Here is a 57,671-nt window from a genome sequence, read left to right on the forward strand (position 1 = left end):
GAAGAAGATCCACATAAAACACAATGGACTTCTTCAACACGTCAGCAGCCTCTATTCGAATGAAGTGCTTCAGAAAAATTGTCTTTCCAACCCCAACGTCACCCAGAAGCACCAAAGGGCGCCTCGTCAAGGCTGCCGACAGAAGATCGCCCGTGAGTCGCGCTTCTTTTTTCTTTCCTTTTGCTACATTGTCAACTGCGGCAACTTTATGTACTTCTGCATACCGCGAACGCAGGATTTCCTTGCTAACAAGTGCGTATTGCGACAAGGCACCACTGGTGCAGTAGCACTCTTCAAGAAACTCGTCAGACACCTCGTCTTCCTGCACGAGGTCCTGAAGAAATAAGTCGGCAAGTATTCGCACATCAGTTTCTAACTCGGAGCGATATCTAAACCCGGGATAGTTGCCAATTCTTGCCGAAAGCCTCTCCGGAGGCGGCGCGAGCTGTCCGCGGCGAGCAAACTGAAGACGAAGCGTTCCCGCTGCCACACCCTCACGGGATAGGCAATCCCAAAAGAGTGAGAAGTCCCGCTCCATGTCCACCAGACTAGCAAATACCAGCGCGCGCCCCGACAAAGGAGGAGTTCCATCACCCCTACTCCCAAGGAATGCAATCAATTGATGGCCGTTGCACAGAACAGCAAGGCTTATACCGCCAGTTTGGCAGTAGCGTACAACCTGCTCAAGTGCAGCTTTATTTGAGTGATTGTAGTCGTATATAGTTTTTACATCTACATAGCGCTCTTTTTCCACGCCTACCGGGAGTTCGAAATGGCGACCAGTTCGTTTAGCTTCAATGACGGCAAGTCTTTCTGGTCGGCCCAGTACGTAATCAAGGTAGTCACCCGATTCGTACTGCTCGGTCGTTATATCCTCCGGCGCCCAGTCGAGGGTGTCAAAAAGCAATCGGTCTATCAAACGGAGACGTGTTGTCGCCTCGTTCAAGTCCAAATGTCTTTCGGCTTCCGTGGCCAGGGTACCTATTGCCAGCTTTGCACGTTCATAGTTGACCACCTGCCGAACCGCCTTCCCACCACAGAGACGTCGATCGTTTAGGCTATCGATGAAGGCACGGACTCCGTAACACCCAATCAGCCGATGGGTGCATCGGAAGGCCATAGACTTGACATGGTTCGTGACATGAACTCCTGCCGAGGATGCCTCGTGACATGGCGTGGGCAGTAAGAGCACCTACAAACTCGCAGCTAGAAGCTAGATCACGCTTCGAGTGCCAGCCTTCTAATCTCTAGGTCGCAGGTTCGAGTCCTGCCGGGGGCGCCACCAGGCAGCGTAGATGTTCTGCTTCGCACAGCGGTTGGACAGCAGGAGATCCCCATACGATTGAGACATGCCGACCTTCCCGCGAGCACGTCACGGCCGGCGGCCTCATCCGGAGATCTGATCTTCGTGGCGATCACCACGTCTTCCGGATACGGCCACGACGCTTGCCGGGTCAGTTCGTCCGCCTGGAGGTCGCCGAACTCATAGGTTCCGGCTGCGTCTCACGCCGCGCAGCACTGCAGGATCGTGAACGGAGCCGCCACGCGAGCCGCACGCCGTCGCGGCCGAGCCGGCGGCCCCGCCGGTCAACCAGCAGGACGGTGTTGGCCGCGATTGTGTTCACGTTCGTGCTCCTCCCTGTCGTGCGGACCGGAGCTGATCAGCCGCGGTAGTAGTCGGCCAGCTCGACGAAGGCGACCTTGGGTTCCCATGGCATGTCCGGATAGCTGTCGCCACCGCGCTCTTCGAGAACCTTGACGATGCCGAGGCTGGCCAGATCGAGGTCGTGACGGGGGTCCTCGGGGCGGTGCGGGTAGTTGTAGAGCGCGAAGAGATACACAAAGGCACCGTCGACGCCTTCGGCATCGAAGATCTCCAGCAACTCTCGCAGGTAGGCGGCCTGCCCGGCCTCGTCGCGGTCGTGTTGCCCCTTCAGCCGAACCGGCTGACCGGTCTCGTCGTGTTCGACGATCTCCATACTGCGCGGCGCCACGTCCCCCGAGCCGCGCCAGGTGGCTGTGCCGAAGCCGGTGATCGCGACCGGTTTTCCCTGCGCCACAAGGGTGCGCACGCCCTCCTGGAAGCGGTCGGCCACCTCGGCGGACCGGATGAGTTCGACCGACATGATGTCGAAGAGGGTCCAGTCGACACGCTCGAACGGGATGCAGGCGTAGGTGATCTTCCCCTGGAAATGCTGGCGAATCGTCGTCACAGCATTGCTGAGGAAGTCGTTGAGGAGTGCGCTCGCCTCGGCGGTTCGCTCGCCAATGCGGTCGGGCTGGCTGAACAGTCGATCGAGCCGCTCCGCGATGTTGTCTCCGGGCAGGAATCCCCGATCCATGAGGCTCAACTCGACGCCGGCGACGAACACGACTTCGGCTCCCGCCTGCCGGACCCGCTCCGCCCGCAGGGCGCAGTCGGCGAACAGCGCCAGTATCTCGGTGGTCGTCAGGTCCAGCGGGTAGGGCGAGAACCAGACCTCCAGTCCGAGTTCGGCAGCGCAGCGCGCAGCAAGCTCCAGCCGCTCCGGATCGCCGCCGACGAGGTGAACGGCGTTGCAGTGCAGGTCGTCACGGATGACGGCCAGTTCCCGCTTCACCAGGTCGAAATCGAAACGTTCGCGGGAGATCTCACCGTTGCGGATTAGGCCGGTGTCGTACGCAATGCCCTTGGCACGCATGGGTCTGGTCCTTCCGGTCACGACGTGGAGCCCCAAGACTAGGCGATAAACTTGCGTGCACGCAATTTTGCGTTCACGCATGTCGACTGGGATACTCCGATCGTGACGACACGACGGACAGGTTTGCGCGAGCAGAAGAAGCAAGCGACCAGGGAGGCGTTACGCGAGGCGGCCCTGCGGCTCGCCCTGACGCGGGGTCCGGAGAATGTGCGTGTCGACGACATAGCCGAGGCAGCCGGAGTCTCGCCGAGGACCTACAACAACTACTTCTCCAGTCGCGAACAGGCAATCGTCGCCGCCGTCACGGCCGAGCGGGAAGCACGGATCGCGGCGGCGGTCACCGCCCGGCCCGTCGGCATCGGCCTCGCCCACGCCGTGGTCGAGGCGATCGTGGAGCACTACACCGACCCGGGAGAACAACATCGCGACGCGCTGCTGCTGATCACCACCCGGCCCGAGTTGCGCGAGGCGTTCATCGACACCACCAGCGAGATCGAACGCCCCCTCGCCGACGCGATCACCCAACGCATCAGCGACACCGACCCGCACACCGCCCGTGTACTCGCGGCGAGCGTGGCCGCCGCGATTCGGGTCGCACTCGACCAATGGGTACAGCCGAGGATCGCGTCTCCCGCGGCCGGCGAGCTCGTCGTGCCGTCCGGCTCGCTACCCGACCTACTCCGTGCCGCGCTCGCACCACTCGCACCCGCACTCGACGCGGCCGAACAACGAACACGACAACGCCAGCCTCGCTGAGGACACAGCGAAGGGCGGGACACATCTCGGTGCCGGCGGTATGGCCGAGCTCGATGCCGGGAACCAGCGCAGCGTCACACCGGCGACGGTCGAGCATCCGAAACGCTCAGCACCGAGCAGAAGTAGATCGAGGACGTGGCCGGAACTGCCTGATCCACCGTGGGTCCGGTCCGACAAACCTGGGGTGGCCATGGAGCCCTTCACCAAGCCGAGCGAGCCGTGCGTCGGTATCCGTTGCGGTGTGCGCGGCGGGCGCAACCTGTCTCACATCTACGAAAGCCGCCCCTCCGGTGAGTACACTGTTCGTCGACCGGGGCATGTTCGCCCGATGTGCCGCGACGTTGGGGTGACCGATGGCCACAACGGAGGCTCGCTCGAAAATGCCGAGCGCCATCGGTGCCACCGCCGCCCGCCGGCGTGCTGCCCAGCCGCCATACCTTTCCCTTGGCCCCGAACGTCGAGGGCCGGTACCCACCTCCACGCCAGGGCACATGGCCCCGTCCTATCGCTGGACCATCGACACGCACCGGTACGAACTGGAACTGGTTCGTGCCAGCGAACGGTCAGTCATGACAGCCTCGACGGCAAGGGGTGATCGTCGGTGCGCTGTTTCGCGGCCCCACGTTGCCTCGGGTGGCGGGCCCGTTATCGGGGCGTGCGGTTCCGGACGTGTCCGGCACTGACACAGACGGTTGACACAGAACAGGAGACAGCAGAGTGGCACCCAGCAGCACCGACGGCACGCCCGCGAACGAGCCTCCACCGGGTACCCAGGCAATCGGTCGCGCGCTGACCACCCTCAAACTCCTTGCCGGGCAAGAAACGGAACTTTCCGTATCCCGAATCGCCACCGAACTGGAGCTGTCACCGGGAACGGCGAACCGCATTGTCCGGGCATTGGTCGCCGGGGGCCTGGTCACCCACAACGCACTCACCGACGGGTACTACCTCGGCACCGGCGCCGTCTTGCTCGGGCAGGCCGCACAGCGTGGTTTCGGCCTCGATCGCGCCCTGCCCGTTCTCGAGCAGATAAACGCCGAAACGCAGGAATCGGTCAACCTCGCCGTGCGAGAAAGCGGTGAGTCCGTGGTCATGCTCAGGGCCCAGTCCACCCTCCCGCTCCGGTTCGAGCAACAGACCGGAGCGCGATTTCCCCTGTACACCACGGCATCCGGCAAAGCGATCCTCGCTCACTCCGCGGACGCGGAACATTACCTCGCCTCGTTGCCCGAGCGCCTGCCCCAGCTGACGGCGCACACCCTCGACACTCCCGCCCGAGTGGCGGCGCAACTGGAACAGGTGCGACGGCGCGGCTACAGCATCGACGAGGAGGAGAACGTCGCGGGCGTCCGCTGTGTCGGGGCGCCGGTCCTCGACTCGGACGGCAGGGCGCACGCCGCCGTCGTCATCCAGGTTCCCACCGTGCGAATGCCGCGCGCGCGGGTGCGCGAACTGGGCGTGCGAGCGGTCACCGGGGCCAAGGAGATCGCGCAGTTCGTGCCGATCAACCGGGTCATGTCCCGCTGACTCCCAGTTCCCGCGCGGTCAGCGTCGCCAGGTGCACGGGGTCGCGGTCGGTCAGTTGACGGATCTGCGTCCGGCAACTGAAACCGTCCGCGTGAATCGCGGTGTCGGCGGACGCCGCCCGTACCGCGGGCAGCAGTTCGTGCTCGCCACACGCGACGGAGACCTCGTAGTGGTCGCGCTCGAAACCGAAGTTGCCCGCGAGCCCGCAGCAGCCGCCTTCGAGTACGTCGACCTCGCCCGCGACGGAGCCGAGCACCGCGCGGTCGGCGTCGAACCCGAGATCGGCGTGCTGGTGGCAGTGCACCTGCGTCAGCACCCGGCCCCCGCCGGGCCGTCGCCCACGGAGTGCCGCGTGGTCACCGACCAGCTCGGCGAACGTGCGGGTGCACGCGGCCAGTGCGGGGACGCGGGGATCGTCGGGCAGCAGTTCTGCCGCGTCGGCGCGCAACATCGCGGTACAACTCGGTTCCAGCCCGACCACCGGCACTCCGCGTTCGAGCCACGGCTCCAGCACATCGAGTGTGCGTGACAGCTTCTCGCGGGCGGTGCCGAGCTGTCCGGTGCTGTACCACGTCAGTCCACAGCAGACCGATCTGCTCGGAAGGTGCACCTCGTATCCGAGTTCTTCCAGTACCGCGACGGCATCCCGTCCGGGGCCGGGGTCGAAGTAGTTGGTGAAGGTATCCGGCCACAGCACCACCGGGTCGCCACCGGGACGGGCTCCGCCACGCCGGGTCCACCACGAGCGGAAGGTCCGCTCGGCCAGTTTCGGGATGTCACGCTCGGCAGCGACACCGCCGATCCGTTTGAGCAGCGGGGCCAGCCGCGAGGACGTGACCGCGTTGACCACGCGGGGTGCGAGGGCGCCGAACCGTAGCCAGCGAGGCAGGGCTCCCATGCCGTAGTGCGACATCGGGCGGCGGCGATTCCGGTAGTGCTTGCTGAGGAACTCGGCTTTGTAGGCGGCCATGTCCACCCCGACCGGGCAGTCGGTCTTGCAGCCCTTGCAGCCGAGGCAGAGATCGAGCGCGTCCTTGACCTCCGTGGACCGCCAGCCGTCGGTGATCACATCTCCGGCGAGCATCTCGAACAGCAACCGGGCCCGGCCTCGCGTCGAGTGCTTCTCCTCGCGCGTCGCGCGGTAGCTCGGGCACATCACCCCGCCGGAAGGGGCCAGGCATTTGCCCACGCCGACACAGCGACGCGTTGCCGCGGCGAAATCTCCGCCGTCGGCGTGCAGGGCGAGCTGGGCACGTGTGGGCAGCACGGGCGGGGCGACCACCGGGCGCAGATCGGCGTCCAGCGGGGCTGGGTCGACCACACGGTGCGGGTTCATCCTGCCCTCCGGATCGAAGGCGGACTTGAACTCGCCGAACGCGCTGATGATGTGCGGTGGGAACATCTTCGGCAGCAGTTCCGCCCGCGCCTGCCCGTCCCCGTGCTCGCCCGAGAGCGATCCGCCGTGCTCGACGACCAGATCCGCGGCCTCTTCGAGGAACCTGCGGTACCGGTGGCGGGCGTCCGTGGCTGTGAACGGGAAATCGATCCGCACGTGCAGGCATCCGTCACCGAAGTGTCCGTAGACCGCACCGCGCCTGCCGTGGTCCTCCATCAGCTTCTCGAAGTCCCGCAGGTACCCGCCGAGGCGATCCGGTGGCACGGCCGCGTCCTCCCAACCCGACCACGCCTCGGAACCGTCGGCCAGGCGGGTCGCCAGGCCGGCACCTTCCTCGCGGATCCGCCACAGGGCGCGACGGTGGGACGGGTCGCCGACGACCGTCGCGGTGGCGCCGACATCGGGTGCCACCGCAGCGACCCGCCGCGCCAGCTCCTGCGCCTGCTCGACCGTGTCTGCCCCGGTCTCGAGGTAGAGCCACGCTCCTCCCGGCGGGAGGTCGGCGTCCACGGCCGCCGCTCCGCGGCGTGCGCGCAGGGCCGCCACCAGCTTGCCGTCGATGCCCTCCACGGTGAGCACCGGCAGGCCGAGCAGTGCCGGAACGGCCTCGGCGGCACTCACGTTGTCCGGGAATCCGAGCACGGCCATCGATCTCGCGGCCGGTGACGCGACCAGGCCGACGGTCGCGCTGAGCACGGTCGCGCAGGTGCCCTCGCTACCGACCAGGGCCCGCGCCAGGTTCCACCCGTTCTCCGGCAGCAACGCGTCGAGGTTGTATCCGGACACTCGCCGGGGAAGGGACGGGAAGGCGGCACGGATCCGGTCGGCGTCACGCTCGACGAGTGCGGCGAGGCCGCGATACAGCGTGCCGGTCCGGTCACCACGCGCGCACAGGCGTTCCAGTTCGTCCACCGGCGTGGGGCCGACCTCCAGCACCGTGCCGTCCGCGAGCGCGATCTCCAGTGAACGGACGTTGTCCGCCGTCTTCCCCCACGCGACCGAGTGCGATCCGCACGCGTTGTTGCCGATCATCCCCCCGAGCGTGCACCGGTTGTGCGTCGACGGGTCGGGGCCGAAGGTCAGCCCGTGCGGGGCGGCCGCGGCGCGCAGGCGGTCGAGGACCAGTCCCGGCTGTACCCGGGCGGTGGCGTGTTCCGGATCGAGGTCGAGTACCCGGTCGAGATGCCGGGTGAAGTCGATGATGACGGCGGTGTTCGCCGCCTGTCCGCCGATGCTGGTACCCGCTCCCCTCGGCAGCACCGGCAGGCCACGTTGCGCGCACACTTCCAGCGTCGCCAGCACGTCGGCGTTCGACCGCGGGGTGACGACCGCGATCGGAACGTGCCGGTAGTTGGACGCATCCGTGGAGTACATGGCGCGGGTCGCGTCGTCCACCCGCACCTCTCCCTCGATCGTCGCCGACAGTGCTCGCGCCAGTGCGCCGGTCTCCTCAGATGCGACAGTCAATGCGGCTCCGTCCCTTGCGACTTCTGCTGGTGGCCCGCGATCCGGTCTTTACGAACGGGGCTCCGGCACCTACCGTGACTGGCCACATAGTGGTTGCCTATCCCACATAGTGTCAATGGGAGGGTGCGCCACATACGCAACCGATGATCGGAGCCCGCCGATGAAGCCGGACATCCAACCCAACGAAAGCGTCTTCACCTGGGCCGCACCGCCACTGAAGTTCGGTGTGGGTGCGATCGACGAGATCGGCGCGGAGGCCGCGGCCACCGGCGCCTCGTCCTGCCTGGTGATCACCGACCGCGGAGTCCGCGAGACGGGAATTCCGGACCGGGTGCAGCGCAGCCTCACCTCTGCCGGACTCAAGGCGGAGGTGTTCGACCGGGTCGGGGTGGAGCCGACCGACGAGAGCATCGCCGAGGCGGTCACGTTCGCACGGGAACAGGACTGGGACTGTTTCGTCGCCATCGGCGGAGGATCCGCGATGGACACCGCCAAGGCGGTCAACCTGCTCACCACCCACCCGGGGGAACTGCTCGACTACGTGACACCTCCCATCGGCGAGGGCACGGCACCCTGGCTGCCACTCAAGCCACTGATCGCGGTACCCACGACGGCGGGGACCGGTTCCGAGTCCACGACCATCTGTGTGATCGACTTCCTCGGTCTGCACCTCAAGGCAGGCGTGAGCCACCCGCGCCTGCGCCCCTCGCTGGCCGTGGTGGACCCGCGCACACTGCTGACGCTGCCGCCGGAGGTGACCGCGGCCAGCGGAATGGACGTGCTCTCGCACGCACTGGAGAGCTACACCGCGATCCGCTACGACGCCAAGTCGGCACCCGAGGATCCGATGCGGCGGCCCGCGTTCTGCGGCTCGAACCCGATCAGTGACGTCTGGTGCGAGATGGCGCTGGGCCTGGTCGGCAAACACCTGCGTGCGGCGGTGTGCAACGGCCGCGACCTGCACGCGCGAACCCAGATGGCGCTCGCGTCCACCTACGCGGGCACCGGTTTCGGCAACGCGGGCACCCACCTGCCGCACGCCAACGCCTACCCGGTGGCGGGTGCGGTGAAGGACTACCAGGCGGCGGGTTACCCACCGATGCCGATGGTCCCCCACGGCCAGGCCGTCTCGGTCACCGCGGCCGCCGTGTTCCGCTGGACCTACCCGGCCGACCCCGAGCGTCACCTGCGGGCGGCGGAGCTGTTGTCCGGACGTACTTTCACCCGTACCGACGGCGCCGAAGCCCTGCCCGGCGTGCTGACCGAACTGATGGCCGACATCGGTATGCCACCCGGACTGCGTAGCTTCGGTTACGAGGAGAAGAACATCGGCGAACTCGTCGACGGGACCATGAAGCAGACCCGCCAGATGGCGGTCGTGCCCCGGCCACTCGACCGGGCGGCGGCGGAACGCATCTTCCTGCAGTCCCTGTGACCGCTCGAACCGAGGAGCACAGAACATGACAGGAACAACGAAAGACGAACACGTCGACCGCCGGGAACTGCGCACCGTCGTCGCGTCGAGCGTCATCGGCACGACCGTCGAGTGGTACGACTTCTTCCTGTACGGCACCGCCGCCGGCATCGTCTTCAACAAGCTCTACTTCCCCAGCGAGGACCCGCTGGTCGGCACCCTGCTGTCGTTCGCGACGTTCGCGCTCGGCTTCGTGGCCCGGCCGATCGGCGGGCTGATCTTCGGGCACATCGGCGACCGCGTCGGCCGCAAGAAGACCCTGGTGGCGACGATGCTCATCATGGGTGTCGCCACCTGCGCGATCGGCCTGGTGCCCACCTACGGTTCCATCGGCGTGGCGGCTCCGATCATTCTCGTCCTGCTGCGGCTGGCCCAGGGCGTGGCCATCGGAGGCGAATGGGGTGGCGCGGTGCTGATGGCCGTCGAGTACGCCCCACGCGGCAGGCGTGGTTTCTACGGCAGCTTCCCGCAGATCGGACTGGCACTCGGACTGATGCTCGGCACGGGTGTCTTCGCCGGGCTGGACGCCGTGATGAGCAGCGAGGCGTTCCTTTCCTGGGGCTGGCGAATCGCGTTCGGACTATCCGCGATCCTCGTGCTGGTAGGGATGTTCATCCGGCTCAGGGTGATCGAGACCCCGGCGTTCAGGAAAATGGAGCAGAGCAAGGCCAAGGCGACGGTGCCGGCGGTCGAGCTGGCCAGGAACCCGTTGTCGCGCAGGCATGTGCTGCTCGGAATGGGAAGCAGACTGACCGAGGGGATCGCGTTCAACACCTGGGCGGTGTTCGCGATCTCCTACGGGACCGAAACCATCGGAATGGAACGGCAGCCGCTGCTGCTGGGCGTGATGGCGGCGGCCGCGGTCATGCTGGTGTTCATCCCGTTGTTCGGCCGCGCGTCCGACCGTTACGGTCGCAGACGAGTGTTCGCGTTGGGGGCCGTGCTCACCGGAGCCGTGAGCTTTCCCGCACTCGCCGTTCTCGAAACGGCGCAACCTCTGGTCATCGGGATCGGGATCGTGGTCGTTCTGGGAATCTGCTATCCGATGATGTACGGGCCGCAGGCCGCGCTGTACTCCGAGATGTTCCCCACGGCGGTGCGTTGTACCGGAATCTCGTTCGTGTACCAGTTCTCCGGGATATTCGCCTCCGGGATGACTCCGCTGATCCTGTCCTTTCTGGTCGGACAGGCAGGTGGCGGTTACGGCCTGGTACTCACCTACCTGCTCGCGGCGACCGTGCTGAGCACGGTGTGCACACTCGCGATCCGGCGCGGCGACCTGTTCTCCGACGACGACGGGCCGGCCCCGGCCGGTGACGGACGGGAATCAGGGGGGCATCGGCAGGCCGTCGGCGGGCCGGGATAACTCACCGGGCGTCCGCGGTGCCGGCCGCGGCCGGCCGTCAGGCGCTGGGTCGCGTTCCTTCGCGGCCCAGCGCCTGCACGGCACTGACGACGGCCATGACCTCGATGTCGTGAGCCGAACACCCGCGCGAAAGGTCGTTCAGCGGGAGCCGCAAGCCCTGGAGCACCGGCCCGAGTGCGGTCGCACCACCGAGCCGTTCGGCGATCTTGTAGCCGATGTTCCCGGCGTCGAGATTCGGAAACACCATGACGTTGGCGTGACCGGCCACCAGGGAACCGGGAGCCTTCTTCGCTCCCACCGTCGCCACGACCGCGGCATCGAGCTGCAGCTCACCGTCCACCGCGAGCCCCGGCGCTCGCTGACGCACCAGTTCCGTCGCGGTTCGCACCTTGTCGACGCTGGCATGGCTGGCGCTGCCCTGCGTGGAGAACGAGAGCATCGCGACCTTCGGGTCCTCTTCGGTGAGCGTGCCGAACGTCTCCGCGGTGGCGACCGCGATGTCCGCGAGTTGGGTGGCGTCCGGGTCGGGAAGCACCGCGCAGTCGGCGAACGCCACCACTGGGCCATCGGCGAGCAGCATCAGGAAGAGGCTGCTGACACTGCCGGCGCCCTCTCGCAGGCCGACCACCCGCAATCCAGCGCGCAGTACGTCGGCGGTGGGCCGGGTCGCGCCGGCCACACAGGCGTCGAACACGCCGGTGCGGAGCCCGGCCGCGGCGAGGTAGAGCGGGTCCCGTTCGGCGGCGGACAGGTCGGCGGCCCTGCGGCCACTGAAACCCTCACGCAGGGCCCCGGTCACATCCTCCCGCTCCGCGAGCCGTCCGGAATCGAGGACGATCTCGCCCGGCAGGTCGAGGCCGAGCCGCGCGGCCACCGCACGGATCTTCACGGGCTCACCGACGAGCTTCGGCCGAACGAGGCTCACCTCGTGCAGTCGCAGCGCGGCCGTGATCGTCCGCTCGTCCGTGGCGTCGGGCAACGCCACGGACAGCCCGCGGCCGATGATTCGGCGCCGCCAACCGGCCAGCAGTCCGGCCGCCGGGCTCGCCTCGGGATCCGCCAGTGCTCGCATCGCCCTGCTTCCGGTCGATCCTCGCGACCAGATCCTCCGATCGCATTCCATAAAATGGAAACTTATTCCACCGATGAAACCTAAGTCAGCGCCGGATGTGCTGTCAACGCGCGGGGTACGCTGCTTCCAACATGTGACAGGAGGGAGTCATTCATGAGCGTGACCGCCGAGGGCGGCCGGGTGGCCGGTGCCCAGACCGTGGCCAGAGCGTTCGCCGTGCTGCGGCTCTTCCGAGACCACCGCGGCGATCTGGGAGTCGGCGCCGTGTCCAGGGAACTGGGGCTCAACCTGAGCACCACGCACCGGATAGTGCGCGCACTGGTCGCCGAGGGTTACCTGGCGCAGAACGAGGACAACGAGCGGTACTACCTGGGCACGGCCGCATTGCTGCTCGGCCAGGCGGCGCACCACAACTTCGGTCTCGATGTCGTCTACCCGGTGTTGCAGGAACTCGGGCGGGCCACCGGCGAATCGGTGAACCTCGGGGTTCTCGCCGGTGACGTCGCCGTGGTGGTGGAACGAATCGAATCCGCGCAACCCCTGCGATTCACCCAGCCGCCGGGCACCCGCGTGCCGCTGCACGCGTCGTCGATGGGCAAGGCACTGCTGGCGTTCAATCCCGAGGTGGAGGCCCGGACCCTGAAGGGTGTCAACCGGCTCACGCGAGTCACCGTCAAGACCCACGCCACGGCACGGAGCCTGCGCTCCGATCTCGACGCCATCCGCGCTCGCGGCTGGAGCACCGACGATGAGGAGTCCACTATCGGGGTCCGTTGTGTGGGAGCCGCTATCGGCGACAACCTCGGCGTGGCCAGGGCGGCACTTGCCGTGCAGGCCCCCGCCGTGCGGGTCCCGGACGAACGTTTCGACGAACTCGGCCCGCAGGTCGCCTCGGCGGCGAAGGAGATCTCGGCGCTGCTGCCCACCGGCCACAGCTTCTGACGCGCGGCCGGACGGCAGGAGACCCCCCGCCGTCCGGCCGTCCGCGACTACGTGGCTGTCGGCGCCGCATCGGCCCCGGGCGGGTCCGGTTCGGTAGCGCCGCCCGGCCCCACCTCGCCTTCGGGGGAGCCGAGGGAGGTGACCGCGGGTGGCAGCGCGTTGGTCGGGTCGATTCGCAACGAGGTGAGGCCGCCCACCAGCAACAGGACCGCGGACACCAGGAACGGGACCACCCAGCCGCCGGTCTGGTCGACCAGCAGTCCGAAGATCGCGGGCGACAGGATCCCCGCGATACCGAAGCCGGTGTTCATCACCCCGCCTGCGGTGCCGGCATGGTCGGGCGCGAGGTCCATGGGAATGGACCAGAGCACCGGGTTGGTCAGTTCAAGGAAGAAGAACGCCAGCGCCAGGCACGCGGTGACCAGCACGAGGTCGTGAATGAACAGGGTCGGCACCACGAACACGAACGAACCGAGCAGGCCGCACACGAGCACCGAACGTCGTGCCAGCTTCAGGTTCCCGGTCCGGCGCAGGAGGCCGTCGGACACCACGCCGCCGACGATGTCCCCGACCACGCCCGCGACCAGCACAAGGGTGCTGAACAGGGCGAACTTCTCGAGTTCGAGGCCATAACTGCCCGCGAAGAACGACGGTATCCAGGTCAGGTAGACCCAGAGCATCCACCCGTAGCAGAAGTCGACGAACGTCAGCGGCAGCACTCGTCGCAGGAGTCCACGCCATGGCACCGGTGGCCGGATGTCCGCCCGCTGGTGCGCGGAGAGTTCGGCGAGTTCGACCTCGGTCATCTTCGGGTGGTCGGCCGGGCGGTCCCGGTAGTTCAGCGCCCAGGCGATCGCCCAGCACAGGCTGACGGCACCGAGGATCCAGAAGGAGGCACGCCAGTTGAACACCGCGATGATACCGGCGACCACGAGCGGTGCGACGGCATTTCCCAGGCGGGCGAAGGCGTGCGTGATGCCCTGGCCGAATCCGCGCTGGTCGGCGGGAAGCCAGCGGGCCATCGCCTGGGTGGCGCCCGGGAATGACGCGCCCTCACCGAATCCGAGCGCGAGCCGGGCGGCGAACAAGGTAGCCATGCCGGACGCGAATCCGGTGAAGGCCGTCGCGAGTGCCCAGACGACGCCGACCACCAGCAGCAGTCTCCGCGGGCCGAACTTGTCCGCGAGTACCCCGCCGAAGATCTGGAAGAAGGCGTACGGAATCGCGAAGGCGGACAGCACCAGTCCGAGCTGGGTGTTCGACAGGCCGAGGTCCTCGCGGATGAACGGTGCCGCCGTCGAGATGTTGACCCGGTCGACATAGGTGATGAAGTACATCCCGCACAACAGAAGGAGAACGCGACCACGGACCCGGCCCCGATAGGCCCCGAGCACACCGCCCGGTCTGCGTCCCCCCGACCCGGACCGATTTCCCTGCACGTTCGCTTGCTGGACCATCGAACTCACCACCCTGTGAGGCGCCCGGCAAGGACGCGAAGGCTCCTGCAGTAATTCCAATAAATGGAATGAGATGCCACATAACGCTAGGGAGGCGCGGCCGACGTGTCAACAGTCACAACGCCCTCGCGCCGTTGACACCATGCACGGCCCAGTTCTAATTTGAGTTGAGATTGAATACCACGATGTGAAATCGCATTGTGCGTCGCAGCGTCGCGACGGCGCGCGGCCACGTCAGGAGAGGACGCGGTCCATGTCCGGCAATCCAGCAACGGCGGTATCGGAAGCAGCGCGAGCGACGGTGGCGGCAACGGTCGCCAGAGCGCGCGCCGCACAGAACATCGTCGGATCCTATGACCAGCAACGAATCGACGACGTGGTCGCCGGTATCGCGTGGGCCATCTACCGCCCTGACCGAGCCCGCGCCCTCGCCGAACTGGCGGTCAACGACACCGGGCTCGGCAACGTCGAGGACAAGGTCTCGAAGAACCGGCGCAAGACGATGGGCACGTTGCGGGATCTCGCGGCCGGCCGGTCGGTGGGCGTCATCGAGGAACGCCCCGAGGACGGGATCGTCTGCTACGCCAAGCCTGTCGGCGTCGTCGCGGCCGTGTGTCCCTCGACCAACCCCGCGGCCACTCCGGCGAACAAGACGATGATGGCGCTGAAGGGACGCAATGCCGTCATCATCTCCCCGTCGCCGAAGGGAGCCTCGACCTGCGAGCTGCTCGTCGAGTACATGCGCGCCGAACTCGACAAGGTGGGAGCGCCGTCGGATCTCGTGCAGTACCTGGACGAACCGAGCAAGGAACTGACGAACGAGCTCATGCGCCAGGCCGACCTGGTGGTCGTCACCGGTTCCCAGCGCAACGTCCGCCAGGCCTACAGCAGCGGCACGCCCGCCATCGGGGTCGGAGCGGGGAACGCTCCGGTGATCGTCGACGAGAGCGCCGACATCACCGACGCGGCCGAGAAGATTCGGCGCAGCAAGACCTTCGACAACGCGACGAGTTGTTCCTCGGAGAACTCGGTGCACATCCACGACACCTGCTACGAGGCGGCGATCGAAGCGTTACGCGCCCAGGGCGGCTACCTGCTCGACAGCCAGGAGAAGCAGCGCCTACGGGAAGTCATGTGGCCCGAAGGAAAACTCAGTCCGGCGATCACCGCGCAGGCACCGGAGAAGATCGCCGCACTGGCCGGGCTCGACACGTCCGAAGCCCGCGCGGCACGGTTCTTCATGGTCACCGAGGACGGCGTCGGGCCCGATTACCCCTTCAGCGGGGAAAAACTGTCGGTCGTTCTCACCGTGTACCGCTTCACCGAACTCGGCCAGTGCCTCGACCGAGTCCAGGAACTCCTCGACTTCCAGGGCGCCGGGCATTCCTGCGGTATCCACACCAGCGTGCCCGCACACGCCGAGCGGGTCGCCGAACGGCTCCGTGTCGCCCGCGTGCTCGTCAACCAGGCCCACTGTTTCGGTACCGGGGGCGGATTCGACAACGGGCTGGGCTTCACGCTCACCATGGGCGCGGGGACGTGGGCGGGCAACAGCATCAGCGACAACCTCTCGTACCGCGACTTCCTGAACATCACCCGTCTCGCAACGGTTATCCCATCGCGCGAGCCGAGTGAGGAACAGCTCTGGGGACGCTACATCGAGCGCTACGGACGGTGACACCATGAAACTGCTCGAACATCAGGGAAAGCAATTGCTCGCAGGCACCGGAATAGCGATTCCGAAAGGACGAGTGGCGACCACCGCCGATGACGCCGCCGCCGCGGCCGTGGCCATCGGCGGGCGGGTCGTGCTGAAGAGTCAGATCGCCTCCGGTAAGCGCGGCAAGTCCGGTGGCATCCTGTTCGCCGACGATCCGGAAACGGCCCGTACGGCGGCGGCCGGACTGCTCGGCAGCGAGATCGGCGGGCACCGGGTCGGCGAAGTGCTCGTCGAGCAGGGTGTCGGCATCGAGACCGAGCTCTATGCCGCGGTGCTCAACGATCCCGGCAGCAAGGGCCCACTCGTTCTGTTCAGCACGTCCGGCGGAATGGACATCGAGGAGACGGGCGCGCGGGAACCCGGGCTGATCCGTTCGCTTCCGGTGGACATCCGCAAGGGCCTCACCGCCGAATCGGTGCGCACACTCATCGGCGAGACCGGATGGCCCGATCGGGTCGACGACGAACTCGTGTCCACACTGCTGGCGCTCTACCGGCTCTACCGCTCACTCGAGGCCGACCTGGTGGAAGTCAATCCGCTGGTCGTCACCGGCGCCGGGGACGTGCTCGCCCTCGATGCCAAGATCTCGCTGGATCCCGGGGCGCTGGTCCGTCACGCCGAGCTCTCGGCCGAGTTCACCACCTCGGCGACCGACCGGGGGACCGAGCTGGAGGAGCGCGGCAAGGAACTCGGTCTGCAGTTCATCGAACTCGACGGATCGGTGGGGATTCTGGCCAACGGCGCGGGGCTCACCATGACCACCCTGGACGCCGTGCACCACTTCGGTGGCCGCCCCGCCAACTTCCTGGAGATCGGCGGGGACGCGTACACGAAGGCCACGCCGGCACTGCGTCTGGTACTGGACAACCCGCGGGTGCGCAGCCTCCTGGTGAACTTCTGCGGCGCCTTCGCGCGTACCGACGTGATGACCGAGGGCGTCGTGAACGCGTTGGAGGAGCTGCGCCCCGACCTGCCCGTGTTCTTCTCGATCCACGGCACGGGTGAGGCCGAGGCGATCCAGCTCGTCTCCGACCGGCTCGGCGACAAGCCCTACGACCGGATGGACGACGCGGTACGGGCCGCGGTACAGGCGGCACAGGGAAAGGCGGCGGGCGAATGATCGTCACCGGTCGGGACACGGTCGTCGTGCAGGGCCTCACCGGACGGCAGGGATCGTTCTGGGCCGAACGGATGGTGGAATGCGGCACGAGCATCGTGGCCGGCGCCAGCCCTGGCAAGGGTGGGCGGGTGGTCGCCGGCATCCCGGTGTACGACTCGGTGGCCGACGCGGCGCTCGAACACGAACTCGACGTCAGCGTGTTGTTCGTCCCGCCGCTGGCGGCGAAGGCCGCCGCGCTCGACGCCATCCGCGCCGGAGTCGGCAAGCTCGTTCTCCTCACCGAGCACGTCCCGTACCAGGACGTGATGTACGTGCTGGCCGAGGCGGCCGAACGCGGAACCCGCGTGCTCGGGCCGAACACCGCCGGCCTCGTCGTGCCCGGGGAGTCCTCGGTGGGCATCATGCCCGGCTTCGCGGCCAACATCTTCCGGCCCGGCCGTGTCGGCGTGCTGTCCCGCAGCGGCAGTCTCGGCACGCTGGTGGCGCTCAACCTGGTCGGCGGCGGCTACGGCCAGTCAGCGTTCATCGGCATCGGCGGGGACCCGATCCTCGGCACCACGACCCTGGACGCGGTGCGCGCGCTCGACGCGGACGACCGTACGGACGCCGTGGTCCTGGTCGGCGAGATCGGTGGCGGCATGGAGGAGGAGGCAGCCGAGTACGTCGCCACCATGACCAAACCCGTGGTCGCGTTCGTCGCCGGGCGCAGCGCGCCACCCGACCGCCGCATGGGCCACGCGGGTGCCATCGTCAGCGGCAGCCGTGGCACCGGAAAGTCCAAAGTAGACGCGCTCACAGGAGCGGGTGCCACCGTGGTCGACGTTCCGAGTCAGATCCCGGAAGCGCTGTGCGCCAAGGGAATCAGCCCAGCTGCCTGATGCTTCGACAGCTACCTTCGAATCCGGCGGTGTAACCGGCGGACAGCGTCGTCCTGGTCGGTGACCGTGTTCGAGCCCGGCGGCATACTCGTCGCCGGGCTCGAACACGTCGACGCCCGGGTCGTCGACTGGACCCATCGACCACGTGTTCACTGGCACTTCTTGCCGGGCCAGCCCTGCCCCATGCTCGATCCGACATCACGAACGGCCGGAAGGAGCGGGCATGAGGATCGGCGTACCCCGGGAGATCAAGAACCACGAGTATCGGGTGGCCGCCACACCGGCGGGTGTCCACGAGTTCACCGCGGCCGGACACGAGGTCGTCATCGAGGCGGGCGCCGGAGCGGGTTCCTCGATTCACGACGACGACTACCTGGCCGCCGGGGCGAAGGTGCTCCCCCACGCCGACGACGTGTGGGAATCCGCGGACCTGGTGCTGAAGGTGAAGGAGCCGGTCGCCGAGGAGTACCACCGGCTCCGCGCCGGCCAGTTGCTCTTCACCTACCTGCACCTCGCCGCGAGCGAGCCCTGCACGCGGGCCCTGCTGGACGCGGGCACCACTTCGGTCGCGTACGAGACGGTCCAGTCGCCCGACGGTTCGCTGCCCTTGCTGTATCCGATGAGCGAGGTCGCGGGCCGGCTCGCTCCCCAGGTCGGCGCCCAGACGCTGATGCGCGCCAACGGCGGGCGCGGTGTGCTCATCGGCGGCGTGTCGGGTGTGCCGCCGGCGAGGGTCGTGGTGATCGGCGCGGGCGTCGCCGGGATGAACGCCGTCGCGGTGGCCGCGGGAAACTGGGCCGAGGTGGTGCTGTTCGACAAGAACGTGGACAAGTTGCGGGCGGCCGACCGGATGTACCAGGGCCGCATCCGGACAGCCGCGGCGCTGGAGGCCGACCTGGTGATCGGGGCCGTCCTGGTGCCGGGCGCGAAGGCGCCCAGCCTCGTGTCCAACGAGCTGGTCTCCCGGATGAAGCCGGGCAGCGTGCTGGTGGACATCTCGATCGACCAGGGTGGTTGCTTCGCCGATTCCCGGCCGACGACGCACGCCGATCCGACGTTCCGGGTGCACGACTCGGTCTTCTACTGCGTCGCCAACATGCCGGGAGCCGTGCCGCACACCTCGACGCACGCACTGACCAACGTCACGCTCCCCTACGCGCTGGAAATCGCGAACAGGGGACTCCGCGACGCGATCCGGCACGCGCCGGAGCTGCGCGGCGGCGTCAACACCGTGAACGGCGCACTCACCCACGCGCCGGTGGCCTTGGCCCACGGTCTCTCCCCGAGCGTCGTCGAGGACGCTCTGGGCTGACGGCCAGGGTGCGCGCCGACCGGGTATCCGGTTACGTTCGGGCACCCGGCCGCGCGGGCTATGCGGGTAGGCCATTGGAGAAGCAGTGCCACGAACGCTGATCGAGATCGACAGGTCGTCCGGTGAACCGCTCTACCGGCAGGTGCGGCAGGCGATCGAGCACGGCATCGCGGTCGGCACCTTCGACCCGGTCCACCGGCTGCCCAGCTCCCGCGAACTCGCCGCGGACCTCGGTGTCTCCCGCAACACGATCAACCTGGCCTATCAGGAACTGGTCGCCGAGGGGTTCGTGGAGAGCAGGGAGCGCAGCGGGCTGTTCGTCAACTCGGAGATGCGGCCGCACAGTGCGGCACTGGAGTGGGCGACCCACCCGCGGATAGATTGGTCCTCGCGGGTCCGCCGGTATCCCGACGCCGACGTGCCGCACATCGAGAAGCGGGTGGACTGGCACGCCTACCCGTACCCGTTCCTCGCCGGGCAGGTCGACGTGACCGCCTTTCCCGCGCAGTCCTGGACGCGCTGCCTGCGCGATGCGCTGTACCAGCCACACGTGTTCCACAGCCTCCAGGACAGCATGGGCACCGACGACCCGATGCTGGTCGACATGATCCGCAGGCACCTGCTGACCTCGCGGGGTATCGAGGCGAGCGCCTCGGAGGTGCTGATCACCGTCGGTTCCCAGCAGGGACTCGATCTGCTGGGCCGGGTCCTGCTGGGACACGACCAGGTGGTCGCGATGGAGAATCCGGGGTATCTGGACGCGCGGCACATCTTCCTGCGGACCGGGGCCTCGATGGTCGGTATCGACGTGGACACCAGCGGTATGCGCCCGCCCGAATCGCTGGACGGGGTCGACCTGCTGTATCTCACTCCCAGCCACCACCATCCGACGAACGCCACGCTGAGCATCGGCAGGCGCAGGCAGTTGCTGTCGCTGGCCGCCTCGGCGGGCACCGTGGTCGTCGAGGACGACTACGACAGCGAATTCCGGTACCAGGGCAGGCCGACGCCGGCGTTGAAGGCGCTGGACGGCACCGGTGACGCCGTGTACCTCGGCACGTTCTCGAAGTTCCTCTCCCCCGGATTACGGCTGGGGTACCTCGTCGGGCCGAGTGAACTGGTACGTGAACTGCGGGAGGTTCGGCGGTACGTGCTGCGCCACCCTCCCGGGCACCTGCAGCGGGCGCTGGCACTGCTCATCGACAGCGGCGAGTACCACCGTTCGCTGCGGCGCTACCGGATGAAGCTGATGCGCAAATGGGAGGCGACGTGCAGTGCCGTCAACGAACATCTGCCGTGGCGGCAGGGCGCCTACCCGCCCGGCGGGGTGAGCCTGTGGATGACCGGTCCGTCCGGACTGGACTGCCGCGCACTGGTCGAACGCGCCGAGCGTGACGGCGTTCTGATCGAACCCGGCGACATCTTCTTCGCCGGCGATGACCCGCCCCGCAACCATTTCCGGATCGGGTTCGCCGCGGCACCGCAGCGGGCCATCGAGCCGGGAATCAGGCTGCTCGGTGCCGCGTGTGTGGAACTGCTCGGTTCCGAAGGCGATCCGTCCGCCACCCGGCCGTAGCGCGCCGTGGCGGTTGTTCGGCGGGCGCGTCTCGCGCCGAGGGTCGGGCGCCTGGGCTCAGCGGCGGGAACGCCGCGCCAGCAGGCCGACGATCTCGCCGAACATCGCGTACCCCCGCCCGATCGACGTGTCGAGAATGCGGGAGCTCCCGAAGTACTCGCTGAGATCGAGACCGACCCCGATCCCGTGGATCTCCTGCCCCGACCGCTCCAGCCCGGCGACCACCTCGGCGAGGTGGTGCTCGAGGTACCGCGGGTCGTTGGCGAGATTCGTGGCGCTGTCCATCGGGCTTCCGTCGGACACCACGATGAGCACGGAGCGATCACTTTCTCGCCGACGCGCGCGGGCGGCCGCCCACGCCACCGCCTCACCGTCCACGCCCTCGCGGAAGAGGTCGGCCTTGAGCAACCCCGCGATCCCCGAACGGGCCCGGCGCCACGGGGTGCCGGCGTCCTTGAACACGATGTGGCACTGCTCGTTGAGCCGCCCGGGATGGCGCGGCCGTCCGGCGCGCGACCAGTCCCGCCGGGCGCGGCCACCGTTCCACGCACCGGTGGTGAACCCGAGGATCTCGCAGCGCCCGCCCGCCTGTTCGACGGCACGGGCGAAGACGTCGACCAGCACGGCGACCGCTTCGCGATGGTGCTTCATCGACCCGGAGCAGTCGATCAGGAAGGTGACGAGCACGTCGGCGACGGGCTCGATCCGCTCGGTGCGGAACAGCCGCCGTTCGGTCGGCGAGCTGATGAGCTGAGCCAGCGCGCGAGCGTCGACCAGGCCCTCCTCCTGCCCGCCGTCCCAGCCGGCGGGAGTGGGTTCGGCCAGCACCGCCGTGAGTTCGCGGGCGAGCCGACCGGCGTTCACGCCCTGCGCGGCGACCCGTCTGTCCAGTTGCTCCCGGTAGTCACGCAGCAGGGCCGGCCGCACCAGGCCGACGGCCGCCCGCTGCCGGTCGTATGCGGTGGTGAAGGCGCGGTAGCCCGCCCTCGATCCGGCGAGCACGGCGCTTCGCCCGAGACCGGCTCTGGGGGCCTGCTCGCCGTCCCCGGCACCCTCCTCGTCGAAGTCCACCAGCAGGGTGGGCCGGGCGACGTCACGGTCCTCGTCTGCGGTCTCGGCACCGGAGACGCCACCGCCGTCGCGGATCAGCCCGCCGACCGCCGAGGCGATCGACAGCGCGTGGACGGCGAACCGCTCCTGGTCATGCCGGTGGCGGCGCAACCCGGCCAGATCGTGCCCGATCATCGGGGCCAGCGACGCCCGGGTGACCTCGAGCAGGTCGTCGGTCTCCGCCAGAACGGGCACCCGGGTGAGCCGGGAGCGGCACACCTGCGCGACGGTGTAGAACAGCAGACCCCATTCGGTCTCGGTCAGTCCGGCCCGGTGGAAGTCGGTCGACCACTGTTCGAACCGGCGCCGCACGTTCGCGCGCACACCCGGCAGCGAGTCGGGTGCGAGCGACTCCACGCGGAACTGTTCGAGTAGCTCGAAGATCACGCGCTCGACCGGATCGGCGGGCCGGAGCCGCCGGTGCAGCACCGCGTCGGAACCCAGCAGCCGCAACGCCACGCCGTCCGCCACACCGCGGAGCGACGCGAGATCGCCGTCATCGTCCGCGAGCCGGAGGTGCGGGGCGCAGGAGGGCACCGGTTGCCGCCCGCGGTACGGGCGGTGCCCACGGAAGCACAACTCCCGTTCGCCACTCAGTGCCCGCATGGTGGCCGCGCTCAGTTCCTCGACCCGCTGACGGCGCCGCGCCAGGGCCTGCTCGGTGTTCACGCCGTGGCGGCGAGCGCGCGGGACCCGTCGAGCTCGCGGCCGAAGCAGCGTTGGAAGTACTCCGCCACGAGGGGACGCTCCGCGTCGTCGCACTTGTTCAGGAACGACAGCCGGAAGGCGAGCGCGGTGTCGCCGAAGATGTCGACGTTCTCCGCCCAGGTGATCACCGTGCGCGGTGACATCAGCGTCGAGAGGTCGCCGGCCTCGAACCCTTTCCGGGTGAGCTGCGCGAGCGCGACCATCGCGGCCACCTGTTCCCGCCCCGCGTCGTCCGCGAAGGAGGTGACGCGGGACCGCACGATCTCGATCTCCTCGGGCGCGGGCAGGTGGTTGAGCGACGCGACGATGTCCCAGCGGTCGATCTGCGCGTGGTTGAGGCGCTGCGCGCCGTGGTACATCCCGTTGAGGTTCCCGAGGCCGACGGTGTTGGCCGTGGCGAACAGCCGGAACGAGGGATGCGGCCGTAGCACCCGGTTCTGGTCCATCAGCGTGAACTTGCCGTCCCGCTCGAGCAGCCGCTGGATGACGAACATGACGTCGGGGCGCCCGGCGTCGTACTCGTCCAGGACGAGTGCGACCGGCCGCCGCAGCGCCCACGGCACGATTCCTTCCTGGAACTCGGTGACCTGCCTGCCCTCGCGCAACACGACGGCGTCCCGGCCGACCAGGTCGAGTCTGCTCAGCTGCCCGTCGAGGTTGACCCGGACACACGGCCAGTTGAGCCTCGCGGCGACCTGTTCGATGTGCGTGGACTTGCCGGTCCCGTGCAGGCCCTGCACCAGCACGCGACGGTTGTGCGTGAACCCGGCGAGCAGCGCCGAGGTGACATCGGGATTGAACCGGTACGCCTCGTCGATCTCGGGCACGTGCTCCGCGGGCTCGGCGAAACCGGAGACCACGAGGTTCGAGTCGATGCCGAAGACCTCACGTGCCTCGAGCCGAACGTCCGGGCGGGTGAGCGGGACGTCGTTCGTCATGTTCTGCGTGCTCCTCGCGGCGGGGTCAGGAAGGGATCGTGTCGGCCGATTCCGGGGCGCCTTCGGCTTCCACCCTGCGGATCGACTCGGCGGCGCGCTGCAGGGCGGGCAGCAACTGCAGCGCCTTGTCGGGAGTGAGACGCATGACGGGTGCCTGCGCCGCGACGCAGAGGTTCGAGCGACCCGCGTCGTTCGGCACGAGCACGGCGACGCAGACCAGACCGGGAAGGAACTCTTCGTCGTCCACGGCGAAACCATCCCGGCGGATGCGGGCGAACTCGTCCTCCAGCGCGTCCAGGTCGGTCACGGTCTTCGGCGTGTACCGCTTCAACGGCGAGTGCGCGAGAAGTTTGCGCCGCTGCGCCGGGCTCATCTGCGACAGGATCATCTTCCCGCTCGCCGAGCAGTGCACCGGCACCCGGGACCCGGGACGCAGGTAGAAGCGCAATGGCTCGGGGGTCTCCACACGGTCGAGGTAGACGATCTCGTTGCTGGAGAGAGCGGTGATGTTGCAGCTCTCCCCCAGCTCGTCGACCAGGTGTCGCAGCACGCCGTGGCGCGCACCGTGATGTACGGCGTTGAGCAGCAGGTTCTCGGCCAGCCGACGCAGCCGCGTGCCGGTCCCGTAGTGCCTGCCGTCCGCCTGGCGGATGAGCAGGCCCGCGCCTTCGAGCTGCTGGAGCATGCGATGCAGCGTCGGCTTGGGGATGCCGGTCTCCTCGGCGAGCCCCTGCAGCGATACGAGCTGGTCCCTCGCGGCGATCAACTCCAGCAGGGAGAACAGCCGCATCGTGGGCGTGTCACCGTTCACCCCGGTGGGGTCGGTTTCCCGAATCAGTTCCACGGCACCTCCTGGGTTGTTCCGAAAATTAGCACATCTGGTCTCGTTTTTTCAATGAAGGCCGTTGACGGCACCCAAGGGTGCCCCTATCGTCGGGACTATCCCACTTTCAGGAACGTCTTGTATCGATTTTTGAACGTGGCTACTGGATTTGAGCCGTCGAAGGAGCGCAAGCATGAGTCAGAACCAGGCGGACGTCAGCCGCACCGTGGCCGAGGGTCCCCAGAAGATGACGCCCTCCGAGGCGTTCGTCGAGACGATGGTCGCCAACGGCGTCACCGACATCTTCGGCATCATGGGCTCCGCCTTCATGGACGCGATGGACATCTTCGCCCCAGCCGGCATCCGCCTGGTACCCGTCGTCCACGAGCAGGGCGCCGGCCACATGGCCGACGGCTACGCCCGCGTGAGCGGCAGGCACGGCGTCGTGATCGGGCAGAACGGCCCCGGCATCAGCAACTGCGTCACCGCCGTGGCCGCGGCGTTCTGGGCCCACAGCCCCGTCGTCGTCGTGACTCCCGAGACGGGCACCATGGGGATGGGACTCGGCGGCTTCCAGGAGGCCAACCAGCTGCCGATGTTCCAGGAGTTCACCAAGTACCAGGCGCACGTGAACAATCCGAAGCGGATGGCCGAGCTGACCGGGCGCGCGTTCGACCGGGCGATGTCGGAGATCGGGCCCACCCAGCTCAACATCCCGCGCGACTACTTCTACGGCGAGATCGAGGCCGAGATCCCGCTCCCGCAGCGTCTCGACCGCGGCGCGGGCGGCGCACGCAGCCTCGACGAGGCGGCCGAACTGCTGGCACAGGCCGAATTCCCCGTCATCATCTCCGGCGGCGGCGTCGTGATGGCCGACGGCGTCGGAGAATGCGCGGCGCTCGCCGAGCGGCTCGGCGCCCCCGTCGTCAACAGCTACCTGCACAACGACTCGTTCCCGGCCAGCCACCCGCAGTGGTGCGGCCCGCTCGGCTACCAGGGCTCCAAGGCGGCGATGAAGCTGATCGCCAAGGCGGACGTCGTGGTCGCGCTGGGGTCCAGGCTCGGACCGTTCGGCACCCTGCCGCAGCACGGCATGGACTACTGGCCGAAGGACGCGAAGATCATCCAGATCGACGCCGACCACAGGATGCTCGGACTGGTCAAGAAGATCAGCGTTGGCATCTGCGGTGACGCCAAGGACGCGGCGCTGGCGCTCACCGAGCGGCTGACCGGGAGAACCCTCGCCTGCGACACCACCCGCGACACCCGCGCCGCCGACATCAGGGCGGAGAAGGACGCATGGGAGGCCGAGCTCGACGAGTGGACCAACGAGGTCGACTCCTACAGTCTCGACGTCATCGCGGAGGCCGAGCAGGAGGAGGGCAACTGGCTGCACCCGCGCGAGGTACTGCGCGAACTGGAGAAGGCGATGCCGGAGCACGTCATGGTCTCCACCGACATCGGCAACATCAACTCCGTCGCCAACAGTTACCTGCGTTTCGAGGAACCGCGCAGCTTCTTCGCCCCGATGAGTTTCGGCAACTGCGGTTACGCGCTGCCCACCATCATCGGCGCCAAGGCCGCCGCACCGGACCGTCCCGCCATCTCGTACGCGGGCGACGGCGCCTGGGGCATGAGCATGGGCGAGATCATGACCGCCGTACGGCACGACATCCCCGTCACCGCCGTGGTCTTCCACAACCGGCAGTGGGGTGCCGAGAAGAAGAACCAGGTCGACTTCTACAACCGCAGGTTCGTCGCCGGTGAGCTGGAGAGCGAGAGCTTCGCCGGGATCGCGCAGGCGATGGGCGCAGACGGCGTCGTCGTGGAGAAACTGGAGGACGTCGGCCCGGCACTGCGGAAGGCCGTGGACGCCCAGATGAACGAGGGCCGGACGACGGTCGTCGAGATCATGTGCACCCGGGAGCTGGGTGACCCGTTCCGCCGTGACGCGCTGTCCAAGCCCGTCCGCTTCCTGGAGAAGTACAAGGACTACGTGTAAGGCAGGGACTACGTATAAACCCCTGCGTAGCAACATATCGGCCCGGGTCGCGGTCTCCGCGACCCGGGCCGGCCTGTTCCCGCTCATCGGTCTGGCCCTGTTGACAGGCGCCTTTCTGGCTCTGGGCCGGGACCAGTACGGCTGCCATGGTCCACGTACCGGATATCGAGGGATATCGAGCAGCCGACAGGAGGTTTCAGGTGAACATCACGGAGTTGCGGGCGAACGCCCGCCGTCACCTTGGTCCGCACTTCACTCGCAAGGACGCCTGGGCACGTGACTTTCCCGTGTTCGTGAGAGGCGAGGGCTGCTACCTGATCGACACCGAGGGGCGCCGCCACCTCGACGGGCTGTCCGGACTGTTCTGCGTCAACATGGGCCACGGTCGCACCGACGTGGCCCGCGCGGCGGCCGAGCAGATTGGCAACCTCGGATACGCCAGCAACTGGGGCTCCGCCCACGTGCCCGCCATCGAGGCGGCGACGCTGATCGCCGAACTCGCGCCCGGCGATCTGGGTACCACGTACTTCGTGAACTCTGGGTCCGAGGCCGTGGAAGCGGCGCTGAAATTCGCGCGGCAGTACCACCGCAGCCAGGGCGCCCCGCAACGCACCAAGATCATCAGCCGGGAGATGGCGTACCACGGCACGACCATGGGTGCCCTTTCCGTCACGGCGCTGCCGAAGATCAAGGACCCGTTCGGCCCGCTGCTGCCCGGAATGCGGCATGTGCCGAACACGCTGGGCCACGTCGGAGACCGCGGCCCGGCAGACGAACTCGACTGCGTCACGGCGATCGAGGCCGCCATCTTCGACGAGGGCCCGGAGACGATCGCCGCGGTCTTCGCCGAGCCGGTGCAGAACGGCCGCGGTGCGCTGGTCCCGCCGGACGGCTACTGGCCGGCACTGCGGGCGCTCTGCGACAAGTACGGCATCCTGCTCGTCTCCGACGAGGTGATCTGCTCGTTCGGCCGCCTCGGCCACTGGTTCGGGCACGGCCTGACCGGTGTCGTACCGGACATGATCACCTTCGCCAAGGGTTCGACCTCCGGCTATGCGCCGCTGGGCGGCCTCATCGTCCGCGAGCGGCTGGTCACCGAGCTCAACGACTCGCCGCTGGGCGGAACGTTCAGCCACGGCGCGACCTGGGGCGGACATCCGGTCTCCACGGCGGTGGCGGTCGCCAACATCTCGGCGATGCGTGACGAGAACGTGCTGGGCAACGTGAGGGCCCGGGGGCCGGAACTGCACGCGGCCCTGCGTTCCCTGCAGGACTCACACCGCTGCGTCAAGGACGTCAGGGGCACCGGCTTCTTCTACGCCGTCGAGTTGATGGCCGACAGTGCCACCGCGCGCGAGCTCACCGAGGAGGAGGCGGGCAAGGTGTTGCGGGACGTTCTGCCGGAAGCGTTCCGCCGAACCGGCGTCATCCTCCGCGGAGACGACCGTGGCGCGACGATGCTGATGATCTCGCCGCCGCTGGTCGCCGATGCGGAAGTGCTCGACGAGCTGCTGTACGGCGTCGACGCCATGCTCACCGATGTGGAGAAGGCCGTGCAACCGTAGAGTCCGCGTACCCGAATCGGATCCGAAGGGGCCGCCGGTGGAATGGAACCGGCGGCCCCTTCGGCTTCTCGCGTGCCCGGCGCGGTGTGTCCACCGGGGACGGTTCGGATCACCCCGGGAGCCGTACCGAACGGACACCTCGCACGGGCGCGCGTCGGGCCCAGGACGCCCGGGACCCGGCGCGCGGAACCGGATGTCAGCCGAGCAGCGCCAAGGTACCGAAGGCGACGCCACCTACCAGCAGTGTGGAGAGCAGTCCCAACAGGAGCGCCCGTCCGCCCGTCCGGACCAGTTTGCCGATCCGGACGGCGCAGCCCAGACCGAACAACGCACCGGCAAGCAGCAGGGTGCACAGGAGCTTGGCCCCATCGAGAACGGCCGAAGGCAGGATTCCGGTGCTGCGCAACGCGACCATGGCGAGGAAGCCGAGCACGAACAGCGGAACCAGTGGTGCGCGCTTGCCTTGCGCGGCGGGCCTGCGCCTGCGCTCGTAGACGCTCACGGCCGCGACCATCGGGGCCAGCAGGACCACACGGCTGAGCTTCACCACGACGGCCACGGCGAGGGCCGCGGCACCGGCGGGCGTGGCCGCCGCGACGACCTGCGCGACCTCGTGCACGCTCATTCCGGCCCAGCTACCGAGGTCCTCTCCGGTGAGACCCACCCAGTCGCCGATCAGCGGGACGGCGGCAATGGCAAGGCCGCCATAGAACGTCACCAGCGCGATGGCGGTGGCCACGTCCGAGTCCTCACGTTCGACCACGCCTTCCATCGCGGCGATCGCCGACGCCCCACAGATCGAGAAGCCGGTCGCGACCAGCATCGCCAGCCCCCGGGGCACCCCTACCAGCCTGCCCAGCCCGATCGTTCCGAGGAAGCTGATGGCGACCGTGAGCAGCACCGCGATCAAGGTGCCCGGCCCCAGGTCGAGTACCGCGGGCAACGCGAGCTGCAGGCCCAGGAGCACGACCCCGGCTCGCAGCAACCGCTTGGTGACTTTTCCGATCGACTGCCGGGTGGCTTCCGGCAACGCGGGGACCGAACCGGTGATCACGCCGAGCACGACAGCCGCGGTGAGTGCGCTGATCACCGGGAAGATCGAACTCGCCACATAGGCGAGAACGAGCCCGAAGCCGGTGATCGCCAGCGCCGCGAGGAGCGGTCGAGCACGCCTGATCTGTGCGATCGTCATGTGCCCGAGTGTGTTCCCGGCCGTCGCCGGTCGCTAGCGGCAAACCATCCCCCAGGTCATAGCCTTTGGGTATGAGTGTTCTTGGTTCTGTCGTCACGAACGCTCGTCGACCGGCCCGGCGGCATTCCTTGTGTCGGTCACCGGGCCCGGCCACCGGCGCACGCGGGTGTCGTGGCCACCCGCGCGGGTAGCCACGGTGACAGACCGGCACGACTGGACCCATCACTTGCGCCGCATCTGGCCCTCGTGCCGAGCCCAGTCCCTTCCTACGGTGACCGGAACCACATCGCAGCGCACTCCGTAACGGGTCGCCGCGTCCCTGTCGGCCTCGCAAGGAGAAGTCATGAGTTCCACCCCTGAGCCGGCTCCGCCGGGCGAGCCGCAGACGTCCGGCCTCAAGCAGGGCCTCAAGCAGCGGCACATGAACCTGATAGCGCTGGGCGGGGTGATCGGCGCCGGTCTGTTCGTCGGCAGTGGGGTCGTCATCCAGTCGGCCGGACCGGCCGCCGTCGTGTCGTTTCTCATCGCCGGTGTGATCACCATTCTGATCATGCGCATGCTGGCCGAGATGACCGTCGCCAGGCCCGCCCTCGGCTCGTTCTACATCTACGCGCGGGAAGCGCTCGGCAAGCGGGCGGGCTTCGCCGTGGGCTGGATGTACTGGTACTTCTTCGTGATCGTCGTGGCGGTCGAGGCGGTCGCCGGTGGCCGCATCCTGCAACTGTGGCTTCCGGACATTCCACTGTGGATACTCAGTCTCGGCCTGTTGTTGATCCTGACGGCGACGAACATGGCGTCGGCGCGCTCGTACGGCGAATTCGAGTACTGGTTCTCCTCGATCAAGGTCGTCGCGATCGTCGTCTTCCTGTTCCTCGGCGCGCTCTACCTATTCGGGATCTGGCCGGGTTCGGACGGCGGCGTCGGAAACCTGGTCTCCCACGGTGGTTTCGCCCCGATGGGCACCGGAGCGGTGCTGGCCGCGGTCGTACCGTGTGTCGGTTTCTACACCGGGGCGGAGATCGTCACGATCGCCGCCGCGGAATCCGCCGAACCGAAGAAGGCGATCGCCAAGGCGATGCGGTCCATCATCTTCCGCGTGGTCCTGTTCTACGTGGGGTCGGTTTTCGTCGTCGTGGCCGTGAAATCGTGGGACTCACCGGAAACCGGGGTCAGTCCGTACGCGGCGGTGCTCGACGTGCTCGGCATCCCGGCCGTGGCGACGATCATGAACGGGATCGTGCTGACCGCCGTGCTCTCATGCCTCAACTCCGCGCTGTACACCTCGTCGAGGATGTTGTTCGCGTTGACCTCCAACGGCGACGCGCCCCAGGCGTTCACTCGGCTGTCCCGCAGCGGGGTCCCGCGGCGCGCGATCGTCGCGGGAACGCTCGTGGGGTACGCGTCCGTCGTCGCCGCCTACACCTCGCCGGACCTGATCTTCCAGTTCCTGGTCAACTCCTACGGCGCCGTCGCGTTGTTCGTGTACCTGGCCATCGCGCTCGCACAGGTACGCCTGCGCAAACGGATCGAACGGGAGAACCCCGGGGGCCTGGAGATGAGGATGTGGCTCTTCCCCTGGCTGAGCTACGCCACCATCGCGTTGATGGGCACCGTGATCCTCGCGATGGCGTTCCTGCCGGCGAGCCGATCCCAGTTCTGGCTCAGCGCGTTGACGCTCGCGCTGATTCTGATCTGCTACCAGGTCCGCAAGCGCCGCGGCGAGCGTCCGTCCGTTCCACCGGCCGGTCCGGCCGAGGACCCCACCGGCGGGAATCGCGAGCACAGGGACGAGGCGCCGGCGTCGGCCACCGAGCCACCCCGGCCGAGTTGATTCCATCCTGGGTTCGTGGTCGCGCGCACCTGACCCGGTCAGGGACCCGGCTACCTCGACCGGCATGTCCATCTCGGGCATTCGTGGCGGCCACGGCGGTGACGAGACCGGTGAGGTCGCTACGCTCGGGCCGATCATCGGCAGGCGGCCGGACTCCTCACAGCCTGCCCGCACATCACCGCGAACCCCCGCCCGGCCCGGCCGGAGGAGAAACGACCATGGTCACCGAGAATCGAGCCCGCGGCCGCCGAGCCAACAGGCCCAGGCGCCGCCACGAACGCAACCGCGGCGACGACCTGGTCGGCACCAGTCCAGTTGTCCGGCAGACGGGCGTTACCGGATGGCAGGTGTTCGGCCCCGGGGACGACGATGACCTCACCCTCTCGCCGCGGTGACCCTCACCCTGCTCGTTCCACTGGCCTGCCTCTTGCTCCTGGCCGGCGCCCTGCAACGACTGAGCGGCATCGGTTACGCGCTCGTTGCCAGCCCCGGGCTGCTTGCCGCGGTGGGCCCCGACGAAGCTGTCCGCCTTGTCGCGGTCACCAGCATTGCTTCCTGTGCGGTAGGAATCGCGACCACGTGGCGCGAGTCCCGGCCGTTCGAGGCGTGTGCGCTGGTGCCCTTCGCGTTGCTGGCGATCGTTCCGGCGGGTTACTTCGCCGCTGCGGTCGGGGACGGAGTAGCGACCTTGCTGTGCGGGCTCATCGTGCTACCCGCGCTCGCGATGGCGTTGCGACCGCCGCGCCGGATGGAGCGGGTGCCGCGGTGGTTGGGTGCCGTGGTGGCGGGCAGCTTCTCCGGTGCGATGAACGCCGTGGCAGGACTCGGCGGCCCGATGGCGGCGAGCTACGGCATGAGCCGCCGCTGGGGCGCGGCACTCGTTCCCAACATGCAGCTCTTCCTGCTACTCAGCGCCTTCGGGGTGGTGGTGGTGCGTGGATGGCCTGACCAAGTCGGCAACGGTGACCTTCTGGTGCTGTCGCTGTCCGCTGCGGTCGGCGTGGCCGCGGGCGGCGGTCTCTCGGCGCGGGTGACCTCCAGGACGGCGGGCGCGGTGACCGTCGCCGTCGCGATCACCGGCGCCGGCGTCGCGATCGTTCGCGGTGTCGCCGCCATCGTCTGAGGACGCCGTCCGTCCGTCTCGTCCTCGACGGCAGCCGCGTCCGCCGCGAAGGCGCGCTGCGTCAACGCGTCCTGGTGATATCGGGAACCTCGCCCGACCGCGGCGGTGTTCTCGTTGTGCTCGGCGGACCAATGGCGCGGGCGCACGGGGCGGGCACCAGGCTGGATCCAGGACCTGACCGGACAGCAGCGGTTCAGGGCCGGTACGCGCGCACGAACACCCGTACACCGTCGGCGATCCAGGCCTGGCGTTCGCGCGCGATGACGACCGATGCCGGTGGGCCCGGCGTGGCCGAGACGAGCCGGGAGAAGTGGATCACGGCGCGTTCGGGATCGGGGATGCGCAGCAGTCCGGCCTCGGCCCAGGTGGTCAGGACGAGGGCGAGCTCCGTGCGGACACGCATCGCGCCTGCCCGCCACCATTCGGAGATGACCTCGCTGCCCAGGTGGGCGGCCTCGGCCTGAACCTGGCCGATCAGCGCCCGGTGAGCAGCAGAATGCGGCATGCCGGCCAGCCAGTCACCAGCGTCGTCCAGCCAGTCGGTCGCGAACACCAGCAGCGCCGGTTCGACCTCCTCGACGGTCACGACCGATCGGAGGTGACGTTCGATGAGCGCGGTCTCGGCCTCGGCGATCTGCCGGGCGGAGTCGACGACGGCGGCGGCGAAGAGCGTGGGCTTGTCGACGAAGTGCTTGTAGATGGTCCGGGTGGAGACGCCTGAGGCGGTGGCGATGGCGTCGATGCTCGCTCGGGCATAACCGTCGCGGGCGAAGACCTCACGGCCGCCGACCATGATCGCCTCGTGCTTGTCCGGTCGCAGTCGGCTGGGCGGCCGCCCGGCAGCTTCTTCTCGGCTCACGATGACTCGCTCTCTTCTCCGGTGCCTTGCACGCTGAAACCCAGTATGTAAAGTGCTCGTTGTACTTTACATACTCGAGGAGACACGTCATGACGCGCATCGCCATCATCGCCGGCAGTACCCGCACTCACCGCCGCGGCAAGGCCGTGGCCGACTGGACGTTCACCACCGCCCGGCGGGTCGCTCCCGAAGGGGTGGACGTCGAACTGGTCGATCTGGCCGGCTTCGACCTGCCGGTGCTCGACGAACCCGCCTCCGGCGCCTGGGGCATCTACGCACACGAGCACACCAGGCGGTGGTCCGAAGCGATCGCCGCCGTCGACGGCTACGTACTCGTCACCCCGGAGTACAACCACGGGGTGCCTGGACCGCTGAAGAACGCCATCGACTACCTGTACTACGAGTGGAACCACAAGGCAGTCGGGTTCGTCGGCTACGGCGTCAACGGCGGCGTGCGCGCCGTGGAACAGCTCCGCCAGATCGCCGCCGAACTCAAGCTCGCCGACGTCGCCGCCCAGGTCGCCCTGAACACCTTCACCGACTTCGACTACACCGGCGTCGACATCACCGAGCCCACCGTCACCGGCGTCTTCACCCCCGACGATCGCCACGCCGGAGACCTGGCGAAACTGCTGGACGAGGTCACCGTCTGGAGCCGCGCACTGGCGCCGGTCCGCGCCCAGACGCCCGAGAGTGACGAACGCTGACACCGGAGCCGGGCGGACGTCCGGTGACGGATTCGTTGTCACCGCGCACATCCACCGGTGTTCGGCCGCCGTGGCACCGCCGCGATTGGTGGCCGAGTTCGGTCGTTCGCGCCACGGCCCGGCCCCGGATCGTTAAGGTCGACGATCATGCGATCACGAGCTGGTCTGACCGTCGGTGCCGCACTGGCAATCTGCGCGCTTGCCGCCTGCGGGAGCAACCCGGGCACAAGCGCCGGGACCGTGCCGTTCCCTGGCCAGATCGGGGTGCCCTCGGGGTCGCACGGGGGTAGTAGCGAATCAGCGGGTGAACTACCGGCGGCTTCCGGACCGGTGATCGAGACGGACGATGGGTACCCACTCGAACTGCAAGGGGTGGGCGTGGCCACCGCGACGGAACTCGGCGGCAAGGGTGCCCGGACGGGCGAGCGTTACGTCGTGCTGCTGATCGAGGTGCGCAACGCGACGGGTGACCGCAGCCTCGACGTCTACGACACGAACTGGGAGGGGGCACTCGACATTCATCCCGGCAACACCGACGAGTTCGGATGTGAACCGGTGTGCCAGAAGAGCTTCCAGAACGGCGCGCTGCTCACCGGCGACGAGGTCACCACTCGGCCCGGGGTGCTCATCGGCGGGCGAGCCAAGGAGGGCGAAAGGACGCTACGGGTCGGCGAGAGGTACTACGGCGCCCTGTACGTGTCGCTGGAGGAGAACATCCAACCCGGCCGGCTCGCGGCTTGTGCGCGGGAGATTCGCGAACTCTCCTGCATCAGCCTGGCCGATCTGCCCGAACTTCCGGAGTCGGTGCGGAACATTCTCTGACGCCGGGGCCTGCACCGGCGAGACGACGAGGCCCAGCCCTCGCCCCACGCGGAGACAGTGCGAACCCGGTCGGGCTCCGAGACTTCCGTCCGGATCAGTCACCGCGCGAGAGTCCTCCACCGGCTGACGACGGCGTCACCGGATGGCCTGCGCCACCGCCCGATGCGGCAACGGATCGGGCGGTGACGCGTCGAAGGTGGCCGCCGGCCCCACGACTCGTCCTAGTTGTGTCCACTCGGGACAGTGGTCAGGGCGCGGTCGATCGGTACTGGCGGCACTCGCCGGTGAAGGTGTCGCCGACACAGGCGTGCAGGATCTTCTTCCCCGCCACGGGCAGGCGCCGACGGCCGACCCGGCGGCCGGGGTCCTCGTAGAGCTGATCGGCCAGCCCGTCGAGCAACGCGGAGAAGCGAGTCGCCGCCAGATCGGCGTCCGCGTCGGGTTCGACCTCGCCGCATTCCTTGCCGTTGCGGACCGCGGTGGCAAACTGGGTCCGCAGGTCGGCCGCGGTGGCGCGGGCGACCGCGGCAAGGGCCGGGTTGTCCAGCGACCGGCCACGAAATACGCGGGCGACGCGGTACTCGGCGCGCCGGTCATCGTCCAGCGGCAGCAGTTCCAGCATCCCGTCGAACAGGATCGCCGAGATGGGCCGCTCCCGGGTCTCTCCCCTGTCGATCCGCACGGCCAGCCGAGCGCCGACATCGGCCATCACCTGGCGGTAGGTGAACAGCAGCAGGTCGTCCTTGCTCGGAAAGTAGTGCTGTACCAGGCCGACCGAGAAACCGGCCTCTCGCGCCACCGACGCCATCGTGGCGGCGTCAAGGCCCGCTTCGGCTATCAGGGCGCGCACGGCGGAAGCGATCTGGCGGCGGCGCTGGTCGTGATCGGCTGTTCGTGGCACTCCATAACCATATCAGTGTACGGTTACCTCGAAAACAGTATGGCGATATGGTTATGGGAGCTGTCATGGTTTCGGGTCGGACAGGCGTGGTCGCGCTGACGATGTTGCTGGTCTGCGTCACCGGCACGGAAACAGCGGGCGCGGCCACCGCACCGGATGTGGACGGCTACCTGCACGACCGACTGGCGGCCACCGATACGCCCGGAGCGGCCTGGGCGATCGTCACCGGCGACTCGATCGAGCGGGTCGGCACTTGGGGCCGGGACGGTGACGGCGCACCGGTCACCGAACGGACGCCGTTCCTCTGGGGCTCGGTGTCCAAGCCGGTCACGGCGACCGCGATGCTGACGATGGTCGAAGCGGGCACGGTCGACCTCGACGAGCCGGTGCGTACCTACCTGCCGGCCTTCGCCCTTGCCGACCACGGGCGGGCCTCGCGGATCACCGTGCGGCACCTGCTGGAGCACACGAGCGGCATTCCCGGGGACGCGGCGGGCGTCACCGACCGCTTCGAACCGCGAGCAGACCCGTACCGGGAGGCGGTGGCGGCGCTGGCGGAAATCACGCCACTTTCGGCACCCGGGGACACCCACCGGTACGCCAGCGCGAACTACCTGGTGCTGGGGGCGATCGTGGAGGCGGTCAGCGGGCGGCCCTTCGCCGACTACCTGCGTGAGCACGTGCTCGACCCGCTGGACATGGACGGCGCCATCACCAGCCCGGAGCAGGCGGGTGGCCTCCCAGACGGTCACGGCTACGTGTTCGGACAGCCGGCCGGACTCGCGCCACGCTACGACCGGACCGGCCCGAGCTACGGATACCTCGGCGGCACGGTCACCGATCTCGCCCAGTTCGCGATGGCCCAGCTCGACGAGGGCCGCCACCAGTCCACGCAGGTGCTGGCCCCCGCCTCGGTGAAATCGATGCAGCGCGGCGACGCACGGGTCACCGACACCCAGCGGTACGGCCTGGGATGGCGCGAGGATTCCCGCGTCGCGGGCGACGGGACACGCGCCGTCTGGCACGCCGGAGCCTCGCCCGGTTACCAGACGATGCTCGTACTGCTTCCCGAGCTGGACCGCGGAATCGTCGTGCTGCAGAACGTCTACGGGTTCTTCCAGGACGAGCAGCTCGCCGGCACCGGACTGGGCGCCGCCACGCTGCTCGCCGGAGGGCGACCCGGCGGCACGTCCGGCGGCCCCACGTATCCGGTGTTCGTGGCGGCCCTGTTCGCCGTGCTCGTCACGATCGCGGGCGCGGCCGGCTGGGCGGTGTACCGGATGCCGCGTCCCGGGGCAGTCCGGAGGCGCCGGACCGTGCTGGGCATGGCGGGCTGGGCACTGACCGGTCTCGCCGCCGCCCATGGAGCGGCGGTCGCCCTTCCCGCCGCCTTCGGCGTCGACCTGTCGCTCATGCGGTTGTGGGCGCCGGACATCGGCTGGCTGCTCACCGCGATCGCCGTCGCCGGACTCGCGCTGAGCGCCGTCCGCCTGACCACCGGCTGCCTCCGGCTTCGCCAGGCGGGCGGGCCACCCGCCGACGGCACCGGTGACGGCCTGACGTCACCGGGGCGATCGGATCCGTGACCTCGAACCGGTCGCGACCCGGGGCGCACCGGCGCCGGGTACCCGCCGGGAACCGTTGTCCCGCGGCGCGTGCGGACCACCGGCCTACCGGGTCCGCCTCCACCGATCGGTGGAGGCGCAGGGCCCACCGGTTCCGCGGCGGTCATGACCGCGCGGTCGGTTGGGCACGGCCGCGTCCCACCCCAAGCTCTTGGTATGACGATTATCGAGGTCGACAACCTCGTCAAACACTACGAGGGCTTCACCGCGCTGCACGGGTCAGCTTCGCCGTCGAGCAGGGCGAGATCTTCGGGATACTGGGCCCCAACGGTGCCGGCAAGGAGGCGGCGCGGGACGAACTGTTCCGGGCGGTGGAGACGGCCGCACGAGGACAGGCGGCGCTCTCGCCCGCCGTCGCGACCCGGCTCATGGGAACGATGCGCCAGCCGGCCGTCGAACCGCTGTCGAGACGTGAACTGCAGGTGCTGGAACTGGTCGCCGGTGGCTCGACCAACCGCGAGGCGGCGAAGCAGCTGTTCATCGGCGAATCGACCGTCAAGACGTACCTGTCGCAGGTCTACGCCAAGCTCGGTGTCAACGACCGGGCATCGGCCGTGGCCACCGCTTTCGCGCGCGGCGACCTGCCCCTGCCCCGGGACGAGTGAACCCGCCCGGGAGCAGCGACGTTCAGCTCGACACGGGACCTGCGCCGGAGGTCCGCCTGCGGGCACGGATCCACTTCACGGCCAGCCACAGCACCGCCAACGCGGCACCCGCCACCGCACCCTGCGCGAGTCCGCTGCCGAACCCGTCCGCCGGGGCCACCCGCACCAGACCCGCGACCACGAGAATCAGCAGCGCGAGGAACGGCACCATGCGCAGCCGCAGCATCCGCGTCGACTCGTCGACGTCGACCCCCAGCCGCGCGGCGTACACGGCGCTGATGATCGAGGCGATCCCGAGAACGGCCAGCAGTGTCACGGCGTACGGCATGGACGGTTCGCCACCGATCCAGAGCATTCCGGCGGCCGCCGCCAGCCCCAGGAACAGGATCACCTGGTAGCCGATCGCCGCGGCCTCGTTCCACACGTCCCGCTGGCGTTCCTCGCGGTAGAAGGGATTGTCCAGATCGCCGGCCACGGCGGCCGCGGTCACGAACCAGCCGTCCCCGCCTCGCTCCGGTTGCTCGTTCTGCTCCACGGTCACTCCTTCGTCGCTGTCTTGCCGGATGCCGCACTCGCGACCTCGGCCCGCTCACCGAACAGTTCCTCGACGGACCCGCCGAGCACGCCGACGATCGCCAGCGCCAGATAGACCGAGGGCGCGTAGTCCCCCGCCTCCACCGCCACCACCGTCTGCCGTGCGACGCCCAGTTGCCCGGCCAGTTCCGCCTGGGTCATGCCGGCGGCGGTCCGCGCCGCCCGCACGGCGTTGCGCCGCCCTTTGGCCGATGTCCTGCCCATGACGCCCAGTGTCAAGAAAACTAGACACGAAGTCAAGTAGAGTAGACATTTCTCCTCGGTCCGCGGCCGGGAACCCCCGCGGTGCCGGACGAGACGACCCTCGCGCGCCGGGGCCGGCATCGGCCGGCGTTTGCTAACGTCGGTGCCATGGAGTGCTTCGCGGCGGACCGGACCCGCGCCTGAGAGACGCCCCTCCGGGGGCACGATCACCGTTGCCCGGCGCGGGCAGCGGTGCTTTTCCCGCTCTCAGCAGAAAGGCACTCCCATGGACATTCGTCCACTGCACCCCGGCGATCTTCCCGCCGTTCTCGAACTGACGATCACGGCTTTCCGGCCGTTCTACGAGGATTCGTTCCGTCCGCTCGCCGGTGAGCTCGTCTTCGCCAACCGCCATGGCGCGTGGCGGGAGGACTACCGGCGCCACCTGGCCGCAGTCGCGGACCCGGAGCACGGCAGGTACGCCGCCGTGGCACACATCGACGGGCAGATCATCGGCTTCGCCGGCTGGATCGTCCAGCAGGCCGAACGTCACGGCGAGATCGACATCCTCGCCGTCTCCGGACCGCAGCGGCGCCACGGCACCGGACGCGCACTGGCCGAACACGCCGTGGCGGAGATGAGGAACGCGGGGGCGGAGATGGTCTCGGTCGGTACCGGCGGGGACCGGTTCCACGCCCCCGCCCGTGCCCTGTACGAGTCGCTCGGCTTCACCCCCCTGCCGACCGTCAGCTACACGAAGGCGGTGTGAACGAAGGGGTGGGGCGGACTGCGGGCCGCCCCACCCCGTACCGCCTCAGCGGCGCAAAGCCTTGGCCGCCAGGCGATTGCCGACGAACTGGGCGGCCTGCACCAGAACGATGATGATGGCGACCGCGATCGCGGTGACCGCCCAGTCGAATCGCTGGTAGCCGTACGCGATGGCGAAGTCACCGAGCCCGCCACCACCGACCGCACCCGCCACCGCCGTCATGTCGACGACGGCGACGAACACGAAGGTGTAGCCGAGAATCAACGGCCCCAGCGCTTCCGGGACGAGGAGCGTGACGATGATGCGGGCCGGGGACGCCCCCATCGCGCGTGCCGCCTCGATGATGCCGGGATCGATGGTGACCAGGTTCTGCTCGACGATCCGGGAGATCGCGAAGGTGGCCGCCACGATCAGTGCGAACGTGGCGGCCGGGGTTCCGAGCTGGGTGCCGACGACGCTGATCGTCAGTGGCCCGATCGCCGTGATGAAGATGATGAACGGCACCGGCCGGATGACGTTCACCAGGACGTTCAGCACGGCGAACACGACCCGGTTGGCCAGCAGGCCCCCTGGCCGGCTGGTGTAGAGCAGCACCCCGAGCACCAGCCCGAGAAACCCGCCCACGACCAGGGTGGCCGAGACCATCCAGACCGTCTGCCCGATCGCGGTGAGCAGCACCGGGCCGATGATGTCCCAGTTGGTGTTCACGCCGGTACCTCCTCGACCTCGGTGTGCTGCCGCAGTTCGGCGATGAGCGCGTCGACGTCGGGGTCGGTACCGATCAGCTCCAGGGTGAGCCTGCCGATCGACCGCCCACCCAGGTCCTTGATGCCGCCGTGCACGATCTCGAACCGGACGTCGTGCCGGCCGACCGCGCCGGAGAGCACGGTGCCGATCCTGCGGTCGTCGCGCAGCGCCGCGGTGACCAGGCGCCCGGGGTGCCGCTCCCGGATGCCGCGCAGTTCCTCGCCGCCGGGCCGGTCGTGCAGAACGCTCTGCACGAAACCCCGCGTGGCCACGGCCTCCGGCGCGGTGAACACGTCGAGCACGCTGCCCTGTTCCACGACGCGGCCCGAGTCGAGAACCGCCACCGTGTCCGCGATCCGGCGGACCACATCCATCTCGTGTGTGATGACCACGATCGTCACGCCGAGTTCGGTGTTCACCCGCTGCAGCAGCCGCAGTACGTCGCCGGTCGTCTCCGGGTCCAGCGCGCTGGTGGATTCGTCCGCGAGCAGGATCCGAGGACTGGTCGCGAGTGCCCTCGCGATGCCGACACGCTGTTTCTGCCCACCGGAGAGCTGGTCCGGGTAGTGCCATGCCTTGTCCGTGATGCCCACGAACCGCAGCAGTTCGGTCACCCGTTCCTCGCGCCGCGCCTTGTCCCACCCCGCGACGCGCAGCGGGTAGGCCACGTTGCCGAAAACGGTACGGGAACGCAGCAGGTTGAACTGCTGGAAGATCATCCCGATGTCCCGGCGCACCGCGCGCAGGTCCCGTTCGCGCACAGTGGTCAGGTCGGTGCCGTCGACGCGCACGCTTCCCGAGGTGGCCGGCTCCAGCGCGTTGACCAAACGCACCAGCGTGCTCTTTCCGGCGCCGGAGTAGCCGATGACGGCGAACACCTCGCCCTCGTCGATGGACAGGTCGATTCCGTCCAGCGCCACGACGGTCCGGTCGCCGGTGGCGAACTCCTTGCGGACGCCACGGAATTCGATGATCGGTGTCACTGACATCCTCGTGATCAGTTCGCCGTCGCCCGGACGGTCTCGGTAAGCCGGCCGAGAATCGCCTCCAGGTCCGCCTGTGGCCGGTCGACGAGAACGGAGGTGCCGCGGGACTCGGCCTGCACCTGGTCGGCTACCCGCTTGTCCTTGTACAGCCGGGCGACCGTGAGATACGCGGGATTGTTCTTGTCCTCGGCACGGGAAACGATGGCGTTGATGTAGGGCTCCGCCGCCGGGCTCGCCGGATCGTCGTTGAACAGCGCCTTCGAGGGGTCCAGATCGGCGTCGAGTGCGTAGTTGTTGTTCACCACGGACGCGTCGACCGAATCCAGTGAGGCGGCCGTCTGCGCCGCCTCCACCGGCGTGACACCGACCTTCGAGGCCGCGGTGTCGATCTCCGCCGGAGTGGACAGCACGTTGCCCCCGCCGCGCAGCGACACCAGTCCGGCGGCCTGCAGCACCAGCAGCGCGCGGGCCTGGTTGCTCGGATCGTTCGGAATGGCGACGGTGCCGCCCTGCGGAATCTCGGCGAGCGCCCCGTGCGAACCGGAGTACAGGCCGAGCGGGACCACGTAGGTCGAGCCGATCGGCGTCAGTGAGTCGCCGCTGGATGCGTTGTAGTTCGCCAGGAACAGTACGTGCTGGAACAGGTTGAGATCGATCTGTCCTTGGGAGAGCGCGGGATTGGCCTGGTTGTAGTCGCTGAAGTTCACCGTCTCGATGTCGATTCCCTCGGCGGCGGCGAGATCCTTGAACGTCGTCCAGTACTCCGAGGAGGCATCGGTCACACCGATGCGGACGGCGGTCCGGCCGTCCGCCCGGGGCGAGTCGTCCTGACCGGTGACGACGAAGGTGACGACCGCGGCCACCAGCAGGACGGCGACGGCCCCCGCTCCGAGAATGAATCCCTTGCCACGGCGGGGTTTCTCGGGAAGTACGTTCGGATCGGTGTCGTTCTCGGGCATGGCAACCTCACGTTGTTCCGGGACGGCGCGGCGGGAGATCGCCGCTCTGCGTTCACGGTGCCCGCGGCGGAGGTCCGGGGTGTAGTCATTCCAGCATCCGAGCGTGGAACCGAGGTTTTTGCTCCCGCCGGGACGCACGTGCTATCGGGATTCCGTAGCGGAACGAGGCCGGACACGACTGCGGGACGGCACCCGCGTGCCGTCCCGCAGTCGTTGCCCCGCAACGAGGTCAGGTGGTGGTGACGTTGGCGAAGAGCCAGCTCGCCAGGCCGAGGCCGACCACGAGATTGAATACCGTGGCGGAGGCGAAGACACCGATCGGCCGCCAGCCGGCTTCTTTGAGCGGTGCGATACGGAACTCGAGGCCGATACTGACGAAGGCCAGGATCAGAAACCACGTGCGCAGGTCGTTGACCACCTCGATGACCGGTTTCCCCTCCGCGGAGCCGACAGCGTTGAGATAGACGGTGGCGATGACCGAGGCCGCGATGAAACCGAGGACGAACTTCGGGAACCGCGCCCACAGTTCCCGCAGCGCGATTCCCTTCGCGGTGGGCTTCCGCTCGACGCGCAGGGCGAAGTACGCGGTCAGCGCCACGGCGACGACGCCCATCAGCGCGTTCTGCGTGGTCTTCACGATCGCCGCCGTCTGCAGTGCTTCCTCGCCCGCCAGGGATCCCGCTGCTGTGACCGCGGCCGTGGTGTCGATGTTGCCGCCGATCCAGGCACCGGCAACCTGTGGCGAGAGGCCGAAGCCCTCGGCGAGCAGTGGCAGCAGGAAGATGGACGGCAGGGCGAAGATGATGACCAGACTCGCCGTGTACGCGAGCTGTTCCTTCTTCGCCTGTACCGCCCCGGCGGCGGCGATCGCGGCGCTGACCCCGCAGATCGAGACCGCGGACGCCAGCAGCGCACGGAGCTTGTCACCGAGCCCGAGCTTGCCGCCGAGCCACCAGGTGAAGCCGAACACCAGGGTGATCAGCAGGAACGCCTGCGCGATCGCCGGGCCGGCGGAGCTGACGATGACCGCGAGGTTGATCGAGGCGCCGAGCAGCACCAGTCCCGTCTTGATGAAGAACTCGGTCCGGAAGGCGCCCGCCATCCGGTCCCGGATCCCCGCACGGGAGAGCACCGCGTTGCCCAGCAGGCCCAGCACGATCGCGTAGACGGGAAACTCGATGCCCGCCGCGAAGTCGCCGAACGCGGTGCCCTCGGACCACTCCGGAACGTTCTGTTCCAGGAACCTGGTCAGTGATGCCAGCGCGAGAACCGCGATCAGGCCACCGAGCAGCCAGGCCGCGGACCGCCCGCGGCCGGGGTACTCAGCCGGTACGGCAACCTCGACATCCGCTCCCGCCGGCTCGCCCGCCGAACGTTCCGCCATCACGGCACCAGGCCTTGCGGAACGGCGCCGATCAGCACGAGCGTCAGCAGCAGCAGGCCGACGATGGTAGCGGCCCAGTCCTCGTTGAAGTGCAGGGTTCTCGTCCGCTCGACCTCACCGTCCGCGGACGGTGGTGGATCGGCGCGGTTTCCGGGTTCGGTGGAGGACACACTGACGCCTTTCGTCATGCGGTAACGAGCGTGCGTGAAGCCGGGGCGGCCGGGAACGGCCGCGGGGGTGTACCGGCCTCAGCGGCGAGGCGAGCGGGCCGGCGGATCGCACCGAGTCGGCGTACCGCGGGCGGACGAGCGGGTACCGGTCACCGGAAAACCATACGCAGCAACGGTCGCGTGGCGCGAGGATCGGTTTCGCCGTTCCACTCAGCGGGATCGTCGACGCCGATATGCCGTGTCCGCGCACCGCTACCGCACGGGGCGCCGCGGGACCCCGCACGTCCACAGTGCGGACATCGTTGCCATGTGGGGACATTCGATGCCTACTGGATGCCGAGGCCCACTGGGTGCGCGGACGCGGGCGGAGGTGGCGTATGCGAGACCGCGAGCAGGCCGATGCCCCGGAACCGTTCGAGGTGGCCGTCATCGGCGCCGGGCCGCGTGGTGTCGGCGTCCTGGAACGGCTGGCGGCGAACCTCGGCGAGACGCTCGGTGAGGACGGTACCCGGGAGCCACGGCGCGGAATACGAGTGCACCTGGTGGACCCGCACCCGCCCGGAGGCGGGCGGATCTGGCGCTACCGCCAGTCGCCGCTGCTGCGGATGAACTCCATGCCCGAGGACGTCACCATGTACACCGACGAGACGGTCGTCATGGACGGCCCGGTGCGCCCTGGCCCCTCGCTGCACGAATGGGCCGCGGCGGCGCGTGCGGACCCCCGGCACTTCGGCGTACCCGGCGAGCTGGACGCCGAACTGGCTGCGCTGGGAGCTGACGGGTTCCCCACCAGGCGGTTGCAGAGCGCCTACCTCGACTGGGTGTACCGGCGGGTGGCAGACACGCTGCCGTCCGGTATGGAGGTGCGGATCCACACCACTCGCGCCGTGGACATCGTCGACCGGGCCGACGGCACCCAGCTCGTCGTGCTCGACCACGGCGCAGCGGTGGTGGCGGATGCGGTGCTGCTGACCATCGGGCACATCGACGCCGAGCCGGGCGCGGAATTCGGTGAGGTGGCCGGGTTCGCCCGGCGGCACGGGCTCATCCACCACCCGCCCGGCTACACCGCCGACGTCGACTACTCGGACGTCCCGGGCGGAGAACCCGCCATCGTCCGCGGGCTCGGGCTGGCGTTCGTCGACCTGATGCTGCTGCTCACCGAGGGCCGTGGCGGCCGGTTCACCGAGCAACCCTGCGGTGGCCTCCGTTACCTGCCCAGCGGCCGGGAACCACTGCTGTACGTGGGTTCCGGCCGCGGCGTTCCGTACCACGCGAAGACCGGCTACCGGTTTCCCGGAGAGCCGCCGGAGTTGCCGCGGTTCTTCCGCGGCGAGACCGTCGACGAACTCGTTCGTTCCGGTGTGCCGCTGGACTTCCACCGTGACCTGTGGCCGCACATCGCGAAGGAACTCGCGTGGGGCCACTACGCCGAACTGTTCGGCGCGCACCCGGACCGGGTACGGCTTCCGTTCGAGTCGTTCGCCCGCGCGTTCGCCGAGACGGAATGGGACACGCCGCGGATGCGCGCGCTCGTCGAGCGCGCCGTGCCCGCCGAGTCGGACCGGCTGGACCTCCGCTCGCTCGACCGTCCGCTGGCGGGGCTGCGTTTCTCCGGTATCGAGGAACTCGGCAAGCACGTCCGCGACTACATCGAATCGGATCTGTCCCGCCGCGCCGACCCGCACTTCAGTGCGGATCTGGGGATGTTCGCCGCCCTGCTGTCGGTGATGGGAACGTTGCTGCCGCTGGTGTCCACCGGGGCCGTCGACGGGCGGTCCATGCTCACCGACGTCGACCGGTGGTGGTTCGGCTTCTTCAGCTACATCGCCAGCGGCCCTCCTCCGCGCAGGCTCGCGGAACTGCTCGCCTTGCAGGAGGCGGGAATAGTCACGTTCCTCGGCGCGGACACCCGGGTGGACCTCGTCGAGGAGAGCGGCACGTTCCGCGCCGGCAGTGACAGCGTTCCGGACACGGTCGACGCCGCCACGCTGATCGAGGCGCGACTGCCCGAACCGAGCCTCCGGCGTTCGGTGGACCCGCTGCTGCGGCACTTGCTCGCGGGGGGCGGCCTCACCGAGGAAACTTTGCGGTACAACGGTTCCGGTTCGACAGTGCCGTCCGGCCGGATACGTACCCGGGTCGCCGACGGCAGAGTGGTCCGACCGGACGGCCAGGTGCATCCGCGGCGGTTCGCGCTCGGTCCGCACACGACGGCAAGGTCACCAGGGGCGTTCACCAGGCCGCGCACCAACGCCGCGTCGTTCCGGCACAACGACCGGGTCGCAAGGGAAATCCTCGCCCTTCTCCTGGAGGAGCCGTGATCGTGGCACGCTGGTGGCGCGCGCTGGCCACCCGGTGGGCGGTGCGCGACCAGCGACCCGCCCGGCTCCTGCTGGATCTGTGGTCACACGCGACGAGCGGAAGCTGAGGTCCTGCCGCCCGGTTCGGGTCAGCCCGGCGCGCCGCTCCACCAGCGGCGGGCCACCTCCGGGTGCGACCGCAGCCAGCCCGCCAGCGCGTGCTCGCCGTAGCGCGTGCTCCCCGGACCGCCCTGGCCGTCGAGCGGCTCGACGATCGCGTCCAGGCGCGGCGCCATGAACAGCGCGACCGAGAGCCGGTCGGCATCCGGGCGCACGACCCCGTGGCTGGTCGCCACGATCCGGCCACCGGCGGCGAGTTCCAGCATCTCCCCGATGTTCACCACGAAACTGCCCGCTCTCGGCGGCACGTCGATCCACTCGCCGTCCGGGCCGCGGACCTGCAGTCCACCGACCTCGTGCTGCTGCAGCAGCGTCAGGTAGCCGTAGTCCTTGTGTTCGCCGACCCCCTGCGACCCGGCTCCCCGCGATCCGGCACCGTCCTTGGCCGCCGGATAGTGCAGGATCTTCATGTGTGTCGCGGCTTCCTCGTCGAACCAGGTCCCGAAGTAGGTCTCCTCGCGACCCAGCATCACCGCCAGCGCACCGAGAAGTTCCCGGCCCGCGCGCACGACCTCGTGCTGCCAGTCGAGTGCGGCGGCCCGCAGTTCCGGTAGCGCGTCCGGCCACTGGTTCGGCCCCCGCAGGCCCCACCACGACGGATCGCCCGGCCGCGGAACCACGGCCGGACGTTCCGGGCCGATGTCCAACTGCTCACGCCGGTCTCGCACACCGCCGGTGAACTCGTTGCCATCGCGGGTGTATCCCCGGAAATGCGGGGAGTGGACGTTCTCGATCGCCAGCCGCTGTTCCAGCGGCAGGCGGAAGAACTCGGCGGCGAGGTCGGCGATCCGGCGCGTCACCCGCTCCGGAACGCCGTGCCCCCGCAGATAGAAGAAGCCGACCCCGCCCGCGGCGGCGCGCAGCTCGCGGACGAAGGCGGCACGTTCGGCGCCTCCCGCCCGGAACCGCCCGAGATCGAGCACCGGAAGCGATCGTGTGCTCATCCCGCGCCCCGTTCCCGGTGACGGCCGGAGTCCGTGCGAAGGCCGAGATGGTGGCGCAGAGTCGGACCCTCGTAGTCGGCGCGGAAAGCGCCACGTTCCTGTAGCAGCGGCACGACGGTGTCGGCGAACTCGTCGAGGCCGCCCGGCGTCACGTGCGGCACCAGGATGAATCCGTCGGCCGCGTCCCGCTGGACCAGGTCGTCGATCGTGTCGGCGACGGTGCGGGCGGAACCGACGAAGGTCTGCCGCCCGCTGACCTCGATCACCAGCTCGCGCAGCGACAACCCCTTGGCCTCGGCCAGTTCCCGCCACCGGTGCGCGGTGGCGACCGGGTCACGGTGCATCCGGGTACTGGCACGTCCCCTGGCAACGGTGTTCTCACCAGGGATCGGGTCGACCTCGGGCAGTGGACCATCCGGGTCGTACGCCGACAGGTCGCGGTTCCAGAGCTGTTCGGCCGTCAGGATCGCGGTCCGCCCGCTCACCTGCTGCCGTCGCACGAGCGCCGCCTTCTCCTCCGCGTCCGCGTCGGTGTCGCCGAGGACGAACGTCGCCGCGGGGAGCACCACCAGGTCCTCCGGGCGCCGTCCGTGGGCGGCCAGGCGTCCTTTCACGTCGGCGTAGAACTCCCTGCCCGCGTCGAGGGTGGCGTGCCGGGTGAAGATCGCGTCCGCGGACGCGGCAGCGAACTCCCTGCCCTCCTCCGAATCGCCCGCTTGGAGGACGACCGGTCTGCCCTGCGGTGAACGGGGCACGTCGAAACGGCCGGAGATGTCGAAATGCCGGTCGCGGTAGGCGAAATCGCCCGCCCCGGCACGGGACAGGAACCGGCCCGCGTCCACGTCCACGGCGACGTCGCCGGTGCGCCACGAGTCGAACAACAGCGAGGCAGCGCTCAGGAAGGATCTCGCGCGCTCGTACCTGTCCTGTTCGGGAAGGAAACCGCCGCGGCGGAAGTTCTCGCCGGTGAACGCGTCCCAGGAGGTCACCACGTTCCATCCGGCCCGGCCGTCCGACAGGTGGTCCAGACTGGCGAACTGGCGTGCGACCTCGTAGGGCTCGTTGAAGGTGGAGTTGATCGTCCCGGTGAGACCGAGCCTTCCGGTGACGGCGGCGAGCGCGCTGAGCACGGCGAAAGTGTCGGGTCTGCCGACGACGTCGAGGTCGTGGATCAGGCCGCCCTGCTCCCGCAGGCGCAGCCCCTCGGCGAGGAAGAACAGGTCGAACTTCGCGCGCTCGGCGGTTCTGGCCATGTGCACGAAGGACTCGAACTCGATGTGGCTGCCCGCCGCCGGGTCGCTCCAGACGGTGGTGTTGTTGACCCCGGGGAAATGGGCGGCCAGGTGGATCTGCTTGCGCGGGGCGCTCATGCGGTCACCTCCGGGTAGCGGTTGGCCGGCCGGGACAGGCCGAGGTGCCCCCGCAGGGTCGAGGACGTGTATTCCTCCCGGAAGAGTCCGCGGGCGCGCAGTTCGGGCACCAGCGTGCGGGTGATCGCCTCCAGGTCGTGCGGCACCGCGGCCGGCCGCAACCGGAACCCGGCCAGATCGCCGGCCTCGGCGAGGACGGTGAGTTCGTCGGCGAGTGCGGCGGCGGTGCCGGCGAACACCCGCGCGTCCGAGGTGTACTCGGTGCCGTCCGCCTGGTCCAGGCGTGCCTTCCGGTCCGCTGCCACCCCGGCGCCCTCGTCCAGGAACACCACCAGATCCGCGAAGACCTTCGGTGTGCCCGGCGGAAGCCCGTGTTCCTCCCTGATCGCCCGGAGGTCACCGGCGATCGCCCCCGCGTCCTCGGCGTCGGCCGGGGTGACGAAGACGAGGTCGGCCGCGCGGACCGCCAGCCGGTACGCCTCGGCCCCGTGTGCCAGAACCGCCACCGGGGGTTGCCCCTGCGGTGGGCGCGGCGTGATGGACGGCCCCCTGACCGCGAACCACGCGCCCTCGAAGTCGATGTAGTGCAGCTTCTCCCGGTCGATGAACCGGCCGGTCGCCACGTCGCGGATCTCGGCGTCGTCCTCCCACGAGTCCCACAGCCTGCGCTGTACCTCGACGTGGTCCGCGGCCTCGTCGAACAGTTCCCCGGCCAGGCCCGGGAACTGCGGGGAGGACGGGTCGAACACCGGAAGCGACCTTCTGCCGAAGTGGGCCGCGTCCGACCGGCGGGCCGACACCCTCGCCCGCACCCCGGCCCGGCCGTGGCTCACGAAGTCCAGCGTGGCAACGGATTTGGAGATGTGGAACGGTTCGGTGTGCGTGGTGACCACATCCGGCACCAGGCCGATCCGGTGCGTCAGCGGCGCCACCGTGGACGCGATCAGCGTGGCGTCGAGATGCCCGCGCACCTGGTCGGTCCGGTCGTCGTCACCGTCGTCCAGTGTGGACTGCAGACCGAGCCGGTCCTCGAAGGTCGCGAAGTCGAGCGCGCCGCGCTCGGCCTCCGCGACGAGCTCCGTCCAGTATCCGGCGGTGAACAGTTCGGCGGGCCGGGCTCCGGCCGCCCGCCAGGCCGCCGGATGCCACCCCGCACCGTTCAGGGCCACCGCCAGGTGCAGTGCACGTCCGTCCGCCATCGAATCGCCTCCGCGTGAGTGAGCAGCAGGTTCACCCCGTGCAGCGGAGACCGGCGGGCACGCATTCCGGCATCCAGATACTGGGACGGCACGCGGCCGTGCGGCGGTTCCGGCCCGCACACCGTGTCGGATGCGGGCCGGAACCGTTCAGCGCAGCACCTTGTCCAGCGTGATCGGCAACTCCCGCACCCGGACTCCGGTGGCGTGATGCACCGCGTTGGACACCGCCGCGGCGGTGCCGACGATGCCGATCTCCCCGATGCCCTTCGAGCCGACCGCGTTGACGTGCGGATCGTGCTCGTCGAGCCAGGTGATGTCCATCCGGCCCACGTCGGCGTTGGCGGTGATGTGGTAATCGGCCAGGTCGTGGTTGACGACGTGGCCGAACCGCGGGTCCATGACCGACGACTCGTGCAGCGCCATCGACAGCCCCATCGTCATGCCGCCGAGGAACTGCGACCGCGCCAGCCGCGGGTTGACGATCTTCCCGGCGGCGAAGACGCCGAGCATCCGCGGCACCCGGATCTCGCCGGTGTCGGCGTTCACTCGCGCCTCGACGAACTGCGCGCCGAACGCGTACATCGCGTAGGTCTCGGCGGCCGGGTTGGCCTGGACCGAGGCCTCGATCTCGTCGCCGTCGTCCGGGTCGGCACCGAACTTCGCGCGAAACTCCCGCGCGGCCTCGACCACCGCCGAGCCCCACGTCGTCATGCCCGACGACCCGCCGGCGACCGAGGCGACGGGATACCTCGTGTCCCCTATCCGCACCTCGACATCGGCGATGTCCGTGCCGAGCGCGTCGGCGGCGATCTGCGCGAGCGTGGTCCAGGTACCGGTGCCCAGGTCCGCCGACCCGATCTCGGCGACGTAGCGGCCGCTCTCGAACCGGACCGTCGCGGTCGATTCCGGCATCCGGTACACCGGGTAGACCGAGGACGCGACACCGGATCCCACCAGCCACCGCCCCTCCTGCCGGGAACGCGGCGCCGGGTCGCGGTCCGCCCAGCCGAAGCGTTCCGCCCCCTCGCGCAGGCAGGCCACGAGGTTGCGGCTGGAGAAAGGTTTCCCCGAATCCGGGTCGCTCGCCGGGTCGTTGATCACGCGCAGCTCGATCGGGTCGATTCCGAGCTGCTGGGCGAGTTCGTCGAGTGCGACCTCGGTGCCGAACATGCCCGGCGCCTCCCCCGGCGCCCGCATCCACGAGGGCACGGCGACGTCCAACGCCGCCAGCCGGTGGGACGTGCGACGGTTCGGCGCGGCGTACATGGAGCGCGTCGACACCGCGGTCTGCTCGGCGAACTCCTTGATCTTGGCGGTCTGCTCGACGACGTCGTGCGCGATCCCGGTCAACGTCCCGTCCCGGTTCGCGGCCAGTGCGACGTGCTGGATGGTAGGCGTGCGGTAGCCCGCGACGTCGAACATCTGCTGGCGGGTCAGCGCCAGGCGTACCGCCCGGCCGGGCACCGCGCGGGCCGCCATCGCCGCCAGTACGGTGCCGGCCTTGGGCGCGCCCTTGGAACCGAATCCTCCGCCCAGGTAAGGGCAGATGACGTGCACGGTCTCCGGCTCCATGCCCAGCACCGCCGCCACGGTGCGGCGCACCGGGTGCACGCCCTGCGTGGAGTCCCACAGCGTCAGCGACCCGTCCGCGGACAGGGCGGTGGTGGTGTGCGGTTCGAGCGGATTCTGGTGGTACATCGCCGTGGTGTAGGTCTGCCGGATCGTGTACTCGGCCTCGGCGAGCGCCTTCTCCACGTCGCCGTCGTCCGAGTCCGTGGGGAACGCCGGATTGACGACCTCGGGCTTGTACAGATCGTCCCGCCGGTCGGAGAGGACCACATCGTGCGGCGCCTGGTCGTAGGTGACGGCCACCAGTTCGGCGCCATGACGGGCGATCTCGCTGCTCTCGGCCACGACCGCGCCGATGATCTGCCCGCGGAACGCCACCTCGTGGTCCTGCAACAGGGCCAGTTCGGCGTCCTCGGTGTCCGCGAGCCGTTCCGCGTTACCTGGGTTCAGCACCGCGAGCACCCCGTCGAGGGCGAGCGCGGCGGCGTCGTCGAATCCGGTGATCCGCCCGCGCGACACCGTGGCCTGCACCGGGTGGCAGAACGCCGGGTTCTCCACCGGGTGCTCGTAGGCGTAGGGGGCGGTGCCGGTGACCTTCTTGACGCCGTCGCGGCGGGCCAGGCCCTGCCCGACGGCCGCGTGGTCGAGTGTCTCGCTCATGCTGCTTCCTCTCCGGCCAGGTCGCGCAGCATGGCGGTGACAGTGGCCGCGGCGAGCGGGATCTTGAACGCGTTGCCGCCGTCGAGGCCGTCGAGGCCCCGGGCGGCGGTGAGTTCGGCGTCGATGGCCGCCCGGAAGTTCGGGACGCTCGGTGCGGCGCCGCGCAGCCGCTCTTCGGCACGGGAGGCCCGCCACGGCTTGTGCGCCACACCGCCGAGCGCGATCCGCACGTCGCGGACGGCACCGTCGGCTATGTCGAGCACAGCACCCACGCTGATCAGCGCGAACGCGTACGAGGCCCGGTCGCGGACCTTGCGGTAGGCCGAGCGGCCGGTGAGTGCGGGCAGGTCGATGCCGGTGATCAGCTCGCCGTGTTCCAGCACGGTGTCGCGCTCGGGCTCGTCCCCGGGCAGCCGGTGCAGCTCGGCCAGCGGGATCGTGCGCTCACCGCCAGGGCCCAGCACGCGGACCCGCGCGTCGAGCACCGCCATCCCCACCGCCATGTCCGAGGGGTGGGTGGCGACGCAGTGCTCGGAGGCGCCCAGGATCGCGTGGTTACGCGTCCAGCCAGGACCCTCCTGCCCGGCCACGGCGAGCGCGGAACAGCCGGTTCCGGGCTCGCGCTTGTTGCAGGGCGTCGACACGTTCTGGAAGTAGCTGCACCGGGTGCGCTGCAGGAGATTGCCGCCGGTGGTCGCCATGTTGCGCAACTGACCGGAGGCACCGGCCAGCAGCGCCTGCGACAGCACCGGGAAGCCGGTGCGGACGCGCTGGTCGGCGGCGAGCTCGGAGTTGCGCACGGCGGCGCCGATGCTCACCCCTCCCCCGTCGAGGCCGATGATCTCGGCCGAGGTCAGCGAGGTGACGTCGACCAGGAGATCGGGCGAGACGAGGCCCAGCTTGAGGTGGTCGACGAGGTTGGTGCCCCCGCCGAGGAACATCGCGTTCGGATCGTCGGCGACGGATCGCACGGCGTCCGCGGCGTCGTCCGGTGCCCGGTAGGCGAAGGGTTTCATCGGCCGGCCTCCTGGATCGCCGGGACGATGTGCGCGTAGGCGCCGCAGCGGCACAGGTTGCCGCTCATCCGCTCGGCCACCTCGTCGTGGGTGAGCCCGGCGGCCTCTCCCGGAGCGGTGACGGCCGAGGGCCAGCCGCGCTCGTGTTCGTCGAGCATTCCGACGGCGGAGCAGATCTGGCCCGGCGTGCAGTACCCGCACTGGAAGGCGTCGTTGTCGATGAACGACTGCTGGACGGGATGCAGTTCCCCCTCCGCACCCAGCCCCTCGGCGGTGGTGACCTCGGCGCCTTCCTGGGTCACGGCGAGCGTGAGGCAGGACAGGGTGCGGCGGCCGTCGACCAGGACCGTGCAGGCACCGCACTGGCCGTGGTCACAGCCCTTCTTGGCGCTGTTGTTCCCGATCCGCTCGCGCAGCGCGTCGAGCAGAGTGGTGCGGTTGTCGATCGTGAGGTGGTGGGATCGTCCGTCGACGCGGACCGTCAGTGTCGTCTCCATGCGGCCCGGTTACCCCGCCGCCGCCTCGCCCATGCGCGATACCACGGCCGTACCGCCCGACCGGTCAGCGGTCCGCCCAGCTCGCCTTGCCGAGCGCGTCGGCGGCCTGGTGCGTCTCGCTGCCGGGGAAGGCGGCCACGTAGCCGTCCACCTGCACGCCGGTCAGCACCACCTCGGAGGTGATCGGAATGGAACACCCGGCGACCCCCGCACCGTCGGTCACCGCCTCGCACAGCGGCCGCCCGTCCAGCACCAGGGTGAACCCGACCGGCTGGTTCGCCAGGCCGGCACCGCCGTCGTCGCGAAGCGTCGCCTCGAACGCGATCGTCCCCGGCGTCCCATGGCTGACCGTGCCCTCGGTGGCGACGGAAGTGGGAACGGCGGCGCCCTGCGCGGTGGCCGCGGGCGCGCCCACCACCGAGAGCGCGGCGCCGAGGGCGAGGAGGACGGACAACGTTCCGGAGGCGACGCGAGACACGGTCCGGTGGTCCTTTCGTCGGTGCGTCACGGCCGCGAAGTACCGGGCCGTCGAAACGGACGAGTGCACCGTATCAATCCGAGCGGACGGACCGGTCGTACAGCCGTTCTGTCGTACCGGCCTCGCCTGCTGCGCGATTTCGTCGCTGAATCGCAGCTCGGAAGGGTGTTGGACCGCGCGGTCCCCACGCCGGACACTCGCCGCGTGGACAGTGCTCGGAGCGAGAACGCGACCGCATCCGATGCCGTCCGGCTGTGCCGTGTGTTCGCCGTGCGGATCATCGTCCTCGCCGCGATGCCGGTGAATCGCGGGCGAGAGCCTGGCCGCGATGGCGCTCGTGACGGCCGCCCGGCGAGATAGATCGCCTCTGCTGAAGTCGACCTGCTCGATCCTGGCATTCCGCAGGCCCGCGCGTTCGGCGATCGCCTGCGGAATGATCGTCACGCCGGGCCCCGCCGCCACGAGTTCCACCAGCAGCGGAAAGTGGGCGGCCTCGCAGACCGGGTGGTGCCGCACCCCGGCGCCGATCAGCCTGCGGCGGAACGTCGTCTGCATACCGCTTCCGGTCGCGGAACGGCACCGATGACCCCCTCGGACGGGATGCCGTGGCTACCGGATTCGATCACTCTCCGTGATTTTCCGGTGAGTGACCAATCCGGCAACACGTTCGTGTACGTACGACTCGCGCACACCAATGTGCCCTGGGCCACACCTGGGATGGAGCGGACGTCCGGGCGACGGGACTCGTGGCCGACCCAAGCGTGAGGAGTATTCGTGTTCGGCAAGGATTTCGTAGGCAAGATGATCAACCGCAGCGCCGAGAACGAGCCGGACAGGCGCACGTTCCTGCGTGCCGCCGGGGTGGGCAGCCTCGGCGTGGTCGGCGCGGGAGCGTTGAGCACGCTGGGCGGCCCCAGTGCCTCGGCGGCCCCGGCAGCGGCGCCGAGTGACGGCGCCGTACTGAACTTCGCGCTCAACCTGGAGTACCTGGAAGCCCAGTTCTACTCGTTCGCGGTCAGCGGGAAGGGGCTTCCCGAAGCGCTGACGACCGGCACCGGCAACCAGGGCCCGGTCACCGGGGGCCGCGCCGTCCGCTTCGCGAGCAAGCGGGTCCGCCAGTACGCCGAGGAGATCGCCTCCGACGAGCGCCAGCATGTCGAGTTCCTGCGCAGGGAACTCGGCGCGGCGGCGGTCAGCCAGCCTGCCATCGACCTGCAGAGCAGCTTCACCGCCGCCGCGCAGGCCGCCGGGCTGGTCCGCGCCGGGCACAGTTTCGACGCCTTCGCCTGCGAGGAGAACTTCCTCCTCGCCGCGTACCTCTTCGAGGACGTCGGCGTCACGGCGTACAAGGGTGCGGCGCCGCTGATCACGAACAAGACGTATCTCGAAGCCGCCGCGGGAATTCTCGCGGTCGAGGCGTACCACGCGGGCAACATCCGCAGCGCCATCCTCGAGAAGGAGACCGGACTGCTCGGGACCGGGCTGTTCGGCCGTGACCTCAAGGAGGCCTCGGTCAAGCTCTCCGACGCCCGGGACAGCCTCGACGGCAGCGCGGACCTCGATCAGGGCGTCATCGACGGCAACGGCCGCGCGAACATCGTTCCCACCGACAACAACGGAATCGCCTACAGCCGCACCGCCGGACAGGTTCTCAATGTCGTCTACCTGACCAACACGCAGGCCACCTCGGGTGGCTTCTTCCCCAACGGCGTCAACGGCGAGATCAACAGCAGCGACAACAACGCCTGACCCGACCTCCGACGCCGCCCCGCGTCAGCGGATTCCCCGGCGGCGGACGGTGAAGAGAAAGCTGATGGCCCCGGGGCATCGAACCCCGGGGCCATCAGCCCATCACACTGCCGGATCCCGTGGCAGCGGGTATACGGAACGCGCGTGTCAGTTCTCGTCGGCGCTGGCGGCGGAGCAGTCCGCGCCGACCTCGTTGAGAACCGGGACGGCGATGCCGTTGGCCTGGTTGCCACACACGTTGATGTTGTCCAGGACGTCGAGGTCGTTGAGGAAACCGATCGACTGACCGTGGTCGTCACCGTAGTGCGGGCCCTCGTGGACGGGCTCGCCCGCGGCGAACGCGGTCCCACCGATCATCATCAGCGCGGCGGCACCTGTAACGACGATTCCAGCCTTCTTCAGCACAACGAACTCCTAGCTGTCATTCGAACTTCGACTTGCGGTAGAACGCGATGTCCCGCCTGTGCCAAGAAAACGTACCCCGATATCCGGACATCAACACGTCGGCGACACAATTGTGTGAATGAGCGGGAAATAACGCTCACTATCGAGGGACACCACCAATCCGAAATCGAATCCGGGTATTCGATTTCGACGTGACGATCCGTCGGCGTCGCTGCCCCGGGAAGTGCCATGAGCTGACCGTCGGGTTCGGCAGCGACATGCGGAGCCGGTCACAGACCAATCGGGTCGAGCTGCCGTGCGCTTCCTCCACGTCCACAAAGGACACGTCGCCGGGTACACGGTGGGCGGCCTGCCGAACTCGGTGCGCGCATCGGTACTACCCGGCTCGGTCCGTCGCCGCATCGGCGACCAGCGGTGGGGGCATCGATCGCCGGAGCGCACCCGCGGTGAGCGAGCCCCGCCACTCGCGAGACCCGCGCGAGGTCCAGGGCGTGGCGCTGACAGCGGAGACCCGCCGCCAGCGATGTGCCCTGAGTCACATTTGACTCGTCCGAGAACCTCGGAAGGCTGCGCGGCGACTTACCCGGCAGAACCTCCCCGGACGATCCGACGGCGCCGGTCCGCGGAGGTCACCACGCACACGATTCGCGGACCGTCCTCAATGGACACCGCGGTGAGGAGTTCGACATGCGAGGAAAGAACGTTCTGGGTGTCGCCGCCGGACTGACGGTGGCGGCCGGGGTGGCCGCGGTGACCATGACCGGGGTCGCCGGTGCCGATGGCGCGGCCGAGGGCAGCGTTCCGCCGGACGGCGCGCGTGCCGTCGTCGAGATCAGCCCCAATCCGGCGCAGCGCGGCGAGGAGATCACCATCACCGGCCACTGTGGCGGCGGCTCCGGGCTCAAGGCGGTCCGCAGTGGCATCTCGGGCGGCCCTGAGTTTCTGGAGAACATCCGCATCGTCTCCGAGGGGCCGGAACGGTTCGAGGCCAGGGCAACGGTCTCGGGCAACATCGGCAACGGCGTCGGCACGGTGGCCGTCGACTGCGGCGGTCAGGCCGGCGTCACGCTGCTGGTCACTCGCGGCTAGCGAGCGGCAAGCGGGCCGGGGCACCGATCGGTGACCCGGCCCGTTCGCTGTGACCATTCCCGCACGCGACCGTCTACAGTGGACTCCTTGGGTCCTTCACAGCCTGCGGTGCATGATGTGCAGGCCGACGTACCCGTCTGCCGGATGCAGGAAGCCCTCCGGGAGGGTGCCGATGATCTCGAAACCCAGGGACTCCCACAGAGCGACGGCCCGGGTGTTGTTCTCCACCACCGCGTTGAACTGCATCGCGCGGTACCCCTCCGCCGCGGCCCAGCGCAGCGCGTGCTCACCCAGCGCACGGCCGACGCCGTGCCCCGCGTAGGCGGGGTCGACCAGGAAGCTTGCGGTCGCGATGTGCGCCCCTGGCCCGGCGTGGTTGGGGCCCATCTTCGCGGTGCCGGTGATCGCGCCGTCCTCGGCCACGGCCACGACGGCCCGGTTCGGTGGTCCCGTCAGCCACATCGCCCTGGCGCGCTCCTCGGTGACGTCGGTGTCCCAGGTGTAGGTCTCCCCCGCCGCCATGATCGGTCGCAGGAACCCCCAGATGGCTGGCCAGTCGTCCTCGGTCGCAGTCCTGATCACCGGTCACCTCGCATGCGCGTCCTCCGTGCGGTCACGGCCAGTCTCCGGATACCGGCGCCACGGGGCAAGCAGGTTCCACCGGGCCCACACTGGGCGGGCAACGGCCGGGTAGCCGCCGTACGCCGGGCGGGCGCGGGGCGGGGGCGCGCCGCACCCCGGCGTACGGCGGCGCCGAGACCGGGCTTCGGGGGAAGCCCGCTACTCGGCGGCCAGGAGCTGTGTCGCGGCGAGCTCACGGTAGAGCTCGTCGTCGTCGACCAGGGTCCCGTGCGTACCCACCGCA

The 57,671-nt window shown here is 69.0% G+C and carries 49 protein-coding genes and 1 pseudogene (2 of these 50 only partly in view); 22 read left to right on the plus strand and 28 right to left on the minus strand.

The annotated features are described in order from the left end of the window. A protein-coding gene (locus CFN78_RS28765; protein ID WP_133116384.1) for a hypothetical protein crosses the window boundary here: on the minus strand, positions 1 to 1,015 show its 5' portion. The gene continues 1,388 nt to the left of window position 1, outside the view; only the first 1,015 of its 2,403 coding nucleotides appear in the window; the start codon lies at positions 1,013 to 1,015; its stop codon lies beyond the left edge, outside the window. Positions 1,016 to 1,661: 646 nt separating this feature from the next. Further along, complete coding sequence (locus CFN78_RS18965; RefSeq protein WP_094864185.1) at positions 1,662 to 2,681, minus strand: hypothetical protein; 1,020 nt, start codon at positions 2,679 to 2,681, stop codon at positions 1,662 to 1,664. A gap of 102 nt (positions 2,682 to 2,783) precedes the next feature. On the opposite strand from CFN78_RS18965, the gene CFN78_RS18970 reads away from it, so the two are divergent. Both CFN78_RS18970 and CFN78_RS18975 read left to right on the plus strand, forming a co-directional pair. Continuing rightward, the gene (locus CFN78_RS18970) at positions 2,784 to 3,437 is read left to right on the plus strand and encodes a TetR/AcrR family transcriptional regulator (RefSeq protein WP_094864186.1); all 654 of its coding nucleotides are present in this window, start codon (positions 2,784 to 2,786) and stop codon (positions 3,435 to 3,437) included. Positions 3,438 to 4,154: 717 nt separating this feature from the next. After that, the gene (locus tag CFN78_RS18975; protein WP_094864187.1) at positions 4,155 to 4,964 is read left to right on the plus strand and encodes an IclR family transcriptional regulator; all 810 of its coding nucleotides are present in this window, start codon (positions 4,155 to 4,157) and stop codon (positions 4,962 to 4,964) included. On the opposite strand, the gene CFN78_RS18980 is transcribed toward CFN78_RS18975, so the two are convergent. After that, a complete protein-coding gene (locus CFN78_RS18980) occupies positions 4,951 to 7,827 on the minus strand; it encodes an FAD-binding and (Fe-S)-binding domain-containing protein (protein WP_240519543.1) in 2,877 nt (958 codons plus the stop codon). The two genes, CFN78_RS18975 and CFN78_RS18980, sit on opposite strands and share 14 nt — an antisense overlap. A 160-nt stretch (positions 7,828 to 7,987) precedes the next feature. On the opposite strand from CFN78_RS18980, the gene CFN78_RS18985 reads away from it, so the two are divergent. Next, positions 7,988 to 9,262 (plus strand): hydroxyacid-oxoacid transhydrogenase, encoded by a 1,275-nt coding sequence (locus CFN78_RS18985; protein WP_094864188.1) that lies wholly within the window; start codon positions 7,988 to 7,990, stop codon positions 9,260 to 9,262. 25 nt (positions 9,263 to 9,287) lie between these two features. Further along, positions 9,288 to 10,667 carry an MFS transporter gene (locus CFN78_RS18990; RefSeq protein WP_094864189.1) on the plus strand — a complete coding sequence of 460 codons (1,380 nt, stop codon included), beginning with the start codon at positions 9,288 to 9,290 and terminating at the stop codon, positions 10,665 to 10,667. 37 nt (positions 10,668 to 10,704) lie between these two features. Here the strand turns inward: CFN78_RS18990 and CFN78_RS18995 are convergent, their stop codons facing one another. Continuing rightward, positions 10,705 to 11,739 carry a phosphotransacetylase gene (locus CFN78_RS18995; RefSeq protein WP_094864190.1) on the minus strand — a complete coding sequence of 345 codons (1,035 nt, stop codon included), beginning with the start codon at positions 11,737 to 11,739 and terminating at the stop codon, positions 10,705 to 10,707. 153 nt (positions 11,740 to 11,892) lie between these two features. Between CFN78_RS18995 and CFN78_RS19000 the strand changes: the two genes are divergently transcribed. Beyond that, the gene (locus CFN78_RS19000) at positions 11,893 to 12,681 is read left to right on the plus strand and encodes an IclR family transcriptional regulator (RefSeq protein WP_094864191.1); all 789 of its coding nucleotides are present in this window, start codon (positions 11,893 to 11,895) and stop codon (positions 12,679 to 12,681) included. Positions 12,682 to 12,728: 47 nt separating this feature from the next. Here CFN78_RS19000 and CFN78_RS19005 read toward each other — a convergent pair whose 3' ends face one another. Then, on the minus strand, positions 12,729 to 14,018 hold the full coding sequence (locus CFN78_RS19005) for an MFS transporter (RefSeq protein WP_240519544.1): 1,290 nt from the start codon (positions 14,016 to 14,018) through the stop codon (positions 12,729 to 12,731). Between the two features lie 373 nt (positions 14,019 to 14,391). Here CFN78_RS19005 and sauS point away from each other — a divergent pair, with 373 nt between their 5' ends. The 5 genes from sauS (at position 14,392) to pdxR (ending at position 20,744) form a co-directional block, all read left to right on the plus strand. Continuing rightward, a complete protein-coding gene (gene sauS, locus CFN78_RS19010; protein WP_094864192.1) occupies positions 14,392 to 15,816 on the plus strand; it encodes an acylating sulfoacetaldehyde dehydrogenase in 1,425 nt (474 codons plus the stop codon). A 4-nt stretch (positions 15,817 to 15,820) separates the two neighbouring features. Beyond that, on the plus strand, positions 15,821 to 16,978 hold the full coding sequence (locus CFN78_RS19015) for a succinate--CoA ligase subunit beta (RefSeq protein ID WP_094864193.1): 1,158 nt from the start codon (positions 15,821 to 15,823) through the stop codon (positions 16,976 to 16,978). Next, positions 16,975 to 17,856 (plus strand): succinate--CoA ligase subunit alpha, encoded by an 882-nt coding sequence (locus tag CFN78_RS19020; protein ID WP_094864194.1) that lies wholly within the window; start codon positions 16,975 to 16,977, stop codon positions 17,854 to 17,856. Before CFN78_RS19015 ends, CFN78_RS19020 begins: the two co-directional genes overlap by 4 nt. Positions 17,857 to 18,079: 223 nt before the next feature. Next, positions 18,080 to 19,168, plus strand: a complete 1,089-nt coding sequence (gene ald / locus CFN78_RS19025; protein WP_094864195.1) for an alanine dehydrogenase — start codon at positions 18,080 to 18,082, stop codon at positions 19,166 to 19,168. A gap of 85 nt (positions 19,169 to 19,253) precedes the next feature. After that, complete coding sequence (gene pdxR / locus CFN78_RS19030) at positions 19,254 to 20,744, plus strand: MocR-like pyridoxine biosynthesis transcription factor PdxR (RefSeq protein WP_094864196.1); 1,491 nt, start codon at positions 19,254 to 19,256, stop codon at positions 20,742 to 20,744. A 57-nt stretch (positions 20,745 to 20,801) separates the two neighbouring features. Here pdxR and CFN78_RS19035 read toward each other — a convergent pair whose 3' ends face one another. From CFN78_RS19035 to CFN78_RS19045, 3 genes are read right to left on the minus strand one after another with little or no spacing between them, the layout of a single operon-like run. Beyond that, a complete protein-coding gene (locus tag CFN78_RS19035) occupies positions 20,802 to 22,523 on the minus strand; it encodes a cobaltochelatase CobT-related protein (protein ID WP_205660569.1) in 1,722 nt (573 codons plus the stop codon). Further along, complete coding sequence (locus CFN78_RS19040) at positions 22,520 to 23,500, minus strand: AAA family ATPase (protein ID WP_094864197.1); 981 nt, start codon at positions 23,498 to 23,500, stop codon at positions 22,520 to 22,522. The genes CFN78_RS19035 and CFN78_RS19040 overlap by 4 nt, the downstream gene beginning before the upstream one ends. Before the next feature lie 25 nt (positions 23,501 to 23,525). Continuing rightward, complete coding sequence (locus tag CFN78_RS19045; RefSeq protein ID WP_094864198.1) at positions 23,526 to 24,344, minus strand: IclR family transcriptional regulator; 819 nt, start codon at positions 24,342 to 24,344, stop codon at positions 23,526 to 23,528. Between the two features lie 172 nt (positions 24,345 to 24,516). Here CFN78_RS19045 and xsc point away from each other — a divergent pair, with 172 nt between their 5' ends. Beyond that, positions 24,517 to 26,325, plus strand: a complete 1,809-nt coding sequence (xsc, locus tag CFN78_RS19050; RefSeq protein ID WP_094864199.1) for a sulfoacetaldehyde acetyltransferase — start codon at positions 24,517 to 24,519, stop codon at positions 26,323 to 26,325. 200 nt (positions 26,326 to 26,525) lie between these two features. Next, positions 26,526 to 27,890, plus strand: a complete 1,365-nt coding sequence (locus CFN78_RS19055; RefSeq protein WP_094864200.1) for an aspartate aminotransferase family protein — start codon at positions 26,526 to 26,528, stop codon at positions 27,888 to 27,890. Positions 27,891 to 28,086: 196 nt separating this feature from the next. Here CFN78_RS19055 and CFN78_RS19060 read toward each other — a convergent pair whose 3' ends face one another. Continuing rightward, positions 28,087 to 29,082 (minus strand): YeiH family protein, encoded by a 996-nt coding sequence (locus CFN78_RS19060; RefSeq protein ID WP_094864201.1) that lies wholly within the window; start codon positions 29,080 to 29,082, stop codon positions 28,087 to 28,089. Positions 29,083 to 29,503: 421 nt separating this feature from the next. Between CFN78_RS19060 and CFN78_RS19065 the strand changes: the two genes are divergently transcribed. Both CFN78_RS19065 and CFN78_RS19070 read left to right on the plus strand, forming a co-directional pair. Further along, positions 29,504 to 30,913, plus strand: coding sequence for an amino acid permease (locus tag CFN78_RS19065; protein ID WP_205660581.1), 1,410 nt, complete (start codon positions 29,504 to 29,506; stop codon positions 30,911 to 30,913). Positions 30,914 to 31,304: 391 nt separating this feature from the next. Beyond that, on the plus strand, positions 31,305 to 32,036 hold the full coding sequence (locus CFN78_RS19070) for a TSUP family transporter (protein WP_094864203.1): 732 nt from the start codon (positions 31,305 to 31,307) through the stop codon (positions 32,034 to 32,036). Between the two features lie 193 nt (positions 32,037 to 32,229). Here the strand turns inward: CFN78_RS19070 and CFN78_RS19075 are convergent, their stop codons facing one another. Further along, positions 32,230 to 32,895, minus strand: a complete 666-nt coding sequence (locus CFN78_RS19075) for a TetR/AcrR family transcriptional regulator (RefSeq protein ID WP_205660570.1) — start codon at positions 32,893 to 32,895, stop codon at positions 32,230 to 32,232. Positions 32,896 to 32,984: 89 nt separating this feature from the next. On the opposite strand from CFN78_RS19075, the gene CFN78_RS19080 reads away from it, so the two are divergent. Both CFN78_RS19080 and CFN78_RS19085 read left to right on the plus strand, forming a co-directional pair. Next, on the plus strand, positions 32,985 to 33,602 hold the full coding sequence (locus tag CFN78_RS19080) for an NADPH-dependent FMN reductase (RefSeq protein WP_094864205.1): 618 nt from the start codon (positions 32,985 to 32,987) through the stop codon (positions 33,600 to 33,602). A gap of 378 nt (positions 33,603 to 33,980) precedes the next feature. After that, the gene (locus tag CFN78_RS19085; RefSeq protein ID WP_133116385.1) at positions 33,981 to 34,424 is read left to right on the plus strand and encodes a hypothetical protein; all 444 of its coding nucleotides are present in this window, start codon (positions 33,981 to 33,983) and stop codon (positions 34,422 to 34,424) included. A gap of 247 nt (positions 34,425 to 34,671) precedes the next feature. On the opposite strand, the gene CFN78_RS19090 is transcribed toward CFN78_RS19085, so the two are convergent. Beyond that, a complete protein-coding gene (locus CFN78_RS19090; RefSeq protein WP_094864207.1) occupies positions 34,672 to 35,325 on the minus strand; it encodes a TetR/AcrR family transcriptional regulator in 654 nt (217 codons plus the stop codon). Positions 35,326 to 35,390: 65 nt separating this feature from the next. On the opposite strand from CFN78_RS19090, the gene CFN78_RS19095 reads away from it, so the two are divergent. Next, the gene (locus CFN78_RS19095; RefSeq protein WP_165777620.1) at positions 35,391 to 36,911 is read left to right on the plus strand and encodes a serine hydrolase domain-containing protein; all 1,521 of its coding nucleotides are present in this window, start codon (positions 35,391 to 35,393) and stop codon (positions 36,909 to 36,911) included. Positions 36,912 to 37,228: 317 nt separating this feature from the next. Further along, a pseudogene (locus CFN78_RS19100) lies at positions 37,229 to 37,555 on the plus strand (helix-turn-helix domain-containing protein); the annotation flags it as partial. 22 nt (positions 37,556 to 37,577) lie between these two features. Here CFN78_RS19100 and CFN78_RS19105 read toward each other — a convergent pair. Next, on the minus strand, positions 37,578 to 38,090 hold the full coding sequence (locus CFN78_RS19105) for a hypothetical protein (protein ID WP_133116386.1): 513 nt from the start codon (positions 38,088 to 38,090) through the stop codon (positions 37,578 to 37,580). Between the two features lie 2 nt (positions 38,091 to 38,092). Continuing rightward, positions 38,093 to 38,353: a helix-turn-helix transcriptional regulator gene (locus tag CFN78_RS19110; RefSeq protein WP_094864210.1), complete on the minus strand. Its 261-nt coding sequence runs from the start codon at positions 38,351 to 38,353 to the stop codon at positions 38,093 to 38,095. 265 nt (positions 38,354 to 38,618) lie between these two features. Here CFN78_RS19110 and CFN78_RS19115 point away from each other — a divergent pair, with 265 nt between their 5' ends. Beyond that, positions 38,619 to 39,101, plus strand: coding sequence for a GNAT family N-acetyltransferase (locus tag CFN78_RS19115; RefSeq protein WP_094864211.1), 483 nt, complete (start codon positions 38,619 to 38,621; stop codon positions 39,099 to 39,101). A 45-nt stretch (positions 39,102 to 39,146) separates the two neighbouring features. On the opposite strand, the gene CFN78_RS19120 is transcribed toward CFN78_RS19115, so the two are convergent. The 5 genes from CFN78_RS19120 to CFN78_RS29235 all read right to left on the minus strand — a co-directional run bounded on the left by CFN78_RS19120 (position 39,147) and on the right by CFN78_RS29235 (position 43,347). Next, positions 39,147 to 39,809: a methionine ABC transporter permease gene (locus tag CFN78_RS19120; protein WP_094864212.1), complete on the minus strand. Its 663-nt coding sequence runs from the start codon at positions 39,807 to 39,809 to the stop codon at positions 39,147 to 39,149. After that, positions 39,806 to 40,837 carry a methionine ABC transporter ATP-binding protein gene (locus CFN78_RS19125; RefSeq protein WP_094864213.1) on the minus strand — a complete coding sequence of 344 codons (1,032 nt, stop codon included), beginning with the start codon at positions 40,835 to 40,837 and terminating at the stop codon, positions 39,806 to 39,808. Before CFN78_RS19125 ends, CFN78_RS19120 begins: the two co-directional genes overlap by 4 nt. An 8-nt stretch (positions 40,838 to 40,845) precedes the next feature. After that, a complete protein-coding gene (locus CFN78_RS19130; RefSeq protein ID WP_094864214.1) occupies positions 40,846 to 41,793 on the minus strand; it encodes a MetQ/NlpA family ABC transporter substrate-binding protein in 948 nt (315 codons plus the stop codon). Positions 41,794 to 42,022: 229 nt separating this feature from the next. After that, complete coding sequence (locus CFN78_RS19135; RefSeq protein WP_094864215.1) at positions 42,023 to 43,177, minus strand: YeiH family protein; 1,155 nt, start codon at positions 43,175 to 43,177, stop codon at positions 42,023 to 42,025. Further along, positions 43,177 to 43,347, minus strand: a complete 171-nt coding sequence (locus tag CFN78_RS29235) for a hypothetical protein (RefSeq protein ID WP_165777618.1) — start codon at positions 43,345 to 43,347, stop codon at positions 43,177 to 43,179. Before CFN78_RS29235 ends, CFN78_RS19135 begins: the two co-directional genes overlap by 1 nt. Positions 43,348 to 43,724: 377 nt before the next feature. Between CFN78_RS29235 and CFN78_RS19140 the strand changes: the two genes are divergently transcribed. After that, on the plus strand, positions 43,725 to 45,671 hold the full coding sequence (locus CFN78_RS19140; protein WP_094864216.1) for an FAD/NAD(P)-binding protein: 1,947 nt from the start codon (positions 43,725 to 43,727) through the stop codon (positions 45,669 to 45,671). 128 nt (positions 45,672 to 45,799) lie between these two features. On the opposite strand, the gene CFN78_RS19145 is transcribed toward CFN78_RS19140, so the two are convergent. The 7 genes from CFN78_RS19145 to CFN78_RS19175 form a co-directional block, all read right to left on the minus strand. Beyond that, positions 45,800 to 46,774: an isopenicillin N synthase family dioxygenase gene (locus CFN78_RS19145; RefSeq protein ID WP_094864217.1), complete on the minus strand. Its 975-nt coding sequence runs from the start codon at positions 46,772 to 46,774 to the stop codon at positions 45,800 to 45,802. Beyond that, entirely contained in the window at positions 46,771 to 48,144 is a 1,374-nt protein-coding gene (locus tag CFN78_RS19150) for an NtaA/DmoA family FMN-dependent monooxygenase (protein WP_094864218.1), read from the minus strand. The genes CFN78_RS19145 and CFN78_RS19150 overlap by 4 nt, the downstream gene beginning before the upstream one ends. After that, entirely contained in the window at positions 48,141 to 49,343 is a 1,203-nt protein-coding gene (locus CFN78_RS19155) for an LLM class flavin-dependent oxidoreductase (protein WP_094864219.1), read from the minus strand. The genes CFN78_RS19150 and CFN78_RS19155 overlap by 4 nt, the downstream gene beginning before the upstream one ends. Before the next feature lie 147 nt (positions 49,344 to 49,490). Then, positions 49,491 to 51,572, minus strand: a complete 2,082-nt coding sequence (locus CFN78_RS19160; RefSeq protein ID WP_094864220.1) for a xanthine dehydrogenase family protein molybdopterin-binding subunit — start codon at positions 51,570 to 51,572, stop codon at positions 49,491 to 49,493. Next, complete coding sequence (locus tag CFN78_RS19165; RefSeq protein WP_094864221.1) at positions 51,569 to 52,588, minus strand: FAD binding domain-containing protein; 1,020 nt, start codon at positions 52,586 to 52,588, stop codon at positions 51,569 to 51,571. Before CFN78_RS19165 ends, CFN78_RS19160 begins: the two co-directional genes overlap by 4 nt. Then, positions 52,585 to 53,085: a 2Fe-2S iron-sulfur cluster-binding protein gene (locus CFN78_RS19170; protein WP_094864222.1), complete on the minus strand. Its 501-nt coding sequence runs from the start codon at positions 53,083 to 53,085 to the stop codon at positions 52,585 to 52,587. Before CFN78_RS19170 ends, CFN78_RS19165 begins: the two co-directional genes overlap by 4 nt. Before the next feature lie 64 nt (positions 53,086 to 53,149). Continuing rightward, on the minus strand, positions 53,150 to 54,118 hold the full coding sequence (locus tag CFN78_RS19175; protein ID WP_094864223.1) for a type 2 periplasmic-binding domain-containing protein: 969 nt from the start codon (positions 54,116 to 54,118) through the stop codon (positions 53,150 to 53,152). Between the two features lie 219 nt (positions 54,119 to 54,337). Between CFN78_RS19175 and CFN78_RS19180 the strand changes: the two genes are divergently transcribed. Next, positions 54,338 to 55,312: a ferritin-like domain-containing protein gene (locus CFN78_RS19180; protein WP_094864224.1), complete on the plus strand. Its 975-nt coding sequence runs from the start codon at positions 54,338 to 54,340 to the stop codon at positions 55,310 to 55,312. Between the two features lie 147 nt (positions 55,313 to 55,459). Here the strand turns inward: CFN78_RS19180 and CFN78_RS19185 are convergent, their stop codons facing one another. Next, positions 55,460 to 55,717 (minus strand): hypothetical protein, encoded by a 258-nt coding sequence (locus CFN78_RS19185; protein WP_094864225.1) that lies wholly within the window; start codon positions 55,715 to 55,717, stop codon positions 55,460 to 55,462. A 687-nt stretch (positions 55,718 to 56,404) separates the two neighbouring features. On the opposite strand from CFN78_RS19185, the gene CFN78_RS19190 reads away from it, so the two are divergent. Beyond that, entirely contained in the window at positions 56,405 to 56,806 is a 402-nt protein-coding gene (locus CFN78_RS19190) for a hypothetical protein (RefSeq protein ID WP_094864226.1), read from the plus strand. 96 nt (positions 56,807 to 56,902) lie between these two features. Here CFN78_RS19190 and CFN78_RS19195 read toward each other — a convergent pair whose 3' ends face one another. Further along, complete coding sequence (locus CFN78_RS19195; RefSeq protein ID WP_094864227.1) at positions 56,903 to 57,388, minus strand: GNAT family N-acetyltransferase; 486 nt, start codon at positions 57,386 to 57,388, stop codon at positions 56,903 to 56,905. A 198-nt stretch (positions 57,389 to 57,586) separates the two neighbouring features. Beyond that, positions 57,587 to 57,671: the final stretch of an ABC transporter ATP-binding protein gene (locus CFN78_RS19200; RefSeq protein WP_240519546.1), read on the minus strand. Its footprint extends 1,781 nt past the window's final position; 85 of the gene's 1,866 nt are visible here — the last part of the coding sequence; its start codon lies off the right edge, out of view — the gene reads right to left on this strand; its stop codon occupies positions 57,587 to 57,589.

Origin of the sequence: Amycolatopsis antarctica (genome assembly GCF_002262875.1) — a bacterium.
GTDB classification, from domain to species: domain Bacteria; phylum Actinomycetota; class Actinomycetes; order Mycobacteriales; family Pseudonocardiaceae; genus Amycolatopsis; species Amycolatopsis antarctica.

Bases quoted from the DNA above. Each gene is read 5' to 3' on its own strand.
- CFN78_RS18965 (WP_094864185.1), bottom strand. From the start codon at position 2,681: ATGCGTGCCAAGGGCATTGCGTACGACACCGGCCTAATCCGCAACGGT.
- CFN78_RS18985 (WP_094864188.1), top strand. From the start codon at position 7,988: ATGAAGCCGGACATCCAACCCAACGAAAGCGTCTTCACCTGGGCCGCA.
- CFN78_RS18990 (WP_094864189.1), top strand. From the start codon at position 9,288: ATGACAGGAACAACGAAAGACGAACACGTCGACCGCCGGGAACTGCGC.
- CFN78_RS18995 (WP_094864190.1), bottom strand. From the start codon at position 11,739: ATGCGAGCACTGGCGGATCCCGAGGCGAGCCCGGCGGCCGGACTGCTG.
- CFN78_RS19000 (WP_094864191.1), top strand. From the start codon at position 11,893: ATGAGCGTGACCGCCGAGGGCGGCCGGGTGGCCGGTGCCCAGACCGTG.
- CFN78_RS19005 (WP_240519544.1), bottom strand. From the start codon at position 14,018: ATGTACTTCATCACCTATGTCGACCGGGTCAACATCTCGACGGCGGCA.
- sauS (WP_094864192.1), top strand. From the start codon at position 14,392: ATGTCCGGCAATCCAGCAACGGCGGTATCGGAAGCAGCGCGAGCGACG.
- CFN78_RS19015 (WP_094864193.1), top strand. From the start codon at position 15,821: ATGAAACTGCTCGAACATCAGGGAAAGCAATTGCTCGCAGGCACCGGA.
- CFN78_RS19020 (WP_094864194.1), top strand. From the start codon at position 16,975: ATGATCGTCACCGGTCGGGACACGGTCGTCGTGCAGGGCCTCACCGGA.
- ald (WP_094864195.1), top strand. From the start codon at position 18,080: ATGAGGATCGGCGTACCCCGGGAGATCAAGAACCACGAGTATCGGGTG.
- CFN78_RS19040 (WP_094864197.1), bottom strand. From the start codon at position 23,500: ATGACGAACGACGTCCCGCTCACCCGCCCGGACGTTCGGCTCGAGGCA.
- xsc (WP_094864199.1), top strand. From the start codon at position 24,517: ATGAGTCAGAACCAGGCGGACGTCAGCCGCACCGTGGCCGAGGGTCCC.
- CFN78_RS19060 (WP_094864201.1), bottom strand. From the start codon at position 29,082: ATGACGATCGCACAGATCAGGCGTGCTCGACCGCTCCTCGCGGCGCTG.
- CFN78_RS19065 (WP_205660581.1), top strand. From the start codon at position 29,504: ATGAACCTGATAGCGCTGGGCGGGGTGATCGGCGCCGGTCTGTTCGTC.
- CFN78_RS19080 (WP_094864205.1), top strand. From the start codon at position 32,985: ATGACGCGCATCGCCATCATCGCCGGCAGTACCCGCACTCACCGCCGC.
- CFN78_RS19095 (WP_165777620.1), top strand. From the start codon at position 35,391: ATGGTTTCGGGTCGGACAGGCGTGGTCGCGCTGACGATGTTGCTGGTC.
- CFN78_RS19110 (WP_094864210.1), bottom strand. From the start codon at position 38,353: ATGGGCAGGACATCGGCCAAAGGGCGGCGCAACGCCGTGCGGGCGGCG.
- CFN78_RS19115 (WP_094864211.1), top strand. From the start codon at position 38,619: ATGGACATTCGTCCACTGCACCCCGGCGATCTTCCCGCCGTTCTCGAA.
- CFN78_RS19125 (WP_094864213.1), bottom strand. From the start codon at position 40,837: ATGTCAGTGACACCGATCATCGAATTCCGTGGCGTCCGCAAGGAGTTC.
- CFN78_RS19130 (WP_094864214.1), bottom strand. From the start codon at position 41,793: ATGCCCGAGAACGACACCGATCCGAACGTACTTCCCGAGAAACCCCGC.
- CFN78_RS19135 (WP_094864215.1), bottom strand. From the start codon at position 43,177: ATGGCGGAACGTTCGGCGGGCGAGCCGGCGGGAGCGGATGTCGAGGTT.
- CFN78_RS19140 (WP_094864216.1), top strand. From the start codon at position 43,725: ATGCGAGACCGCGAGCAGGCCGATGCCCCGGAACCGTTCGAGGTGGCC.
- CFN78_RS19145 (WP_094864217.1), bottom strand. From the start codon at position 46,774: ATGAGCACACGATCGCTTCCGGTGCTCGATCTCGGGCGGTTCCGGGCG.
- CFN78_RS19150 (WP_094864218.1), bottom strand. From the start codon at position 48,144: ATGAGCGCCCCGCGCAAGCAGATCCACCTGGCCGCCCATTTCCCCGGG.
- CFN78_RS19155 (WP_094864219.1), bottom strand. From the start codon at position 49,343: ATGGCGGACGGACGTGCACTGCACCTGGCGGTGGCCCTGAACGGTGCG.
- CFN78_RS19160 (WP_094864220.1), bottom strand. From the start codon at position 51,572: ATGAGCGAGACACTCGACCACGCGGCCGTCGGGCAGGGCCTGGCCCGC.
- CFN78_RS19165 (WP_094864221.1), bottom strand. From the start codon at position 52,588: ATGAAACCCTTCGCCTACCGGGCACCGGACGACGCCGCGGACGCCGTG.
- CFN78_RS19170 (WP_094864222.1), bottom strand. From the start codon at position 53,085: ATGGAGACGACACTGACGGTCCGCGTCGACGGACGATCCCACCACCTC.
- CFN78_RS19175 (WP_094864223.1), bottom strand. From the start codon at position 54,118: ATGCAGACGACGTTCCGCCGCAGGCTGATCGGCGCCGGGGTGCGGCAC.
- CFN78_RS19190 (WP_094864226.1), top strand. From the start codon at position 56,405: ATGCGAGGAAAGAACGTTCTGGGTGTCGCCGCCGGACTGACGGTGGCG.